Origin of the sequence: Euzebya sp. (assembly GCF_964222135.1) — a bacterium.
Taxonomy (GTDB): Bacteria; Actinomycetota; Nitriliruptoria; order Euzebyales; family Euzebyaceae; genus Euzebya.
Window position 1 is genome coordinate 1 of record NZ_CAXQBR010000094.1, and the last position, 55,659, is coordinate 55,659.

Below are 55,659 nucleotides of genomic sequence, written 5' to 3' on the forward strand. Positions count from 1 at the left end.
CCAACCGACCCCACAGCGCCCACGGCGACCTCACCCCCGCCGAGTTCGCCCAGCAGCACCAACGGATCACGACACCGACAATGACCCAAGCCGCATAGGCCCTGGACCACTCATCGGGTCCCCCTCAAGGCCTCCACGTCCAAGCACACCCGCTTCGTGGAGTCCGCGATCCGCCAGGCCGCCGCGCTGCCGGCCCGCCAGGACACGACTCAACCCAACGAGCCGGCGAGATAGTCGGGGAGGTTCACTTGTCGTCGTGGGCGGGGCACTGTGCCATCGTCCGGCCGTAGCGCGTCGGCTTCACCTTGGAACCGGCCGTGTGCAGGCGGTCGATGACGAGACCGACGGGGCCGATGCTGCCGTTCGGCAGGGTGCTCACGAGGTGACCTCCTCGGGGTTGTCACGCATCGCGGGCGTCGACCTGAACGAGCAGCACGGAGACCGTCACGTACACCGAACGGCTCAGCGACGTCGCCTACTCCGGACGTTGCGGGACCGCGAGTTTCCGGATGGGAGAGGGGCTTCTACAGCGTGCGGGACATACGGCCGATGTAGGCGTCAACGTCTTCGATGCGCATGATGCGTCGCCGTGACGGCTTGTACAGGATGCTGGGGATTTCCCCCTCGGCGATGAGAGTGCGCACCGTCCGTTCACTGCAGCCGATGCGCTTCGCTGCGTCCCAGCAGTCGACGTGGCCGGCCGGAACGGCACGGCGATTAACAGGTCGGGTAGTAGAGGCCATGATGTTGGATCCCGAGGTCGAAACTGTAGGGGACTGTAGCACGCAGCATAGCCCTGAAACCGCGGACGGCAAGCCGTTCAGCCCTTTGCATTCACCTGCATTCTGGTGCATTCTGTAGACATGCCTGCCTTGAGTGCCCGTCAGAACCGCGCGGCCCAGAGGCGGCAGGATCACGACCACGATCGGCTGCGGGCGCTCGTGCGCGAGACGCGGGAAACGCAGGGTCTGTCCATCGAACGCGCCGCCGCGATGGCTGGCGTCAGTCCCACGACGTGGGGCCGTTACGAGTCCGGCCACACCACGCCTCACGGGACCACGCTCGAGTCCTTCAGGCGCGCCCTGCAGTTGCCACGCCATATCTGGGAGGACCGCTACCAAGACCAGCAGGAACTCGAAGCTCAGGAACACGCCCGGATCGAGGCTCGAGTTGCGGAGCAGACTGTCGTGCTCCTCAGCCCGTGGTCGCCGCGGACTTGGGACGAGGAGCGCGAGCTGCTCACCCAGGTCTTCGCAGGTCGAGCTCGTGTCGTAGACAGCTATGGCGAGTTGATGCACGAACCACTGCCAGGGGAGGACGAGGTGCGGGAGCTGCTGGGCCGGATGACCGCCAAAGATCGGCGTCGTGCCGTCGAGGTCCTCAAGGCCATGGCGGATGGCTAGATCGCGCCGCGGCGACGGCCCCCTGGGCGGGATCAGCAAGCGCGCCGACGGGCGGTGGGCCGTCACCTGGTATGACCATCGGGGCCGCCGGCGAGTCACGACGCGCCGCACGCGAGATGAGGCGTATCAGCTGCTCCTCGATCGCCGCCACGAAGTCGGAATGCGGATCGACCGTGACCGCGATCCCCGCGTCCAAGAGGTCTTGGACGGGTGGTTCGCCGAGATGGAGCGGACAGGCAAGCCGGCTGCGTCCGCCCGCGCCAGCTACCGGGACCGGTGCAACCTGATCCCTCGGTGGTTCGTCGAGATGCGGGTCCGGGAGGTCGACCCCGTCGACGTCCGCCGGGCTCTTGACGAGATCGCCGCGACGCCGACCAAGTACGGCCGTCCGAGGAGCGTCCAGACCGTGAAGCAGGTCCGATCCCACCTGCAAGCCGCGTGGAGACACGCACGCGCCATGCGCGTCACGTCGGACGATCCCGTCGACCCCGCCGAGGTGGCCTCCGGTGGTGACAATCAGCGGCCTGCGCAGGTGGTCGATGCGCTCGAGCTTTCCGACGCCCGGGCGATCTTGAAGGTCCTGGCCGATGAGGACCACCGGCTCTACTCGCTATTCCTGACGAGCATGGTTCACGGCATCAGACAGGGCGAGGGCGTGGGTGCCACGTGGCAACAGCTCAACGTCGAGGCCGGGACCTTGATGGTCGATCGGCAGATCACCCGCGACCCAGCGGGCAGGCGCCATCACAAGCCTCCGAAGGGCGGCCGATCGCGCACGATCACTATGGCCGAGGTCGTCGTCGAGGCGCTCAGCGCCTGGCGTGAACGATGGGCGGACGATCAGGGACGCGAGCCGCAGCCGGACGACCTGATCTGGCCGAGCGAGCTGCGGCACACCCGCAACGGGCCCGTCGGCGGCGGTCCGCTGGGGAGGGCACATCTTTCCCGGCTCCTGGACCGGGTCGCGGGCCGTGCGGGCGTCGGGCATGTGCGCTGGCATGCGCTGCGTCACACCGCGGTGTCGCACGCGATCGACGAGGGGACTGAGCCGTCAGTCGTGCAAGACATGGTGGGTCACAGGACCGCGCAGATGACGGATCGGTACACGACCGTCATGGACGGGGCCGGGCGGGATGCGGCGAAGCGTCTCGACGACCGATGGCGTTGACTGCACCGCGGCCCGGACTCACCGGTTGACTGCGGTTCTGACTGCAATCGCTCCGCACACTGATGCAGCCTGATGCTGTGCGCTACATCCTGCGTTCCCTACAGCACCCATGGATCTCCTGAAATCTCGAGTCCGTGGGAGGTGTACGGCTGCACCGCTCTGCTACAGAATGCAGGTGGCATCCACTTCGTGCAGGAGGACTCGCCCGACGAGATCGGCCAGGCGCTGCGGGAGTGGATGCTCGCCCGCTGAGGAGGGGCACCGCCGCAGACGGCCCGTGCGACGGTGTCACACCGGCTCGCTACCGTCCGGCCGGTGAAGACGGGCGAGGAGATGACGGTCGGCCGAGCCGCCGAGGGCGCCGGAGGGTGTCGTGGGTAACACGATCGCCGCCCTGCCATCGAGGGCGCGACCACGCGAGCGGCTGGCCGTGGCCGGACGGGAGGCGTTGAGCGAAGCCGAGTTGCTCGCGCTCCAACTGCGCAGCGGAACACCAGGGAGCAGCGCGATGGCGCTCGCCGCGGACCTGCTCGCCGAGTTCGGCAGTCTGCGGCGGTTGAGCGAGGCCGGCGTCGAGGAGCTGGGTCGGGTCCCCGGTGTCGGAGCGGCCAAGGCTGCCGCGATCGTCGCGGCCTTCGAGCTGGGGCGTCGGGTGCCGCGTGAGGAGTCCGGCACGGTGCTGCGCCGTGCGTCCGACGTGGCTGAGCTGGCAGCGAACACGTTGGCCGGCTTGCGGCTCGAGCGCGCGGTCGTCTTCGTCTGCGACCGTCATGGACGGCTGCTCGCCGAGGTGCGGCTGTCGGACGGCACCGCGGACCGTGCGCTGGTCGATGTGCGCGAGGTGCTGCACGCCGTCCTCCGCCACGATGGTGCGACGTTCGCACTGGCGCACAACCACCCCTCCGGCGACCCGCAGCCGAGCCCGGCCGACATCGAGGTCACCGCCACGGTCGCTGCCGGCGCCAAGGCGGTTGGCCTGCGGTTCATGGGCCACGTCGTGGTCGCCGGGGCCGACTGGAGCGAAGTACCGCTTAGCTCAGCCCGGCGAAGGCACGGTTGAGGGATGCGGGCATGACGGCCGCGAGAACGGCCTCCCGGGGCTGACGAGCTTCTTCCACGGAGCGAATGACCTCCAGCGTCGTGGGGATTGAGCGATGCTCGGGCGGCGGGAGCCAGACAGGGGCGTTGAGGAACCGCTCGGCCGACACGCGTTCGCGACGGGCTCCCACTCCTTTCGATGCATCGGACAAAGATGACCATAGCAATGGGCTTCGAAGGAGGGCCTGGATGTACGACAGGTCGACACCGGGCTTGAGCGTGAACGTCGGGAACTCGGTAGATGCCACTGCCCCGTCGAGATGCTCGGGAAGAACTGCCAAGGCACCTTCCCAGGCCTTGAGTCGGCTCATCACCACCTCACCTGCCCGGACCCTATGGAGAACCTCGTACTTCGTGTCGCCCGGCAGAAGTGGGCCCCGGTCGATAATCCCGCGCCCGAAGCTCAACACCCCTACTTGCCTGAACTCCGGTTCGGATAGGGCGTCGATCCTCTCGATGTCCAACGAGAGCAAGTCGCCCATCCGAACGCGAGCCCAACCGTCGGCCTCCGCGGGATCGGGGGAAGGGTGTAGGAGGGAGCTCCTCAAGGCACCTGAGAGCAGCGTGCTTCGTTCTGTCAACTGCATCAAACGATTGACACGGTGGGCAACCTCATCAAGTTGGGCAGCGATGCAGCGTTGTTCCTCGATGGGTGGCAACGGGATCTCAATGGCCTCGAAGCGTTCTCGCGCTAAGGTCCGGTTGCGGGTAACCGACCCCGGTGCGGCCTTCTGGATCTTCGGGAAGCCAGCGGGACTGAGGAAGTAGTAGCGAGCCCAGTTCGTGTCGATCAGGTCGGGGTCGCGGGCGGCGTAGCACAAGAAGCGGTTGGTTCCGACGGTGCCGCGTTCTTGTTCGGTCGCGTGGGCGATGGCCCCCTCCCAAGCTTGGATGTTGCTGAGGACCAGATCGCCGGGCATGACTGACGAGAAGCGGTAGTCCCCCAGATCCACCCCCAGCGTGGGTTGGCGGTGGAAGATGCCCTTCCCGAAGGAATAGACGCCGATCAGCCTGTACACCTCACCCGGTTCGATGGCAACAGGTCGGCGCTGAAGATCAAGGACGTCGCCAACCTTGACGCGCCTCACGCCGTGTCCCCGAACTCGGCGTCCAGCTCCTCCAATAGCGACAGGATCTCGCGCTCGGTCTCCAGCAGCTCGGCGATGAGCTCGCCCGGTGGCCGATGGGCCAGGTCGTCGGGACGATGGGGGTTCTTCAGGTCCAGGTTCCAGCCGGACTCGGCGATGGTCTCGGCATCGACGCGCCAAGCGCGTTCGGTCTCGGCTCGGTCCAGCCGCTCACGGCCGCCCCACCACTCGATGCAGTCGGCGAACTCCTCGAAGCGCATCGGGCGGGTCTTGGAGTACTTCTTGCGGTCCTCCGGCGTGGGGATCTCGTAGAACCAGACCTCCTTCGTCGGACCGGTCTTGTCGAAGAACAGCAGGTTCGAGGGGATGTCGGTGTACGGCGCGAACACGCCCGACCCCAGCCGGACGACGGTGTGCAGGTCACACGTCGTGAGCAGCCTCTCCTTGATCCTCGCTCCAGCGCCGTCGGCGAACAGCACGCCGTTGGGCACGACGATGCCGCAGCGACCTCCGTCGGCCAGCATCCGCTGCACGAGCTGGATGAACAGCCAGGCCGTCTCGGCGGTCTGCGTCCCGGCCGGGAAGTTGGACAGGATCGACTTCTCCTCCTCACCACCGAAGGGCGGGTTGGTCAGGATCACGTCCACGCGTTCCGCACGGGTGATCTCTGTCAGTGGCCGGGCCAGCGCGTTGCCGCGCACCAGGTTCGGCCGGGGAAGCCCGTGCAGCAGCAGGTTCATCATCCCCAGCAAGTAGGGCAGCGGCTTCTTCTCGATCCCGCGCAGGTCGACTGCCAGCTGCTCGTGCTCAGCGACGGTCTCCAGCTTGGGCTGTAGGTGCTCCAACGTCTCGACCAGGAACCCGCCGGTCCCGCAGGCTGGGTCCAGCACGGTCTCGCCCAGCTGCGGGTCGACCATCTGCACCATGAACCGGATGGCGGGACGCGGTGTGTAGAACTCGCCGGAGTCGCCAGCCGCGTCGCGCATCTCTCGCAACATGGACTCGTACAGCAGGGCCATGGTGTGGACGTCCTCGGAGGAGGTGAAGTCCACGTCGTTGACCTGCTCGATGACGTCGGACAGCAGGTAGCCGGAGACCATGCGGTTGTAGGTCTCCTTGAAGACCGTCGAGAGGATGTCCCGCGGATCGCGGTCGGTGTCGCCTGTCAGACCGCGCAGGTAGGGGAAGAGGTCGTCGTTGACGAACCGGAGCAGGTCATCACCTGTGCGGCCGTCGATGCGGTCGGCGGCCCAGTCGCGCCAGCGGTAGGGCGCCTCGATGGCGGGGCGGTAGTCGTCCTCGACGATCTCGCGCTCCATCTCGATCCCGTCGAAGGCCTTCAGGAACAGCAGCCAGGCCAGCTGCGGGATCCTGTCCAGATCGCCGTTGAGCCCTGCGTCCTTGCGCATGGTCTTGCGGGCCGAGTTGATCACCGACCGCAGCCTCGCCTGCGGCGTCGGCGGGGCCGCGCTGCTCTTCCTACGTGCCATGGGATCCTCGATCCGATTCATCGCCGAGCTCGCGCGCGGCGTCCCAGAACTGCTGAACGGTTGCGTGTGCGTCGGCGGCCGTGCGCGTGTGCAGACCCAGCTCAACGGCCATGGTCGTGAACGGTGCTGCCCACTCCTCCGCCATGGACGGCAGGGTGACCGGGAGATGCTGCTGCCGGTTGATGAACGTGTGCACCACCTCGTCGTGGAGCCGCCGGTCGGGTGCCAGCCCGTGCTCGATGAGCAGGACGAGGTCGACCAGGTCCTTCACCCTCGTGTTGGGCCGGTCGTCGTAGCGCCGGAGGTACGCGCTGAGCTTCTCAGCCCAGTGCGTCGCCAGATCGAGGACGGGGATGTCCACGACCGGCAGGTCCGCGAAGTCCAGCATCTCGCCCAGCCGGACACGGTCCGCATCGGTGGCCGCGGCGGCACTGCGCACCACGTCCACGACGAACCGCTCGAAGACCCGGCTGCCCAATCGAGCCTCCACGGACAGTCGGAGGACGATCCCTCGATCCGGCATGTCCGAGAGCTCCCGCCGTCCCGTGACGCGGAAGGAGAAGTGGTCGCCGAACGGGTCGGCCTCCAGATCCTCGAGCAACTGGTCGGCGGGGTCGGCAAGCGCACGTGCGGCCAGGTCGATGTCTCGCGTCGCCCGAGCCCGTTCGGGCATCCGGAACTGCAGCGCCGCTCCGCCCTTGAGCAGCCAGGCGCCGTGCGCTGATACCGCCAACCTCGCAAGGAACCGATCGAAGGCGACGGTCCGTCGGAGACGAGCCAGGTCGCGGTCCTGAGCGTCCGCGGCCTGTCGCATCCGGGCTTCGAGCGCCATCCGGAAGGCGTCGGGTTCGGTGTACCTCATGAGTCGGTGTGCGTCATGAGGACGTGCCGGCCAGAACGCGGTCCGCCCGTAGCCGCGCGTCGGGGCTCAGCTCGTGCATGCGTCGCCGGATCAGACCAGCCGTCACCCCGCCCGTCGCGACCGCATCGTCGACGACGCTCGCGACCAGCTCCTCGTCGAAGTGGGACTCGATGACATCGAGCACGGTGCGGAGGACGGTCGTGATGGTGGCCCCTTCGAGCGTGGTGACGTCGCTGTCCGGGAGGACGCCCCGGTGCAGGACGACGACGGGATCGGACATCCGGAAGTCCGGTGGGACCGTCAGGTGCACCTTGGCGGGGTTGAGGAGACCCAGGCCGTACGCTGCGGCGGCGGAGTCGTGCGACACCACTGCCCGGTGCTTGGACCACAGCACCCACCGGACGAGCCCGTCGTTGGGTCCTGCCGGCCACTCCGGGATGCGGAAGATCCCTCGGTCGACGCGTGTCCAGTTGCCGTGGTCGACGTGGTACTTCTGCGCCTGGTGGGAGTAGCCGATCTGGACGGCCTGGGCCGCCGTGAAGTACCCCGCCTGTTCGGCCGCGAGGGCGTAGAGGCGGTGTCGGAGCGCTTGTCGGTCCCCCGGCATCCGCGGATCCTACACCGAATCTGTAGGTTGAATGGCCCGATAACTAAACCGAAACTTTAGTTTCGTGCGCTACGCCGCGTAGAGCTGGTCGTGGAGCTCCGATATGGCTGAGCGGAGCGCATCAACGCCTCCGAACCGGTTGGCGAGTTCCACAGGCGATCCGAGGTCAGCCAACGGCGGTACGCGGAGGGCGGCGGGGGTCAGTTCGTCCGGCCCGTGTTCGGCGTACTTGTCCAGCAGGGCGTCGAGGACCATCCGCGCGTCGGCGCTGAACCGTTCGAAGAACGCTGCCCGCTCGGCTCGCACGCGGCGGACCCGGTCGTGGCGCGACTCGAGCGGTTCGTTCCAGGCGAGGTGGACCAGCACGTCCAGTGGGTCCGCGTCGTGCAGCCCGGTCTGCTCTCTGGCCTCTGCGAGATCGATCCCCCGCTCGGCGAGCGCGTCGATGATCGTCCTCCGGGTTGCTCCTTCGCCCCATCTGGCGCGGAGCTCCGCGGCGGTGGGCGCGAGGTCGCGGATCGCGTCGACGAGGAAGGTCCGGTACTCGACCAGCTTCGGGCGTCGGGTGGAGGGGTCAAGCCTGAAGACACCCTCCGCGACGACCCAGACCGGCTCGTCATCGACGTAGTACTTCCGGACGTCGTCCTGGGTGTCCAGATCGCCCTCCTCGGTCTCGTGTGGACCGTCCTCTACGGGAGGTTCGTGCACCTCGTCGACTTGGTTGACGACCTGGCCGGTCTCGTCGATCTCCTCATCGGTCTCGACCAGCGGCGGTCCGTCGAACTCGGGGTCCTCGAAGAGGCGAGTCGCACCGCAGTAGTCGATGATCTCGAACTGCCACTTGTCGGTGTCGGGGTCCAACCGGGTGCCCCGTCCGATGATCTGCTTGAACAGGGCGATCGACCCGATGGGGCGGAACAACACGATGTTGCGGACCGACGGGATGTCGACGCCGGTGGAGAGCAGTTGGGACGTCGTGGCGATGGTCGGGGAGCGTCGTTCCGGGTCCCGGAACTCGTCGAGCAGTCGGCCCGCCTCGTACTCCGCGGAGACGATCCGGACGACGTAGTCGGGGTCGGCGGACGTCAGGTCCGCGTTCGCGTTGTGCAACGCACGCCGCATGGCGTCTGCGTGATCGGAGTTGACGCAGAAGATGATGGTCTTCGCATGCCGGCCCGTGCGACGGAGGTGTGCGGTCAGGTGGTTCGCGGCCGTCTCGGTGCGTGACAACAGGGCGACGACCCGCTCGAACTGCGCGGTCTCGTAGAGCCGGTCGGGGATCTCGTGGCCGAACAGGTCCAGCTCCCCCTCTTCGGGGGCGAACCCGAACGCATCGGCGCTCAGGACCACCCTGCGCACGGTGTAGGGCGCCAGGAACCCATCCTCGATGCCCTGGGCGAGGGAGTACTCGAAGATCGGGGGCCCGAAGTGGCGGTACGTGTCGGCGTCGGTGCTCACAACCGGCGTGGCCGTGAGCCCGATCTGCGTGGCCGGGCCGAAGTACTCGAGGATCTGGCGCCATGTCGAGCTGTCGGTCGAGCTGCCGCGATGGCACTCGTCGACGATGACCGCGTCGAAGTAGTCCGGTGGGTACTGCCTGAACCATGCGTCCTCGCCCACGCCGAGGTTCTGGTACAGCCCGAAGTAGATGTCCCGCCCGGTCTTCATCTCACCGGCGAACTTGTGGATGGCGTGCTCGCCGAAGACCGGGACGAACTCCCGCTGACGGGGCTGGTCGATCAAGATGTTCCGGTCCGCCAGGTAGAGGATGCGCGGCGGTCGGTCCGCGACCCACCCGGTGCGCTGCAGCTTCCAGGCGATCTGCATCGCCAGGAAGGACTTGCCGGTGCCCGTGGCCATGACGACGAGCAGACGCTCCTCACCAGCCAGGACCCGCTCGACGGTGCGGTTGATGGCGGTTCGCTGGTAGTAGCGCGGAGCCTTCACACGGCCATCGGAGAGACGGAGGTCACGGTTGAACGGCTCGGTGTACGCCCGACGGGTGACGGGGGTGAGTCCCTTGCCGGACGTGAAGTGCTCCCATGCCTCCTCTGGGGTGGGGAAGGGGGCGTTGAACTCCTCGGTGCCGCCCGCGATGTCGACCCGGACGGTCACGGTGCCGTTGGATGCGTAGGCGAGTGGGAGGTCCAGAAGTCGCGCGTAGACCTTGGCCTGGCCGATGCCGTCGGCGGTGCTGCGCGCGCTGCGCTTGGCTTCGACGACGGCGACGGGGACGCCAGCGACGAGGAGGACGTAGTCCGCTCGCAAGGGCCGGTCACGTCGATGCCGGCCGCCCAACGGCAGGATCCGCCCGTCCGTGATGCGGAACTCCTCGACGATGCCGTCGTCGTCCCAGCCGGCCGCGCGGAGGGCGGGGAGGATCAGCTCCCGACAGGTCTCGCTCTCCGTTGGGCCCACCCGCACCGGTGAATCGTAGCCCAGGGTGCCGGCCGCCGAGGTCGACGACCGCTACGGCGCGAGCCGCTCGATGGTCCAGCCGTCCCCGTCGCGGGTGTAGCGGAAGCGGTCGTGGAGGCGGTCCGACCGGCCCTGCCACACCTCCACCGCGTCAGGGGTGATCGCGTAGCCGCCCCAGGACTCCGGGCGGGGGATGACCTCGACCCCCTCGAAGCGCCGGGCGGTCTCCTCGACGAGGAGCTCGAGGGCGCGGCGGTCGGGGAGGGGTCGGGACTGCGGTGAGGCGTGCGCGCCGATCTGGGCGCCCCGAGGACGGGTGGCGAAGTAGGCGTCGGACTCAGCCGTCGTGGCCCGCTCGACGGTCCCCCGCACCTCCACCTGCCGCTGCGGCGTCGCCCAGCGGAACAGGGCGGCGACGTGGGGGTTCGCCTCGATGTGGCGGGCCTTCCGCGAGTCGTAGTTGGTGAAGAACAGCAGCCGCCCGTCGACCACGCGGCGGAGCAGCACGGTCCGCAGGGCCGGTCTGCCGTCGGCGTCGACCGTCGCGAGCCCCATGGCCGTCGGCTCGACCAGCTGGTCGGAGGCGGCGGCGGTGTCGAGCCAGCGCTGCAGCTGGGCGACCGGGTCGGGGTCGAGGTCCTTGCGGCGCAGCGGCTGCCGGCCGTAGTCCATGCGGGCGGTGGTGGGTTCGTCTGCCATCGAGTGCGTATGGTTCCCGACGTGGAGTCATGCCTCACGTTCCTCGAGGGCTCGGCGACCCACGCCCGCTACGACGCCGACGTCCTGCAGACCCTCGACCCCGTCGACGGCGCGCCGCTGCTGGCGCGCTACGACCTCGAGCGCGCCGGTCGGACGATGACGCCGCGGGCGCTCGCCGAGCGGCACGGCCCCGGGATGTGGCGCTGGGGCGAGCTCCTGCCGATCCGCGACCGCCGGCACATCACCTACCTCGGGGAGGGGTCGACGCCCCTGCTCGGCGCCACCCGGATCGGGTCCGCGCTGGGCCTCGACGACCTGCTCGTCAAGGCGGAGGGGCTGAACCCCACCGGGGCCTTCAAGGCCCGCGGGATGGCCGCGGCGGTGTCACGAGCCCGTGAGCTCGGCGCCACCTCCCTGATCGTCCCGTCCGCCGGCAACGCCGGTGGGGCGCTGGCGGCCTACGGCGCCGCCGCCGGGCTGCCGGTGACCGTGGTGCTCCCGGCCGACTCCCCGCAGGTGAACGTCGTCGAGGCGCAGATGTGCGGCGCCCGCGTCGTGCTGGTGGAGGGGGTGATCAGCGACTGCGGCCAGGTCGCGCGGGCGATCGCGGCGCGGACCGGCGCCTTCGACGTCTCCACCCTCAAGGAGCCCTACCGGGTCGAGGGCAAGAAGACGATGGGCCTCGAGCTGGTCGAGCAGCTCAGCTGGGCGGTCCCCGACGTCATCGTCTACCCGACGGGCGGCGGCACCGGGCTGGTCGGCATGTGGAAGGCCTTCGACGAGCTCGAGGCGCTCGGGTTCATCGGGTCGGCCCGGCCGCGGATGGTCGCCGCGCAGGCGGAGGGGTGCGCGCCAATGGTGCGGGCGTTCGAGCGGGGTGACGAGACCGCTGAGCCGTGGGTCGACCCGCACACCCGGGCGAGCGGCCTGCGGGTCCCGAGCGCGGTCGGGGACCGGCTGATCCTCTCGGCGCTGCGCGAGTCCGGCGGCACCGCCGTCGCCGTCGGGGAGTCCGACATCGACGCGATCCAGCGGCTCGTCGGCCGGCGCGGCGGCGGGTACGTCTCGCCCGAGAGCGCGACCGCGTTCGCGGCGCGGGGGGCGGTGGCCGCCGACGGCTGGGTCAGCGCCAACGAGCGCGTGGTGGTCTTCGACTGCGGGATCGGCCACAAGTACCCGCCACCGCCACTCGAACCGCCGCCGCTCGTCCCGGCCGCCGCGCTGGCGGATCCCGACGCGCTCGCCGCGGCGGTCGCCCCGCTGACCGGCCCGGCCCGCCCGGAGCCGCGCGACGTGACGCCACCGCCCGCAGCGCAGTCACCCGCGCCGCGACGCACAGGGTCGCCACGCACAGAGCCGCCACGCCCAGACGGTCGCGACGCCCGTGGCCGCCAGACCGGCGGATCGGACGTCCTCGCGGACCTCCTCGCGCGCCGCCGCGCTGCGCGCCCGGAGACGGAGGACCGCACCACGCGCTCGGACCGCGAGGACCGCGCCGCGCGCCCGGCGACGCCGGACCGCGGGTTGCGCCTGCCGCTCCCGCCGTTCCGCGAGATCGTCGTCCCCCCGCTCCCGACCCCACCCAGGAGGCCGTCGGACGATGGCTGAGCTGTCCCCCGACCTGCGGGCCCGCGCCGAGGCGTGGCTCGCCGAGGACCCCGACCCGGCGACGCGGGCGGAGCTGCAGGCGCTCCTCGACGCCGGGGACGCGGACGAGCTGGCGGATCGCTTCGACGAGCGGCTCGCGTTCGGGACCGCCGGGCTCCGGGGTCGCCTCGGCGCCGGCCCGAACCGGATGAACCGGGCCCTCGTCCGGCGGGTGACCGCGGGCCTCGCGGACCGGCTGGTCCACGGCGAGGACACCGCCGGGGGCGTGGTCGTCATCGGCCGGGACGCCCGACACGGCAGCGAGGCGTTCGCCGAGGACGCCACCAGGGTGCTGGCCGGGGCCGGCGTCGACGTGCTGGTCTTCGAGGACCCCGTGCCCACCCCGCTGGTGGCCTTCGCCGTCCGCCACCTGGGTGCCGCCGCCGGGATCGTGGTCACCGCCAGCCACAACCCGCCGGCCGACAACGGGTACAAGGTCTACCTGGCCGGCGGACGGCAGATCGTGCCGCCGGTCGACGCCGAGATCTCCGACGCCATCGACGCCGTCGGCCCCCTCGCCGACGTCGTGGTCGCCGACGCCGACGACCCGCGGATCCGCCCCGTGCCCGCGGAGGTCGAGATCGCCTACCGCGAGCAGGTGCTCGGCCTCGTCGACCCCGCCGGCCCCCGCGACCTCCGCATCGCCTACACGGCGCTGCACGGCGTCGCCGGGGATCTGGCCACGTCGATCCTCGCCTCCGCCGGGTTCGCCGCGGTGCACCCGGTCCCCGAGCAGCACCAGCCCGATCCGGACTTCCCTACCGTCGCGTTCCCGAACCCCGAGGAGCCGGGCGCGATGGACGCCGTCATCGCGCTCGCCCGCCAGGTCGACGCCGATCTGATCCGGGCGAACGACCCGGACGGCGACCGCATCGCCGTCGCGATCCCGGACGGCGACGGCGGCTGGCGGATGCTGACCGGCGACGAGATCGGGGTGGTGCTGGCCGAGGACGTCCTCGCCCGCGGGGCCATGGCCGACGGCGCCGACCCGTGGGTCGCCACGACCGTCGTGTCCTCGTCGCTGCTGGCCGACGTGGCCGCGCACCACGGCGCGGGCTACGTCGAGACCCTCACCGGGTTCAAGTGGCTGTCGCAGCAGGCGGAGCGGATCGCGGACGACGGCGGGCGCGTCGTCCTCAGCTACGAGCAGGCGCTCGGCGTCTCGATCGGCGACGTCGTCCGCGACAAGGACGGGATCTCCGCCGCGCTGGCCGTCGCCGACCTCGCCGCCCGCCTCCGGGGAGCGGGCCGGGGTCTCGACGGCCTGCTGGACGACCTGGCCCGCCGCCACGGCGCGCACGTGACCCTCGGCCGCTCGGTCCTGCTCGACGACACCGGCGAGGGCGACCTGGGGGCCGAGGCGCTGCAGCGCCTGCGCGACACCCCGCCCCGCGACCTCGGAGGGTCCGAGGTGACCGAGGTGTGGGACCACGACGCCGGCGTCGTCACCCACGTCGACGGGGCGATCGACCAGATCGACCTGCCCGCCCAGGACCTGATGCGGTTCGTCGCCGCCGACGGCACGCGCGTCATGGTGCGGCCGAGCGGGACCGAGCCGAAGCTCAAGTTCTACGGCGAGGCGGTGGTGGCCGCCGACCAGGACCCCGACGTCGCACGCGAGCGCGCGGCCGAGCGGGTCGACGCCGTCCTGACGGCGTTCATGGACCACGCGCTCGCCCGGTGAGGGGGCCGGGCATCCCGCCGGTCGCGGCACGGGGGGCGGTCGCGTCCGTCGTGGTCGTCCTGGCTGTCGCCCTCGGGGTGGCCGGGCTCCAGGCCGGGCCCGTGGTGGCGTCGACCGCCCGCAGCCCGATCGGGCCGGTGTGGCAGGACGAGGCCGGCGCCGGCGGGCCGCTGGACGCTGGTGGCTCCGCACCGACCTGGGCGGTGGCCGGCTGCGTGCAGGACGCGCAGTCCGACGTCGTCGACCTGCCGGCGCGCACCCCGGCCGACGTCCCCCGCGCCGACATCACCCGGTTCTGCGTCGACCACGCCGAGTCGGGGCTGTCGGTCTCCATGGCCGTGCGGGTGCCGACCGACCCGACGCGGGACCCGGTGTGGGAGTCGGTCGGCGCCGCCGTCGCGTTCGGGTACGAGACGACGGGAGGGCACCGGCGGGTGATCAACCTGCTTCGCCCGGGCAGCGAACCGCGCTTCGAGTACCACGTCCTCGAACCCGGCGCGGATCCGGTCGGCATCTGCAGTGGCGCGGCGTCGGTCGACGACGGCACGTACCGGGCCACCATCCCTGCGGACTGCCTCGACGCGCCCGAGGTCATCGAGATCGGCGCGCAGATGTTCTACGACATGTCCGACGGCCCGGAGTCCGGGGCGTTCGACGCCGCGCCCGGCGACGGTGGGTTCGTCGCCGTGCCCCGGACCGCACCAGCGGGCGCCGCGCGGGCGACCCGGCTGGCCGGCCCGACCCGGGTGGAGACCGCGATCGCGACCGCCCAAGCGCTCTACGCCGACGGGACGGCGGGCGCAGTCGTGCTGGCACGGGCCGACGCCTTCCCCGACGCGCTGGTCGCCGCCCCGCTGGCCGCGGCGCTCGACGCGCCGGTCCTGCTCACGCCGAGGGAGTCCCTCAGCCCCGCCGTGGGCGAGGAGATCCGTCGCCTGGTCGGCGAGCGAGGCGACGTGGTGCTCCTCGGCGGCGTCGCCGCGCTCGCGCCCGCGGTCGAGGACGCCCTGACGGCCGCCGGTCACACCACCACGCGCCTGGCCGGTGCGAGCCGGTACGACACCGCGGTCGCCGCCGCGCGGGCGGCCGGGCCCCTCCCCCGCACGGTGGTGCTCGCCGGCGGCGCGGACTTCCCCGACGCCCTGCTGGCGGGAGCCGCCGCACCCGCCGTCGAAGGCGTGGCGCTGCTGGTCGACCCCGCCGGCGTGCCCGAGGTCGTGGAGGAGTACCTGGCGGAGGTGCCGGACGCCGACGTCATCGTCGTGGGCGACGTGGCACGCCGTGTCGTGGCGGACGCCGACGGGACCGCCGCCGCCCTCAACCCCTCGGCCACCTCCGTGGCCCTGCTGGACCTGTACGCCGACGAATCAGAGGTGGTCCTCGCGAGCGTCGAGGACTTCCCCGACGGCCTGGCCGGCGGCGCCTACGCGGCGATCCGCGGCGTCCCGCTCCTGCTGACCCCCGCAGAGGTCCTCGAGACCAGTGTCCGCGACGCCCTCGCCGAGCGGGGGCCCTACCAGCGGATCACCGTGATGGGCGGCCCCGACGCGGTGTCCGACACCGTCGCCGGTCAGGCCGCCGCGCACCTGGTGCCGCGCACCGCGCCGTAGCAGGGCCCCGGGGGACGCGCTGGTCGCCCGTCGTGCGCCCGTGGGTCGATGGCGGGGGGTTGGGAGGGGGGTCGGCCACCGTCGTGCGCCCGTGGGTCGATGGCGGGGCCGCTCCGACGGTCTAGAGGTTGCCGCGCAGCTCCTGCTCGCGCTCGATCGCCTCGAACAGCGCCTTGAAGTTGCCCTCGCCGAACCCCTTGGCGCCGTGCCGCTCGATGATCTCGTAGAACACCGTCGGGCGGTCCTGGACCGGCTCGGTGAAGATCTGCAGCAGGTACCCCTCCTCGTCGGTGTCGATGAGGATGTTCTGCTCGGCCAGCGCCTCGAGCGGCTCGGCGATCTCGTCCCAGTCGAGCTTCTCGCGCTGCTCGGCGTAGTAGGTCTCGGGGACCCGCATGAACCGGACCCCGTTCTCCCGGAGCGCCTTCACGGTCGTCACGATGTCGTCGGTGTGCAGGGCGAGGTGCTGGACGCCGGGGCTGCCGTAGTAGTCGAGGTACTCCTCGATCTGGGACTTCTTCTTGCCCGTCGCGGGCTCGTTGATCGGCAGCTTGATGCGCCCGGTGCCGTCCCACAGGACCTTGCTCATCAGCGCGGAGTACTCCGTCGAGATGGCCTCGTCGTCGTAGTGCACGAGCTGGCTGAAGCCCATGATGTCGGCGTAGAAGCGGACCAGCTCGTCCATGCCGCCCAGGTAGGTGTTGGCGACGACGTGGTCGACGTACTCGATGCCGATCGGCGTGCCGGCGGGGGCGTACAGCGGGGTCGTCGTCCCCGTCGACGCGGTCGGGGCGTCCGACACGGCCCGGTAGCCCGGCAGGAACGGCCCGGAGTAGTTCGTGGTGTCGACGAAGGAGTGCACGGTGTCGCCGTACGCGGCGATCTTCGCGATGACGACCTTGCCGTGGTCGTCCTCGGTGACCGTCGGCTCCTGCAGGCCCTCGGCACCCCGCTCGAGCGCCGCGGCGTAGGCGGCCTCGGCATCCGGCACCGCCAGCGCCACGTCCTTCACCCCGTCGCCGTGGCGGTGCTGGTGCGCGGTGATCTCCGACTCGTGGTCCAGGCCAGCGGTGAGCACGAACGTGATGCGACCCTGGCGCAGCACCCATGAGGCGCGGTCGCGGACCCCGGTCTCGGGCCCGGCGTAGGCGACCGGCGTGAACCCGAACGCCGTCCGGTAGTAGTGCATCGCCTGCTTGGCGTTGCCGACGTAGTACTCGATGTGGTTGTACCCGAGGAGCGGCATCAGATCAGCGCTCATGTGCCTGGACTCCTTCGCATTCGGAAAGTAGAACTGCCGTCGACCCTAACAAGTGGAAGGTGTCATGGGAACCCCGGACCCCGCCCCGAGACCACCCCGGCTGGACGAGATCGACCGCCGGATCCTCGCCCTGCTCCAGGACGACGCGCGGCTGTCCAACGCCGCGGTCGCGCGTGAGGTCGGGCTGACCCCTCCGGCGACGATGGAGCGCACCCGGCGCCTCGAGGACGCCGGGCTGATCCGCGGGTACCACGCCGACCTCGATCCGGAGCCGCTCGGCCACGGGATGGCGGTGATCCTGCTGATCCGCCTCGACCACCACGGTCGTGAGTCGGTCCACGCCTTCCGCGATGCGATCGCCGGTGTCGACCAGGTCGCCGAGTGCCACTACCTGACGGGTACCGCGGACTTCCTCCTCAAGGTCCGCGTCGCCGACGTCAACGGCTACAGGCGGCTGCTCGAGGAGCAGATCTCCGGCCTGCCGGGGCTGGCGCACGTGGAGTCCGCCGTCGTCCTCGAGACGTTCAAGGACGACCGCCGCGTGCCCGTCGGCGGCGACGATCGCCGGTCGACCGGCGACGCGGGGTGACGGCCCGGTGACGCCGGGCCACGACCGCGGTGTTTGGCGGTGTCGCAGGGACCTGGCAGGCTCCGGGGCGTCCTGACGTCGACACACGGGGTTCTCAGTCCGCATGTCCGCACACCTGCCCTCCCGGCTGCTCGCCACGCTCGCGCTCCTGATCGCGCTGGTCCTGCTCGCCGCGCTCGCCCCGGCCGTGCTGGCCGACGACGTGCTGGCCGACGACGTGCTGCGACGGGCCCTGCCCGATGGCATCCCCCCGACGGCCGGGACGACCGCGGCGTACCAGGCGAACGGCTGCTACGCGGATGGCACCGACGACGTCCGGCGGGGCCCTGAGGGCCCGGTCGAGGCCGCGCCCCAAGCCGACGTCACCCAGTTCTGCGTCGACAACGGCCCCGATGGGCTCGGCGTCTCCATGACCGTCCCCCAGGGCACCGACCCCGCCGCCGACCCGACCTGGAACGACCTGGGGGCCGGAGCGGTGTTCATCTACCAGACCGCCGGGGGCGTCGAGCGGGAGATCCAGCTCAGCACCCAGCGCAGCGACGGCGTCCTCGAGTACCTCGTCCTCGAGGGGACGGTGTCACCGACACTCGTGTGCTCCGGTGCGGCGGCCTTCGAGGCTGGCACCTACCACGCCGGGATCCCGGCGGACTGCGCCGCCGCGGCCGACCCCGTCGAGGTCGTCGCCGGGTTCCTCTACGACCGCTCCCGCGGCACGGCGGACGCGCTGGTCGACCTGGCCCCGGGCGACGGCGACCAGGTCGCCGTGCCGCGTGAGGTCCCCGCCGGCGCCGAGCGGATCACCCGGTTGGAGGGACCCAGCCGCGTCGAGACCGCGATCGCGATCTCCGCCGCAGCCATCGACGACGGCCAGGCCGACGCGGTCGTCGTCGCGCTCGCGAGCGACTTCCCCGACGCCGTCGTCGGCGCGCCGCTCGCGGTCGCCAACGGCGCCCCGCTGCTGCTGACCCACCGCGACCGCGTGCCCGAGGCCGTGCTGGACGAGGCGACCCGCGTGCTCGGGGGCCAGGGCAGGATCCTGCTCCTCGGCGGCGAGGCCGCGCTCGAGGAGGTCGTCGCCCAGACCTTCCGCGACGCGGGTCACGATGTGGAGCGGATCGCCGGCGACAGCCGCTTCTCGACCGCCGTGGCCGTGGCCGAGGCCACGACCGACTCGCCGGCCGAGATCGTCCTCGCGTTCGGTGGCGACTTCCCCGCGGCGCTGCTGGCCGGGGCCTTCACGCCCCCCCACGGCGGGGTGGCGCTGCTGGTCGACCGATCGGGCATCCCGGCCGGGGTCCAGGCGTACCTCGACGCCCACTCCGACGTGCCGGTCTTCGCGATGGGGAACGTGGCGGCGGAGGTCGCGCCGCAGGCCGACGGCCGGGTGGTGGGCAGCACGCCCTCCCAGATCTCGGGCGCCCTCCTCGACCTCTACGAGCCCGGCGGGGAGGTGGCGGTGGCCAGCGTCGAGGCGTTCCCCGACGGGCTCGCGGGCGGCGCCTACGCCGGCGCGCGGGGCATCCCGCTGCTGCTGACCCCCCGGGACACGATGACGACCACCCTCCTCGACGACATGGCGGCGCACGGGCCGTACGACCGCATCACCTTCTTCGGCGGGGTGAGCGCGCTGTCGGCGACGACGGCCGGGCAGGCGTCGGCCCACCTCCGCTGACCGCCCTACCTGTTACCGCTGGTACCCTGCCGGCCATGCCCTCATCGCGGGAGGTCACCGACGCCACGGCTCCAGCCGCGGCGTCGGGTGCCGCCGTGCCGCCGGGCGGCGCGCCGCCGCGTGATCGCCGGGCCGTGCGGCGCGAGCAGTTCCTCGACGCCGCCGACAGCGCGATCCGCAAGGACGGAGCGGGCGTCACCATGGCGGACGTCGCGGCTGCGGCGGGGGTGACCAAGCCGGTCCTGTACCGCTACGTCAGCGACAAGGGCGACCTGGTGCAGGCCCTCGCGATCCGCTACGCCGGTCGCCTCGAGCCGCTGCTCGAGGAGGGGACGCGGTCGTCGGACGACCCGCGGGCGATGATCGAGCGGACGATCGACGCCTACCTGACGTTCATCGAGTCCGAGCCGGCGATCTACGAGTTCCTCGTCCACCGCGCGCCGAGCGACAGCCCCGGCGTGGCGGAGTACCTGGATCGGTTCACCGCCCAGCTCGCCGACCGCATCGCCGCGATCGTCGCGGCGGAGCTGACCCGCGCGGGCAAGCAGACCGATGGGTCCGAGGCGTTCGCCCACGGGATGGTCGGCATGGTGCAGTCGGCGGGGGAGTGGTGGCTGTCCAAGCGCAGCGGGCCCCAGTCGATGACGCGGGAGCAGCTGGTCGGCCACCTCGTCCGCGTGCTCTGGACGGGTCTGGCGGGGCTGCCCGACCAGTCGCGACCGCAGGGAGCCTGACGGGTCGGGACGGGAAGAGGCGTCGCGCAGCGACTCGTGGCAGTTGCAGGCCGCAGGCCCGAACTAGCCCTTGTAGCGGAAGTCCTCGTCGCCGATCTGGAGGAAGTCGACGGGCTGGCCCCCCTCCAGGTGGTCCATGATCGCCGGCACGTCGTCCTCGGTGACCCCCCCGTAGTAGACGTCGTCGGGGTACACGCCGACGACCGGGCCGACCCGGCAAGCCTCCAGGCACAGGGCGGCGACCACCTTGACGTCGTCGTTGCGGCGACGGCCCTGCTCCTCGCGCAGCGCGTTGAAGATCTCCGCCCCGCCGACGGGGAAGCAGGACGGCCGCGGGTGGGCGGGGTCCCGCTCGTTGATGCACACGAACACGAACTTGCTGGGCTTCGACACGGTGCCGTCCCCTGGGATCGGCCGGACAGGACCCGGTCAACGGTAGCCGCCGCGCCGGGACCTTCGCGGGGCGCCGCAGGGTCCTTCGACCCGGACGCCGGCGCGCGCGGGGGGCATGGTCGCAGCAGTCATCCTCGCCGCGCTGCGGCTGACGCTCACGAAGGAGTGCGTGGAGATGTCCGAGACCTGGGTCTACCGCTTCGATCAGCTCGACGAGGTGGACGCCCACCTCCACGGCACCTGGGACGACGTGCGGGCGCTGCTCGGCGGCAAGGGGGCGAACCTGGCGGAGATGACCCGCCTGGGCATCCCCGTGCCGCCGGGCTTCACCGTGACGACGGCCGCGTGCCTGGCCTTCCTCGAGGCGGATGGCACGCCTCCGGGGATGTGGGACCAGGTCGTCGACGCGCTGAAGGCGATCGAGCGCCAGACGCACAAGCACTTCGGCGACCCGGAGAACCCGCTGCTGGTGTCGTGCCGCTCGGGTGCGAAGTTCTCGATGCCCGGGATGATGGACACGGTCCTCAACATCGGGCTGAACGACGAGACCGCGAAGGGCCTGATCCGCCTGACCGGTGACGAGCACTTCGTGTACGACTCCTACCGCCGGCTCATCCAGATGTTCGGCACCGTCGTCCTCGGCCTGCGCGACGAGCTCTTCGAGCACGTGCTCGCGGGCGCCCGCGAGGCGCGGGGCGTGGCCACCGACGCGGAGCTGACCGTCGAGGACCTCCAGGGCGTCGTGACCCGGTTCAAGGCGATCGCCCCGCGGTTCCCATCCGACCCGATCGAGCAGCTGCGCCTGGCCGTGGAGGCCGTCTTCAGCTCGTGGAACGGCAAGCGGGCCGTCGACTACCGCAACGCCGCCCACATCCCCCACGACCTCGGCACCGCCGTCAACGTCCAGACGATGGTGTTCGGGAACCTCGGTGAGGACTCGGCCACCGGCGTGGCGATGACCCGCAGCGGCGCCACCGGCCTGCCGGGCCTCGAGGGCGACTACCTGATGAACGCCCAGGGCGAGGACGTCGTCTCGGGCACCCGCGCCACCCAGCCCGTGGAGGGGCTCGGCGACGTCATGCCGGCGGTCTACGCCGAGCTGCTCGCGACCGCCCAGACCCTCGAGTCGCACTACCGCGACATGCAGGACATCGAGTTCACGATCGAGAACGGCGTCCTGTGGCTGCTGCAGACCCGTGACGGCAAGCGCACCGCCCAGGCGGCGGTCCGCATCGCCGTCGACCTCGCGACCGAGGGTGCGATCTCCCAGCGCGAGGCCGTCCAGCGGGTCAAGCCGGACCAGATCGACTTCTTCCTGCACCCCCAGCTCGACCGCGACGCCCGTGCGCAGGCCGAGGTGGAGCACCGCCTGTGCGCGACCGGCCTGAACGTGTCGCCCGGTGCCGCCGTCGGCGTGGTGGCGTTCGACCCCGACACCGCGGAGCGCTGGGCCCGCGACGGGCGTGACGTCATCCTCGTCCGGCCCGAGACCAAGCCGGACGACGTCCACGGCATGCTCGCCGCCAAGGGCATCCTGACCAGCCGGGGCGGCCGGACCAGCCACGCCGCGCTCGTCGCCCGCCAGTTCGGCAAGCCCGCGGTGGTCGGCGTCGCCGCCCTCGACATCGACCTCGGCGCGAAGACCGCCACCCTGGGCGGCTTCGAGCTCGAGGAGGGGGACTGGGTGTCCCTCGACGGCTCGAGCGGCGAGGTGTTCGTCGGGCAGCTGGACACCTTCGTGCCCGACATCAGCGACCAGTGGCTGGCCACGCTGCTCGAGTGGGCCGACGACATCCGGGTCCTGGGGATCCGTGCCAACGCCGACTACCCGGTCGACGCCGAGCGCGCCCGCACCTACGGCGCCGAGGGCATCGGCCTGTGCCGGACCGAGCACATGTTCTTCGAGTCCGAGCGCCTGCCGATCATGCAGCGGATGATCATGAGCGAGTCGGTCGCCGATCGTCGCAGCGCCCTCGACGAGCTGCTGCCGATGCAGCGCAGCGACTTCCTCGGGCTGTTCAGGGCGATGTCCGGCCTGCCGGTCATCATCCGGCTGATCGACCCGCCGCTGCACGAGTTCCTGCCGACCTACGAGGAGCTCTCCGAGCGGATCACCGACGCGAAGATCCGGCTGTCGAAGGCCGCATCCCTCGAAGCGGTCGACGAGCTCCTGGCCCGGCTCCGCGCGGACGAGGACACCCAGCGACGTGTGCTCGCCCTGCACGAGGCCAACCCGATGCTCGGCCTGCGCGGCGTCCGCCTGGCGATCCTGTACCCCGAGATCGCCCAGATGCAGGCGAGGGCGATCGTCGAGGCCGCCTGCCAGGCCATCGAGGAGGGGTACGAGCCGAAGCCGGAGATCATGGTCCCGCTGACCAGCGACCTCCGCGAGCTCGCCGTGGTCCGCGACCTCGTCGCCGAGGAGGCGGCGGCGGTCCTCGCCGAGCGCGACGTCGAGCTGGAGGTGCCGATCGGCACGATGGTCGAGACGCCGCGCGCGGCGCTCGTCGCCGGGGAGCTGGCCACCAAGGCCGACTTCTTCAGCTTCGGGACCAACGACCTGACCCAGACGACGTTCGGCATCAGCCGCGACGACGCCGAGACGGGGTTCCTGCTCGACTACCTGCGCGACGGGCTGCTCGAGCAGAACCCGTTCGCGACCCTCGACCCCGACGGGGTGGGTGTGCTCGTCGACATGGCCGTCACGGCCGGTCGCCGGACACGCCCCGACCTCGACGTCGGCATCTGCGGCGAGCACGGCGGCGACCCCGCCTCGATCGCCTGGTGCCACGCGTACGGGCTGACGTACGTCAGCTGCTCGCCCTACCGGGTCCCCGTCGCCAGGCTGGCGGCCGCCCAGGCGGTCCTCGCCGAGGCAGGCCCCGCCGAGGAGGGCTGACCGGGGAGGCGGGCGGAGGGGGCGGGGGGTTCTGGCCGACGCCGGGAGAACCGGCCAGCGGTCCACGACCGCCCCGCCCTCGACGACCACCAGGTCACCGAAGTGCAGGAGGACCGCCTCGGACTGGCGGGGCCGCAGGAGGACGACGTCGTCGACGGCCAGGTCGAGGTCCGGTCCGCCGGTCAGCATCTCCTGGTTCGAGGACCGCCCCACGAGCCGGTGGGGCGCCAGGCCCGGCGGGTCCACCGGGTCGGCCAGCCAGTTGCCCCCGTGGATGAACACGCTCGTCGTGTCGCCCGGCGCCAGGCGCCCCAGCAGCGGCGCCGCGGCCTCGAGGCCGGGGATGCGCGTCGGCTGCACCTTCAGCACCGGCGTCGCGATGAACGCCGCGGGGACGTGGTCGGTGAGGCCGTCGAGGTCGAAGTCCGACGGCTTGACCAGCGCAGACCCGACGCTGACCTCGTCCGCGACCGACGTGTCGGTGTAGCAGCGGTACGTGAGGCTGCCGCCGGCGTTCCGCGTCAGGTCGCCGACGACCTGACCGCCGAGCACCTGTGAGACCCGGTCGAGCACCGACCGGTACGTCCGCCAGGCCCGTCGCAGCGCCCGGTCGCGCCATCCGAGCACGTCGGGGATGTGGGGCACGTGCGGCTCGTAGCCGACCACGCCGGAGAGGGTCAGCCGGTCGTCGTCGGCGATGCCCCGCAGCGTCGCGTCCAGCGCCGGGCCCGGCACGAGCCCGCCCCGGTGGAGCCCGACGTCGAGCTCGAGGGCGATGCGCAGGTCGACGCCCAGCTCGCGGGCGAGGCCGGCGTACTGCCCGAGCCGTGCGGGCGTGTCGATCAGCCACTGCACCCGGCGCGCGACCGAGACGTCGGGCAGGGACTCGAGGTACGCCCGCGCCGCGCCGACCGGCAGCGGCTTGCCGAGTAGCTGGTCGGCGTCGGGCATCGCGATGCTCAGCGCGGTCAGCATCGGCTGGTTGAACGTCATCAGCCGGTCGGTGCCCGCGCGGCGGCGGACGTGGGCCAGCAGCTCGACCGACGGCAGCGACTTGGCGACGAGCCGGAGCCCCATCCCGTCGGGCAGGTGGCGCGTCACCACGTCGACGTTGGCGTCCAGGCGCGCCCGGTCGACGACGATCACGGGCCACGCGATCCCCGCCTCGTGCAGCGCCCGCTGGAGTGCGAGCGCGTAGGGCGTGCGGGAAGGGCGGTGGTCGGACGGTCCGGTCGGCACGTGCGGCAGGCTACCGGCGACGCCAAGGGGCAGGACCCCGGCTCGGCGTCGGCGACCCCTGCCGGGGATGGCTCCTCGACTCCGATCCCCAGCCGGTGGTGGTGGGACCGCCGGTGGCGACGCCAGCGGATGCGTGGCGCTGCCGGCCGGCGGGGAAGGGTCTGCCCGACGGACACGACCGAGAGAGGAGCGTCTCATGGGTGACCACGACCGCCGCGACGACCAGCCGAGCCCCGCCGAGGCACGTCGCGAGGACGAGGAGCTGGTGACCGCCGGCGAGGAGGTCAGCGACGAGTTCGGGCTCGACCAGCCGACGGACGAGCGGGATCGTGATCGCGGCCGCGGCAAGGACGACCCCACCCCGAACCCGGCCGACATCGCGCCGTAGCCGGCACGTGCAGGAGATCGAGCGGAAGTGGCTGGTGGCGCGCCCACCCGGTGAGGTGGGTCCCGGCGCCGACGGCACGCCGATCCGCCAGGGCTACCTGACCGGTGCCGACGGCGATCCCGAGGTGCGCCTGCGCGACCGCGGAGGCGCCCGGCAGCTGACGGTCAAGGTCGGTGCGGGGTTGTCGCGCGACGAGTTCGAGATCGCCGTCGACGACGACACCTTCGAGGGGCTGTGGGCCCACACCGGGGGCGCGCGGGTCGAGAAGGTCCGCCACGAGCTCCCGGTCGGCCCCTACACCGCCGAGCTGGACGTCTACGCCGGTGACCTCGAGGGGCTCATGACCGTGGAGGTCGAGTTCCCGTCGGCCGCGGCGGCGGACTCCTTCACCCCTCCCGCGTGGTTCGGTCGCGACGTCACCGGCGACGATGCCTACGCCAACCGGCGGCTGGCCCGCGAGGGGCTGCCGCCGGCGGACGGCTGACCACCTCAGCCATCCGCCGGCGCGCCCGCCGTCGCGCCCCGCCTACCAGGGGCCGTGCCCCTGGGCGCTCTGGAAGCTGTTGGCGAAGTCGATCAGGCCCTGGACGTAGTTGGCGCGCTCGAAGGCAGCCGGGTCGGCGACGTTGGCCTGGCTCGCGCTGCCGCGCAGCTCGGCCACCGAGGCGTAGCCGTGCTCGGTGCCCCAGGCGACCAGCGCCTGCTCCACCGTCGAGACCTGCGACGGGCCGTAGCGCAGCAGCGCCGACGTCATCATCGTCACGTCGGCACCGGCGAGCAGGGCCCGGGCCGCGTCGAGGCCGGTGTGGATGCCCGTCGTGGCCGCGAGGTCCGCGGACAACCGCCCGTGCAGCATGCCGAGCCACCGCAGCGGCAGCCGCAGCTCCGACGGGCTGGACAGCTCGAGGGCGGGGACGACCGCCCTGGTCTGGGGGTGGATGTCGGGCTGGTAGAAGCGGTTGAACAGCACCAGCGCATCAGCTCCGACCGCCACCAGCCGGGCGGCGAAGTGCCCGAACGCGGTGTAGTAGGGGCTGACCTTGACCGCGAGCGGGATGTAGGTGACCTCGTCGACCGCCCGGACCAGGTCGAGCTGCTCGGCCTCGATCGCCGAGCCGGAGGTGTCGACGTCGGCGGCGACGCGGTACAGGTTCAGCTCGAGGGCGTCCGCGCCGGCGTCCTGGATGAGGCGGGCATAGCGCTCCCACCCGTCGGCGCTGACCCCGTTGAGGCTGGCGATCACCGGGATCTCGAGGACCCGCTTGGCCTCCTCCACGTGGCGGAGGTAGCGGTCGCTGATCGACTCGATGCCCTGCAGGTCGGGGAAGTAGCTGGACGCCTCGGGGTTGCCCTGGTCGACGTCGAACAGCGCGCTGGTCGACATCTCGTCGTGGATGACCTGCTCCTCGAACAGCGAGGGCAGCACCACCGCGGCGATGCCCGCGGCCTCGAGGGCCCTGAGGGAGTCGATCTTCCCGGTCAGCGGACCCGGCGACGCCACGAGCGGCGACCGCAGGTCGAGGCCCAGGTAGGTGGTGGACAGGTCCATGTCAGCTGTTCTCCTCTGCGGCCGCGCCGGCCTCGTCGACGATCGCGCCGGGCTCGTGGGGGATGGAGCGCTCCACGCCGGCGAGCTGCTCGTAGTAGCTCCAGCGCTCGTCGACGTCGGCCTGGGCCAGCTCCATCAGGTGGGCGGCGCGGACGGGGTCGGACCGCTCGAGCATGGCGTAGCGCGCCTCCTTCCCCGTGAACTCCCGCAACGGCATCGCCGGCTTGCGGCTGTCGAGGTGGAAGGGCTTGCCGTGCTCCTCGGGGGTCGGGTTGAAGCGGTACAGCGGCCAGTAGCCGCTCTTCACCGCGTCCCGCTGCTGGTGCATCGAGTTCTTCATGTCGAAGCCGTGCGCGATGCAGGTCGAGTAGGCGAGCACCAGCGACGGGCCGGGCCAGTCCGCCGCCCCCTGCAGGGCCCGGACGGTCTGGACCTCGTTGGCGCCCATCGCGATCTGGGCGACGTAGACCGTGCCGTACTGCATCGCCAGCATCCCGAGGTCCTTCTTCGGGATGGGCTTGCCGGCCGTCGCGAACTTGGCCACCGCACCGCGGGGCGTCGCCTTCGACGCCTGCCCGCCGGTGTTCGAGTACACCTCGGTGTCCATCACCAGGATGTTCACGTCGAGGCCGCTCGCGAGGACGTGGTCGACGCCGCCGAAGCCGATGTCGTAGGCCCAGCCGTCACCGCCGATGATCCACGTGTCCTTGCGGACCAGCGCACCGGCCAGGCTGCGGAGGTGCGCCGCCCGCGGGTCGTCGGACCCCTCCAGGCGGGCCAGCACCGCGGCGATGCGCTCGCGCTGGGCGACGATGCCGGGCTCGGTCGTCTGGTCGGCGTCGAGCACGGCGCGGACCAGGTCGTCGCCGATCGTGCCGCCCAGGCCGGCCAGCAGCTCGCGGGCGACCGCGCCCTGCTGCTCGTAGCCGAGGCGGATGCCCAGGCCGAACTCGGCGTTGTCCTCGAAGAGGCTGTTCGACCACGCCGGTCCGCGGCCCTCGGCGTTCACGCTCCACGGGGTCGTCGGCAGGTTGCCGCCGTAGATCGAGGAGCAGCCGGTGGCGTTGGCGACCAGCATCCGGTCGCCGAACAGCTGGGTGAGCAGCTTCAGGTACGGGGTCTCCCCGCAGCCGGCGCAGGCGCTCGAGTAGCTGAACAGCGGCTGGAGGACCTGGGACCCCTTGACCGTGTCGTGGCTGAGCTTGGCGCGGTCGAGCGGCGGGATCGACTCGTAGTGGGTCAGGTTGGCGCGCTCGACGTCCCGGTGGTCGGCGTACGGCGCCATGTTGATCGCCTTGTGCCCGACCTCGGTCTTCGAGACCGCCGGGCACTGCTCGACGCAGACCGTGCAGCCGGTGCAGTCGTCGGGCGACACCTGGATGGTCAGCAGGTGCGGGGTCTCGAGCTCGCGGGCCTTGAAGCCCTTGGACTGGAAGGTCTCCGGCGCCCCCTCGAGGTGCTCCGGCTCGTACACCTTCATCTTGATCGCGTCGTGCGGGCAGACGATCGCGCACTTGCCGCAGTCGATGCAGATGCTCGGATCCCACACCGGGATCTCCTGGGCGATGGCGCGCTTCTCGTACTGCGTCGTGGCGGTCGGGAACGTCCCGTCGACCGGCAGGGCGCTGACCGGCAGGAGGTCCCCCTCCCCGGCGAGGATGCGGGCCGTGACCCGCTCGACGAAATCGGGCACGCCCTCCGGCACCGGCGGGCGGAGCCCGAGGGTCGAGGTGACCGACGTGCCGAGCGGCACCTCCGCCAGCTCCTCGAGCGCACGGTCGATCGCGGCCATGTTGCGGTCGACGATCTCGCGGCCGCGGCGGCCGTAGGTCTTCCTGACCGACTCCTTGATCGCCTCGATCGCCTCGTCGCGCGGCAGGATGCCGGCGAGGGCGAAGAAGCACGGCTGCATCACCGTGTTGATGCGCGCGCCCAGCCCGACCTCGCGGGCGACGCGGTGCCCGTCGATGGCGTAGACGCGCAGGTCCTTCGCCAGGATCTGCTCCTGCACCGGTGCGGGCATCGCGTCCCAGACCTCCTCGGCGGGGAACGGCACGTTGAGCAGGACCGTGGCGCCGTGCCGGGCGATGCCGAGCACGTCGCGGGTGCCGAGGAACCCGAACTGGTGGCAGGCGACGAAGTCGGCCTGGGAGATCAGGTACGTCGACGTGATCGGCTGCCGGCTGAAGCGCAGGTGGCTGACGGTCTGCGCCCCGGACTTCTTCGAGTCGTAGACGAAGTAGCCCTGGGCGTGCAGGTCGGTGCTCTCGCCGACGATCTTGACGGTGTTCTTGTTCGCGCCGACGGTGCCGTCGCTGCCGAGGCCGTAGAAGACCGCGCTGACGTCGCCCTCGCGTCGCGGCAGATCGAGGTCACCCGGCGGGAGGGAGAGGTGGGTCACGTCGTCGAGGATCCCGACCGTGAACTCCCGCGGCGGCTCGGGGCTCGCGAGCGACTCGAAGATCCCGGCCACCATCGCCGGGGTGAACTCCTTCGAGGACAGGCCGTAGCGGCCGCCGGTGACCCGCGGCACGTCGGCGGCGGCGATCCGCCCGTCGACCACCGCGCGGACCAGCGCCGCGGTGACGTCGGTGAACAGCGGCTCGCCGACCGCGCCGGGCTCCTTGGTCCGGTCGAGCACGGCGAGGTGCCGGGTGGTCGGGGGCAGGGCGTCGAGCAGCGCCTCGGCGGGGAACGGCCGGTAGAGCCGGACCACGACCGCCCCGACGCGCTCGCCCTGCCCGGCGAGGTGCTCGACGGCCTCGGCGACCGCGCCCGCGCCGGAGCCCATCAGGACGAGCACCCGCTCGGCCTCGGGGTGGCCGAGGTACTCGACCAGGCCGTAGCGCCGGCCGGTCAGCTCGCCGAAGCGGTCCATGACCGCGGCGACGGCGTCCGGCACCGCGGCGTAGAAGGGGTTCGCCGCCTCGCGCGCCTGGAAGAAGACGTCGGGGTTCTGGGCGGATCCGCGCAGCACGGGGGCGTCGGGGTCGAGCCCGCGGAGGCGGTGGTCCACCACGTCGTCGTCGCTGACCAGGGCGCGCAGCACCTCGTCGTCGATCGCATCGATGCGGTTCAGCTCGTGGGAGGTCCGGAACCCGTCGAAGAAGTGGAGGAACGGCACCCGGGTCCGCATCGTCGCGGCGTGGGACACCGCCGCCATGTCCTGGGCCTCCTGCACGGACGCCGACGCCAGCATCGCCCAGCCCGTGGTCCTCGCGGCCATCACGTCGGAGTGGTCGCCGAAGATCGACAGGGCGTGCGTGGCGACGGTCCGCGCCGCGACGTGGATGACGGCGGGGGTCAGCTCGCCGGCGATCTTGAACATGTTGGGCAGCATCAGCAGCAGGCCCTGGGACGCCGTGAACGTCGTCGCCAGGGCGCCGCGCTGGAGTGCGCCGTGCAGCGCGCCGGCGGCACCGGCCTCGCTCTGCATCTCCACGACCCGCGGGACCGACCCCCACAGGTTGGCGCGGCCGGCGGCGGCCCAGGCGTCCGCGAGCTCGCCCATCGGCGATGCCGGTGTGATCGGGTAGATGGCCACGACCTCGCTCAGCGCGTAGGCCACCCTCGCCGCGGCCTCGTTGCCGTCAACCACCTGTGTGTGCATGGGGACCGTCCTCGTCGACCTGGTTCTGGTTCGAGCCGAACAGTGCCGTCCGGTCCGTGACCCGGCCAGTCCGGTCGGACCGGGCCGGTCGGGACCTTGGTCCCTGGCCGCCGCGCGGTCACGGCGTCACCTGGGGTGATCCCGTGACGACCGTAGACTGGCCGCCGCATGGTTGACCAGGGCCGGATCGACCCGTTCGACCCCCGGTTCCCGGACGGCTCGAGCCCCGCCAGCCCGCCTCCGGGGGGACCGTCGCGCCCGCGCGCCCTGGTCCGCAGCCGAGGCCCGGGACCGGACCCGGACGACCCCAGGGTGCGGGTGCTCCGCGGGGCGTTCCCGCTGCTCGCCCTCGCCGCCGTCGCGGTCGTCGGGCTGGTCTTCTACAGCGGCCTGTCACCCGGCGGGTCCACGGTCGTCGTCGGTCCCGCCGACCGGGTCGCGGCCGCCGTCGAGGACCGGCCGCGCCGGGTGTGCTTCGGCGGGTCGAACCCCTGCGCCTGGCTCACCGCGGTCGACGGCCGCGTGGTCGCCTTCAACACCAACGGGCCGCTCGCCGAGGAGTACGGCCGCCAGGGCGTCGGCTGGTGCCCGAGCAGCGGCGGGTTCGGCGCCAACGCGACCGGGTCGCGCTGGGACCGGCGCGGGTTGGTCGTGGAGGGGCCCGCCCCCCGCTCCCTCGACCGGTTCAGCACGTCGGTGGACGCGGACGGCGACCTAGTCATCGACTTCGCGTCCCTGACCGCCGGGCTGGCCGACTGGCAGGTCGACGCCGCGGACCTGACGCCCCCCGACGGCCCGGACTGCGAGCAGGTGCCCTTCGACCGCGACCCGGACCTCGTGCTGGGCGGGGGGTAGCGTGCAGGCCATGGATCTCGGACTGCAGGACAAGGTCGTGGCGATCGCCGGGGGCACCTCAGGGTTGGGACGGGCCACGGCGGAGGCGATGCGCGCCGAGGGGCGACGGTCGCGGTGTGCGGGCGGGACGCCGGCAAGGTCGAGGCCGCGAGGGCCGAGGGGCTGGATGCCGCCGCGGTCGACGTGACCGACCACGGTGCGGCGCGGGCGTGGCTCGACGACGTCGCCGCGCGCCACGGCGCGCTGCACGTGCTGGTGGCGAACGCCGGCGGTCCGCCCCAGGGGATGGCGACCGCCTTCGACGTGCAGGCCTACCGCGACGCGGTGGAGCTGAGCCTCCTCAGCCTGATCAACCTGGCCCAGGCCGGCCTGCCGCACCTCCGCGACGCCGGGTGGGGCCGGATCCTCTTCGTCACGTCGAAGTCGGTGCGCCAGCCCATCCCCGCCCTCGCCCTGTCCAACACCGCCCGCATGGGCGTCGTCGGCTACGCCCGCTCGCTGGTCGCAGACCTGGCCGCACAGGACGCCGAGGCCGGCCGGCAGGGCACGGTCACCGTCAACGTCCTGGCCCCCGGCTCGACGCGGACCGGCCGGCTCGAGTCCCTCGCCGCCGGACCCGACGGGTCGGGTGACGTCGAGGAGGGCCTCGCCGGGATGGCCGCCGGCATCCCCCTCGGCCGCGTCGGCCGCCCCGAGGAGTTCGCCGCCGTCGCCACGTTCCTCGCCGGCGAGCCCGCCGCCTTCGTCACCGGCCAGGTCGTCCTCGTCGACGGCGGTGAGGTCCAGGCCCTCTGAGGTCCAGACCCTCTGAGGTCCAGACCCTCTGAGGTCCCAGCGGCGCAGCGAAGGTGGGCGCGATCGGGGCCTCCGTCGCCTGACGGCGACGTTCGGCGCGATCCTGGCCGGTCGAGCGGCTACTCCATGCCCCGCCAAGCCCGGGCCGGGGGGCGCCAGCCCATGATCGCCTCGGCCATCATGACCGCGCGCTTGGTGGCCCGGGTCTCGTGCACGCGGACCAGGCGGGCGCCGAGCAGCACCGACGCGACCGCGGCGCCGACGGAGGCGTCGACCCGCTCGCCGATCTCGAGGTCGAGCGCCTCGCCGATGAAGTCCTTGTTGGACAGCGCGACGAGGACCGGGTAGCCGAGGGCGCACAGCTCCGGGAGCCGGCGGGTCACCTCGAGGGACTGCAGGGTGTTCTTCCGGAAGTCGTGCCCCGGGTCGATGATCAGCCTGTCCGGCGCCACGCCGGCGGCCTCGGCCAGCGACGCCAGCCGGGCCAGCTCGGCGGTGATGGCCGTCGTCGCGTCCGGCACGTAGTGGTTCCGGTACGGGCGGGTGCGCACCTCCCCGCCGGAGTGCATGAGCACCATGCCGGCATCGGGGAACTCCGCCACCACGCCGGCCAGGTCGGGGTCGGCCAGCGCCGAGGTGTCGTTGATGATGTCCGCGCCCGCCTCGAGCGCCGCCCGGGCGACGCGGGGCCGGAACGTGTCGATGCTGAGCACCGCCGACGAGCGGGCGCGGAACGCCTCGACGAAGGGGATGATGCGGTCGAGCTCGTCGGACTCGCTGACGTCCTCACCCGGACCGGCCTTCACCCCGCCGACGTCGAGGATGTCCGCGCCGTCGGCCACCTGCGCGAGGGCGTGGTCCACGGCGGCCTCCAGCCCGAACGTCCGCCCCTCGTCGTAGAAGCTGTCCGGCGTCCGGTTCACGATGGCCATCACCGCGACCTCTGTGTCGAAGTCGAACGTCCGGGTCGGGAAGGTCATCCGCATGCCAGCCGGTATCGTGCCCCACACGTCATGATCCCCATCGTCTGCGTGTCCATCGTCCTCGCCGGCCTGCTGGTCTGGGCGCTGTACGCCGAGGTCGTCCCGCCGCGCGCCCGCTTCGTCCCCGCCCGGCTGGAACCCACCCTCACCGGTGCGGACATCCGCCGGCACGACTTCCCCCTGGTCGTGGCGGGCTACGACCCGCGGTGGGTGGACGCCCACCTCCGCCAGATCGCGGCGATCCACGACCACCTGCGCCAGACCGCCGGCACGTCCCCGCCGCCGACGACCACCAGGGACCTCGCGGCTGCCGCCGCCATGGAGCCCCACCCGCCGGCTTCGGTCCTCGATGGCTGATCAGCCCGGTGCCTGGGGAGGGGGTCCCCGCCCCGAGGGACCCCCGCCGCCCGTGGCCCCCTCCCGCCCCGCGTACGACACCACCCGCGGGGTCGTGGAGGTCCGGCCGCTGCGCTTCACCGACATCCTCGACGGGTCCTTCGCGGTCTTCCGCGCCGGGCTGCGGCCCATGGTCGCGCTGGTCCTCGCGGTCATGGTCCCCCTCCAGCTCGTCACCGCCTTCGTGCAGCGGGAGGCCCTGGTCCTCGGCGTCAGCGGCATCCTCGACGATCCGACCGGCGCCCAGATCCTGCTCGGCGAGGGCGGGGTGACCGGCGCGACCGTCCTGTCGCTCGTCGTGCAGTTCGTCGTCACCCCCGTCCTCGCCGGGGCGCTCGCCCACGCCGCCGGACAGGTCGCGTCCGGACGCCCCGCGGACCTCCGACGCTCGACCGGCGTCGCCGTGCGCAGGGCCGGGTGGCTCGTCGGCGCGGCGGTGGGGTTCCTGATCGCCCGGGGCCTGCTGCTCGGGTTCGCGGTGCTGGCCGGGGTCGCCGGCGTCGCCCCGCTGGTCGCCGTCTTCATCGTGCTCGGCGTCATCGCGGCCATCGGGCTGACCCCGCTGGTCGCCGTGGTCACCCCGGCGGTGGTGCTCGAGGACGGCTCCGGCGCGGACGCGATCCGCCACGGCATCACCCTCGCGCGCCGCGCCTACTGGCGCACCGCCGGGGTGGTCGTCGGCACCAGCTTCGTCTTCAACCTCATCGCCGTCCTGCTGGCCGGGATCCCCAACGCGATCGGCATCATCGGCGGGCTGGGCTTCGCCTGGGTCCTGATCGCCGCCGCCAACGTCCTCAGCCAGCTCATCGTCGTCCCCCTCACCGCGGCCGCCATGGTGCTGCTCCACAGCGACCTGCGGATCCGCCAGGAGGGCCACGACTTCGACGTCATCCTCGACCAGATGCGCGCCGCCGCAGGAGCGCGGCCGTGATCGGCCTCCTCGCCCAGGCGGACCCCGACACCATCCGGCGCACGGCCGAGGAGGTGCTGAGCCAGGCCGACTACGCCGAGGCCGGCGGCCCGTCCCTCCTCGACCGCGCCCTGCAGGCCGCGCTGGAGCAGCTCGGACGGCTGCTGCTCCGCTTCGACGGCGACGGCGGCGCGGGATCGATCGTCGCGGCCCTGGCCCTGGTCGCCATCGTGCTCGCCCTGCTGACCGCCGTGGTCGTGTTCCTCGGCAGGCTGCGACGCGGCGCGACCGTGTCGACCGTCGTCACCGGCCCGATCGGGCGGACGCCGGTGTCCTGGGCCGACGAGGCCGAGCGGCACCTCCGCGAGGGCGCCTACCGCGAGGCGCTCCGCTGCCGGTACCGCGAGACCCTCGCGGTCCTCGCCGCCGCCGACCTGGTGGACGAGGTGCCCGGCCGGACCACCGGCGAGTACCTCCACGCAGTCACCACGGCCCTGCCGGCCGCCGCCGACCCCTTCGCCACCCTCACCGGTCGCTTCGAGGACGTCTGGTACGGCGGTGTCGCCGTCGACGTCGACGACCTCGCCGCCGTCCACGCCCTGCAGGCGCGGATCGTCGACGCGGTCCCGCGCCGCACGGTCGGCGCCGGCCGGTGAGCGCACCCGCGCACCCGGCCGGGACGAGCCGCCGCCAGGTGCTCCTCCGGTACCTCCTCGGTGCGATCGTCGTCGTCGTGCTCGTCGTCGCGATCGGTCCGCGCGGCCGGTCCGGCCCGCCCCTCGACCCGCGGTCGACCAGCCCGGTGGGGACCCGCGGGATCGTCGAGGTCCTCGAGCGCCTCGGCGTCGACGTGCGCGTCGACGACGGCGCCCCGACCGGCGACGACGGCGTCGCCCTGGTCATCACCGACGGCCTGTCCGACGCCCAGCGCGGGGCGGTCACCGACTGGGTGGCCGACGGCGGGCGCCTCGTCCTGGCCGACCCGTTCAGCGACCTCGCCCCCGACCTGACCGGCGTCACCAGCATCGCCTTCACCGAGCCCACGATCGAACCGGACTGCGACGACCCGCTCGTCGACGGGGTCGACCGGGTCGCGGTGCAGGGCGGCTCGGTCTTCGACCTGGGGCCGGACGCGACGGGCTGCTTCCCGCGCAACGACGGCCACTGGATGGTCCGCACGCCGCGGGGGGAGGGGGAGGTCATCAGCATCGGCGGGCCGTTCACCCTCACGAACCAGCTGCTCGACGTCGAGGACACCGCCGTGCTGCTGGTCAACCTCCTCACCCCCGAGGGGGAGGCGGACCTGCACGTGATCACGCCGGACGACCCGGCGGGGGCGGGGGCGGGGGAGGGGCTCGCCGACCTCCTCGGCGACCAGGTGGCCTACGCGCTGCTCCAGCTCCCCCTGGCCTGGCTCGCCCTGGTCTGGTGGCGGGCGCGCCGCCACGGCCGGCCGGTCGGCGAGACCACCCCGGTGCGCATCGAGGCCGCCGAGACGACGGTCGCCGTCGGCAACCTGCTGTCCCGCGCAGGGCGGGCCCCTGAGGCCGCGGCGATCATGCGGGCCCACGTCCACCGCCAGCTCACCCAGCGCCTGGGCATCCCCGCCGTCGACGACCCCGAGACCTTCGTCACGATCGCCGCGGCCCGCACCGACCTCACCGCCGAGACGCTCCGCAGCCTCCTGCTCGCGCCGCTCCCGACCGACGACGCCGGACTGGTCCGCTACGCCAACGCGGCGGCGTCGACCGTCGCCCGGATCCGCCAGCGCCAGACCGCCGACCCGCGGGACGGCAGCACCGCCGCACCGCCGACCAGCCCGCACCCGTCCACGACCACAGGAGCCCCGTCCCCGTGAGCGACATCCCCCCCGCGCCGTCCGATCCCCGCGCCGCGATCATCGCGGTCCGCGACGAGGTGGCCAAGGTGGTGGTCGGCCAGGGCGGCGCCGTCTCCGGGCTGCTGGCCGCCCTGCTGGTCCGCGGCCACGTGCTGCTCGAGGGCGTCCCCGGCACGGCCAAGACCCTGATGGTGTCGGCCCTCGGCGCCGCCCTGGACCTGCACCAGGCGCGCGTGCAGTTCACGCCCGACCTCATGCCCTCTGACGTGCTCGGCCAGAACGTCTACGACGCGGAGGCGACGTCGCTGCAGGGGGCGTTCAGGTTCCGACAGGGTCCGGTGTTCACCAACCTGCTGCTGGCCGACGAGATCAACCGCACCCCGCCGCGGACCCAGGCGGCGCTCCTCGAGGCGATGGAGGAACGACGCGTCACCGTCGAGGGGACCCCACGCGACCTGCCCGTCCCGTTCCTCGTGGTGGCCACCCAGAACCCCGTCGAGTACGAGGGCACCTACCCGCTGCCCGAGGCCCAGCTCGACCGCTTCCTGTTCAAGCTGATCGTCGGCTACCCCAGCACGGCGGACGAGCAGACGGTGCTGGCCCGCCACGACGCGGGGATGGACCCCCACGCGGTGCGCGAGAGCGGGGTGCGGCCCGTCGCGGGCGCCGCCGAGCTCGACGCCGCCCGCCAGCAGGTCGCCGCCATCCGGACCGACCCGTCGGTGCTCGGCTACATCGTCGCCCTGGCCGATGCGAGCCGGCAGTCCCCGTCACTGACCCTCGGCATCAGCCCGCGCGGATCGACCATGCTGCTGAAGGCGGCGAAGGCGTGGGCGTGGCTGTCCGGTCGCACCTACGTCACCCCCGACGACGTCAAGGCGATGGCCCTGCCGGCCCTGCGGCACCGGGTGCAGGTCCGCCCCGACGTCGAGCTCGAGGGCGGCGACGCCGACACCGTCCTCCAGGGCATCCTGGCCGCGGTGCCGGTGCCCCGCTGAGCTCGGCTCCCGAGCCCGACGTGATGCGCGCCCCCACCGCCCCGACGCCCCCGCCGCCCGCGCCGGGGACCCCCACCCCTCCACCGGGGGAGGGGGAGCGGTCCGCTGCCGACGACCCGACCGCCGGGGAGGTGCCGACCGCGCCGTCCGGACGTGCCTGGCCCGTCCCGACGTGGCGGGTCGCCGCGGCGCTGGTCGCCGTCGGGTTGGCGCTCCTGCCGTTCGGGACCGGGGCGGGGGTGGTGTGGTTGGTGGGCGACCTCGTGGTCCTCGTCGCCTGCGCGGTCGCCTGGGCGCTGGCGCCGGCGCCGTCGCGGATCGGCATCCGCCGAGAGGTCGACGACGTGCTCGTGCTCGACGCGACGTCGACGCTGCGCTGGACCATCCGGAACCCGGTCGGGCGCGCGCTGGTCGTCGACGTGGCCGACGCCCTCCCGGGGTCGTTGCGGGTGGGCGACCGCCGCGGCCGGCTGGTCGTGCCGGCCCGCGGTCGGCGCAGCGCGGCGCGGGAGGTGACCCCGGCCCGGCGGGGCACGATCGGGCTCGGCGCGATCACGCTGCGCGTCCACGGACCGCTCGGGCTCGTGATGCGCCAGGCCGACGTCGACGTGGCCCGCACGATCCGCGTCCACCCTGCCTTCCCCTCGCGCGACACCGCCGAGCTCGCGCTGCAGCAGGCCCGCCGCCAGGCCGAGGGGTTGCGCACCGTCCGCCTGCGCGGGCAGGGCACGGACTTCGAATCCCTGCGGGAGTACACCCCGGACGACGAGAGCCGCCGCATCGACTGGGCTGCGACGGCCCGGGCCCTCAAGCCGATCGTCCGCACCTACCGGGCCGAGCGGAACCAGCACGTCCTCATCCTGCTCGACCACGGCCGGACGATGGCCGGGCGGATGGGCCGCGACGCGGTCGACGACGATGTCGCACCGGGAGGTGCGCGAGCAGGTGTCGCACCGGGAGGTGCGCGAGCAGGAGTCGCACCGGGAGGTGCGCGGGCAGGTGTCGCACCGCGGCTGGAGCACGCCATGGACGCCGCGATGGCGCTGACGCGCGTGGCCACCGGCATGGGCGACCGGGTCGGGCTGGTCACGTTCGCCGACGTCGTCGGCGCCTCCGTCCCGCCGCGGACCGGCACGGCGCAGCTGGCCCGGATCACCCAAGCGCTCGCCGACGTCCCGGTCGAGCTGGTCGAGCCCGACTACGCCGCGGCGTTCGCCGAGGCGCTCGTCCGCCACCGCCGTCGCGCGCTGGTCGTCGTGCTCACCGACCTGTCCGCGGCGCCGGTCACCGAGTCCCTCGCACCGGCCGTCCCGCTGCTGTCCCGCCGCCACCTGCTGCTGGTCGCCAGCCCGGCGGACCCGTCGGTGCGTGCGTGGACCACCCGTCCGCCGCGGGACGCCACCGCCGCGTACCGGATGGCCGCCGCGCTGCGGGCCGAGGCCGACCGGCGTCGCAGCGCCCGGCTGCTGCGGGGCCTCGGGGCGCAGGTCGTCGACGACCCGCCGACGCGCCTGCCGCTCAGGCTGATCGACGCGTACCTCGACCTGAAGGCCGCCGGCCGGCTGTGACTGCGTCCCGGGTCAGCGGGTCGCGCCCCGGTTCCACACCCGGATCGCGCCCATGACCGCCTCGCGGCGGGTGATGTCGGCGTTGTAGGTCAGGTCGTAGATCAGGTCGCCGAAGAACGTCCAGAGCTTGTCCATCGGGACAGATCATTGACCGATCGGGCAGTCGGCAACCCTCCCGCGGGGATCGGATCCCACAGCGGCCGGTCGGCCTGGCCGATCGTGCCCGTCAACCCCCTCGCCCCGACGGCCCGGCCCACCCCGATCCAGTAGGCCAGGAAGGCCGCCTCGGCGACGACGCCGACGCCGACCCGGACCCACGTCGGCAGCGGCGCGCCGGTGACGAACCCCTCGATCAGCGCGGCGATCCCGAAGACGACGACCAGGCCGGTGACCACGGTGATCGCGCGGCTGGCCATCTGCCGCAGCGACTCCCCGCGGGTGGCGTCGCCGGGGGCGATCCAGGACCACCCGAGCGCGAGGCCCATCCCCGCGGCGACGAACACCGCGGTCAGCTCGAGCAGCCCGTGGGGGGTGATGACCCCCCAGAACACCTCGCCGACGCCGCGGGCGTGGAACAGCCCGCCGGCGAGGCCGACGTTGGCCGCGTTGATGATCAGCACGTACACCGTCGGGAGGCCGGCGGCGATGCCGACGACGAAGGCGAGGAACCCGACCTGGATGTTGTTCAGCCCGACCTCGGCGAAGAACTGGCCCGACGGCCGGTCGGAGTAGTACTCGACGAAGTCGCCGGCGACCAGCGCGTCCTGCACCGCCGGCGGGATGGCGGCGTCGAGGGCCCGCGGCGACTGCGCCACCCAGGTCCCCAGGCCGACGGCGACGCCGACGAAGATCACCGCCGCGGTGACGATGTACCACCGCAGGTGCCACAGGGCCGCCGGGAAGGTCTCGGTGAAGAACCGGGCGATCTGGGCGAGGGTCCGGGGGCGGCTCCCGTACAACGTCGCGCCGGCGGTGGCGACCAGTTGTGAGAGGCGCGCGGTCAGGTCCGGGTCGGCGTACACGGTGCGCGCCATGGACAGGTGGGTCGAGGTGCGCTGGTAGTCCGCCACGAACGTGGCCACGTCGTCCGCGCTCAGCTGCGAGGGGTTACGGTTGGCGAGCGCGTCGAGGCGCTGCCAGGTCGGCTGGTGCGTCGCGACGAAGCGGTCCAGGTTCACGCCACCACGCTACGCCCGGGAGGGGTCACATCACGACGACGGAGGAGGGGGCGGCCGGCCGCCGGTCCGCCCTGTACACCCCGGAGGCGGTGCGCGTCGACCTGCCGCTGGCGGACGTCGGCAGCCGTGCCCTGTCGATCCTGATCGACCTGTTCCTGATGGCGACGGTGCTGTACATCCTCGTGCTGCTCGCCGTGGCGGCCGTCGGGGCGTTCACCCTCGCCAGCGGGGGCGGGCCGGCGTGGCCGCTCATCGTCGTCATCCTGGTGCTGAACTTCCTCGTCCTGTGGGGGTACCCCGTCGGGTCCGAGACCCTCTTCGGCGGCCGCAGCGCCGGGAAGGCCGCGCTCGGCCTGCGGGTGGTGACCACCGACGGCGCGCCCGTCCGCTTCCGCCACGCCGCGATCCGCGGGCTGTTCGCGTTCGTCGACTTCTACCTGTTCCTCGGCATCCCGGCCGTCGTCACCGCCCTCGTCACCCGGAAGGGTCAGCGGCTCGGGGACCTCGCCGCCGGAACGGTCATCATCCGCGACCGGACCGGCACCAGCCCCGCCGACCAGGTCGTCTTCTGGCAGGTGCCGCCCGCCCTGCGCGGGTACGCCTCGACGCTGGACGTCCGCGGGTTGAACGCCGCCGACTACGCGCTCGTCCGGCGGTTCCTGCTGCGCGCCGGGTCGCTGCAGCCCGCGCACCGCGCGCGGGTCGCGACGGACCTCGCCACCGCGATGGCCGACCGGATGCGGCACCGGCCGCCGGCGGGCACCCACCCCGAGGCGCTCCTGCTGTGCATCGCGGCGCTGCTGCAGGCCCCGACCCTCCGCGGTCCGGGTGCTGCCCCCCCGCCGCCCGGCCCACGACCGGCGGCGACGCCACCGCCGAGCAGCGCGTCGCCCGGACCCCCCTTCCCCCGCGCCCCCCTCCCGAGCCCTGGGGCCCCTCGCCCCACCCCGCCACCTGCGGGGGACGGGCCCTTCGCCCCGCCCTCCTGACGCCGGGCGCCGGGCGCCGGTCAGACGCTGGTCAGGTCCCGCGCGGCCGCGGCGGCCTGCGCCCGCAGCGCCGACGCGCGGCGCTGCTCGGCCCAGGTGAGCAGCCGGGTGGTGAGCTCGGGATCCTCCTGCCCCCAGGTCGAGCGGAGGCGGCCGTGGACCTCCGGCACGCCGGCCAGCACGTCGACGAGCGAGGCCTGGTGAGCCGCGAGGTGCGACAGCGGCGTCAGCCGCAGCAGCCGGGTCACTGCCCGGATGACGTCGGGGTCGCCGTTGTGGAGGGCGACCAGCAGCAGGGGATCGCGGGCGGTGAAGCGGGAGTAGACGTCGTCGGTGGACATGACCGCGCTCGGCTCTCGGAGGGCGGGCACCGGCGGTGGCCGCCTGAGGTGGGTGGACGCCGACAGCATCGACGATCGCCGCGCCCAACCGGAGGCCATCTCCGAAGATGCCCCGTACGGCCTAGTCCCGCGGAGGGGGCTTGAGGAGATCAGGTCAGGTCAGGAACTCGAGGATGGCCGCGGCCAGGGCGTCGGGCTGCTCCAGCATCACCCAGTGCGCCGCGGTCGGGATCACCTTGACCCGCGACACGGGGATCTGGGCGTGCAGCTCCTCGGTCATCGCGATCGGCGTCGAGCGGTCGTGGTCCCCGACGACGAGGAGCGTGGGCTGACCGATGTCCTCGCGTGCGATGCGGGGCATGGAGGTGAGCGCCCGGCAGCTCCGCGCGTAGGCCGTCGGGTCGTTGCGCAGGTACATGTCGCGGGCGAGGCCGACGAGCTGGGGCAGCTTCGCCTGCGTGCGGGGCGCGAGCGCACCGGCCAGCCACTGGTCGACGATCGGGTCGAGCCCGTCCGCCTCCACCGCGTCCGCGCGCTGCTCGTACGCGGCCTTCGTCTCCGGCTCGAACCAGGAGATGCCGCCGACCAGCACCAGCTGGTCGATCGCCTCGGGCCGGTCGAGCGCCGCATGCTCGGCGACGAGGGAGCCCAGGGAGTGGCCGACCAGCGTGACGGGCGGCAGCTCGAGGGCGCTGATCAGCGCGTTGACGTCCTGGGCCCACTGCTGGACGGAGTACCCGCCGGAGCTGACGTCGCTGCGGCCGTGCCCGCGCAGGTCGAGGGCGACCACGTGGTGGTGCACGCTGAGGGTCTCGATCACCCCCCACCAGGTGTGGAGGCTGCCGCCGAGGCCGTGGACGAGGACCACGGGGGGGCCCTCGCCCTTGGACACGTAGTGGTGCTGGACGCCGTTGAGCTCGATGAACATGGGAGGGTGCTTCCTTGGGAGGTCTCGGTGGGTCCCTCGCGTGCCACGACGGGCACCGCAGCGGAGGGGGAGGGGCACGGCCGCGGGCAGGCGGCACCGCGTCGCCGTTGGGTTCGGCCGACCTGGGTACCCTGCCGGCCAGATGGCAAGAGTAGAGGAACGGATCCACATCCATCGACCGGTGGACCACGTCTGGTCGGTCCTGATCGACTGGGAGGCCCAGAGCGAGTGGATGCTCGACGCCCGGTCGGTGTCGGTGACGAGCCCGCACCGCGAGGGCGTCGGCGTGACCCTGAGGGTCCCCACCGACATCGCCTTCGGGGTCGTCGTGACCGACGAGATGGAGGTCACCGGGTGGGAGGAGCACCGCCGGATCGCCGTCCGCCACACCGGCCGCATCATCGTCGGCACCGGCGCCTTCGAGCTCGCCCCGACCCGACGGCCCGGCGGGAAGGGGGGGACGATCTTCACCTGGTACGAGGACATCGACCCGCCCCTCGGACGCCTGGGCGAGCTTGTCACCCGCCACGTCGTCGTGCCCTACGTCGCGGCGGTCTTCCGCCGCAGCCTGCGGGCGCTGAAGGCGGTCGCCGAGGGGGACCCGGCCCGCGCGGGGCGCGCGCGGTGAGCGTCCAGCGGCGGCGGGTCGCCAGCGGCTCGCCCTACGAGGGCCCGATCGGGTTCTCGCGCGCGGTGCGCGTCGGCGACCGCATCGAGGTGGCCGGGACCGCGCCGGTGTGGCCCGACGGCAGCTGCCCGTGTGACCCGGAGGTCCAGGCCGACCGGTGCTTCGCGATCGCCCTCGACGCCCTGGCGCAGGCCGGCGGGACGGCGGCCGACGTCGTGCGCACCCGGATGTACCTGACCGACCCGGACGACTGGGAGGCCGTCGGACGGGCGCACGGGCGTCACTTCTCCGACGTCAGGCCGGTGGCGACGATGGTGGTCGTCGCCGGCCTGCTCGACCCCCGGTGGAAGGTCGAGGTCGAGGTGTCCGCCGTGGTCGGCTGAACCGTCAGCCCTCGAGGCGCGCCGGCAGCCCGTAGTCGGTGAACCGGTCGGGGTACAGGAAGTTGTGGTGGCCGACGACCTGTCCGCCGCTCACCTCGACGACCTGGATCCCGAAGGGCTCCCACAGCCCCGGACGCACCAGCTTGTAGTTGCCGAACCCCGCCGTGCCGTTCAGCGCGATCGGGACCAGGCGTCCGCCGCGGCAGCCGGCGCCCTCGTTGAGGAACCAGCCAGCCACGTCGTCCGGGCCGGTCAGCCACAGGTCGAACGGCGGCATGGAGAGCACCACGTCGTCGCGCATCATCGAGACCAGCTCGTCGACGTCGTAGCGGTGCCACGCGTCCAGCCAGCGCTCGACGAACGCCGCGTGCTCGGGCTGGTCGACGGGATCGAGCGGCTCGCCCTGCAGGCTGGCCATGGTCGCGCGCGCCCGCTGGAGCGCCGAGTTGATCGACGCGGTGCTGGTCTCGAGCAGGGCGGCAGCCTCTGCGGCCTTCCACTTGAGGACCTCGCAGAGGATCAGCGCGGTGCGCTGCTTCGGCGGCAGGTGCTGGACCGCGGCGACGAACGCGAGCCGGATGCTCTCGCGCGACTCGGCGACCGCGGCCGGGTCGCCGTCACCCCCCACGACGGCCTCGTCGGCGATCGGCATGACCCAGGCGTGCTCGTCCCGCGGCTCGCCCAGCTGCGCCTGCGCCCGCGGCGTCGACGGGCCCAGGTCCATCGGACGGGCACGCCGCTGGGGGCTGCGGTGCATGTCGATGCAGACGTTGTGGGCGATGCGGTACAGCCACGTCCGCAGCGAGGCCCGCCCCTCGAACGCGTCGATCCGCTGCCACGCCCGCAGCATCGTCTCCTGCACCGCGTCCTCGGCCTCGGCGGGGGAGCCGAGCATCCGGTAGCAGTAGCCGGTCAGCTCACGGCGGTGGGCCTCGAGCAGGTCCTCGAGCGCGTGGCCGGCGTCGGCGCCGGTGGGCACGTCGGTGGTGGTCATGGCCGCAGCCTATGGCGGGGGTGCGACAGGTGGAACCCCTCCCCCGGCCGGGTCCGCCTACGCGTCCGCGACGCCCAGCGGGTCGTCGGGGTCGAGCTGCAGGAGGAAGTCCCGGCAGCGCTCGGGCTCCCCGGCCTCGCCGATCGCCAGTGCGGCGCGGCGCAGCGCGTCGAGTGCGCGCAGGAAGCCGCGGTTGGGCTCGTGCGCCCACGGCACCGGCCCCTGGCCGCGCCACCCCGCCCGCCGGATGGCGTCGAGGCCGCGGTGGTAGCCGACGCGCGCGAACGCGTAGCCGGCCACCGGGTCACCGGCGTCGAGCGCCTGGTCGGCGAGGTCGGCCCACGCGGGGAGGAACTCGGGGTGCGCGGCGGCCACCTCGCGCAGGCCGGCGACCGGGTCGTCGGACCTGTGGGCGGCGTCGAGCGCCTCGACCGCGTCGGCGGGCCAGGGCGGGAGGTGGGTGGTCGGGACGCCGTGCAGCGGGAGTTCGGGCATGGCCCACGTGATACCACGACCCGCAGCTGCGTCCCGCGGCCCGCGCCGCCGCCGCGATCCCGCGGGGGTGCGGCTGTAGGATCTGCGCACGCACCGCACAGCGGAGGGATCGAGTCGTGGCACGAGTGATGGCAGTCGATGACGATCACGTCATCCGTGGCCTCCTCGAGGTGAACCTCGAGATGGAGGGCCACGACGTCGTCACCGCCGTGGACGGGAGGGACGCGCTCGAGAAGGTCCAGACCGATCCGCCCGACCTGATCCTCCTCGACGTGATGATGCCGAACGTGAACGGCTGGCAGGTCGCCGAGACCCTCAAGCAGGACCCTCGCACGCGCACCATCCCGATCATCTTCCTGTCGGCGCGGGCGATGGAGGCCGACGTGCGCAAGGGCACCGACCTCGGCGTGCAGGCCTACGTCACCAAGCCCTTCGACCCGATCGACCTGATGGAGCTCGTCAACCGGCTCATCGCCGAGCACGCGGCGTAGCGCCGCCGCCGCCCGGCCCGGTCACCCCCCGTCGGCGTCGGCGCGGTCGACCTCCACGGCGACGAGGAGGGTGCGCAGGTCCTCGGCGAGGCGCGCCCGCACCTCGCCGGGTACGGCCTCGAGCAGGCCGTTCTCGACGTCGAGGAGTCTGCGGACGACCTCCGGGGCGAGCTGCCGGCCACGCGGCGTGAGGGTGAGCACGCGCCCCCGGCGGTCCTCCGGATCGGGGGCGCGGGAGAGCAGGCCCTCGGCTTCGAGCCGGTCGAGGCGGGGGGTCAGCGTCCCCGACCCGATCATCATCGTCGAGCGCAGGTCGCGCGGGCGGAGCCCCTCGGGGTGGCGCCACAGGCTCGCGAGCACGTCCACGTCGGCGGTCGACAACCCGGTGTCCCGGATCGCCGCGGCCCGCCTGACCTCCGCCAGCAGCTCGAGCCGCGAGATGCGCCCCAGGACGGCCATGCCCCGGAGGTCCCAGTCGGGGTGCCGGGCGCCCCACGCCGCGACGACCTCGTCCACGTCATCAGCCATGCCGTCACGCTAGACCGCACGGCGGCGGTTGACAGTCGATTTCGACAGACCTACTATGTCGATATCGACAGACCTGTGGCTCCGATCGGAGCCGACCAGGACGAGGAGGCCGTGATGATGTCGATCCCCACCTTCGGGAGGACCCACCCCCTGGCCCGCGCCCGTGCCGCGGACCTCGCGTTCTCCGCCCTGCCCGACGCCCCGGTCGTGCCCGAGCGCCGGTCCCGGTCCGACCGGGTGCGCGAGGCGCTCGGCCACGGCCTGCGCCACGTGCGATGGCACGGCCGGCGGCCCTCGCCCGCCCCGACGCCCTGCCCCGCGTAGTGGCCGGACGCACGGGCCCGGGCGTGGACGAGCTGCGCCTGGTGCTGACCGTCGACGACTTCGACACCGCCGTCCACCTGTACCGGGACGTGCTCGGCATGCCGGCCGTCCCGGCGGTCTCGTCGGCGGGCGGCCGGGTCGTGATCCTGGAAGCCGGACGCGCCACGCTCGAGCTGGCCGACCCCGCCCACGCCGCCTACATCGACGGGGTCGAGGCGAGCGAGCGGCCCGCCGGCGGCGTCCGCATCGCCCTCCGCGTCGGGGACGTGGCGGGCACGACCGAGTTGGTCCGCCGAGCCGGGATCGAGTCCCTCGCCCCACCCACGCCGACGCCGTTCCACTCGACCAACGCCCGCTTCGAGGGCCCCGGCGGGGTGCAGCTGACGCTCTTCCAGCCGGACGCCCCCACGTCGGGGACCTGACCCGCACGCCGTCATCGCCCCGTGGGGGCCTGGCGGGTGCGTCGTGCCGCCGCCGCGTCGCGTCATCGCCCCGTGGGTGCCTGGCGGGTGCGTCGTGCCGCCGTCGCCTCCCGTCATCGCCCCGTGGGTGGCTGGCGGGTGGGTCGTGCCGCCGTCGCCTCGCGTCATCGCCCCGTGGGGGCCTGACGGGCAGACGCCGACACCGTCGGGTCCCGTCACCGCCCCGTCGTCGACCCGCGGGCGCCGACTACCCTGGCCGGACGATGATCGGACCTGAGCAGCTGGCGACCGCGATCCGCAAAGCCCTGGCGGAGGCGGGCCTCCCCGACCGCGAGCCCGCGCTCGAGCGGCCGAAGAACCCCGACCACGGGGACTGGGCGACCAACGTGGCCCTCACCCTCGCCAAGCCGGTCGGCCGCCCCCCGCGCGAGGTGGCCCAGGCGATCGTCGACGCCCTCGCCACCGCGGAGGGCATCGACGCGGTCGAGATCGCCGGTCCGGGGTTCATCAACTTCCGCCTGGCCACCGACGCCCTCGGCGCGATCGTGCGCGACGCGGTGACCGCCGGCGAGGCCGGCTGGGGGCGCAGCGACGCCGGCGCGGGTCGGACGGCGAACGTCGAGTTCGTGTCCGCCAACCCGACCGGCCCCCTCCACGTCGGGCACGGCCGCTGGGTCGCGATCGGCGACGCGATGGCGAGCCTGCTCGAGGCCACCGGGTGGGCGGTGACGCGCGAGTACTACCTCAACGACGCCGGCAACCAGATCCAGCTCTTCGGCGAGTCCGTGCAGGCCGTGATGCGGGACGCCGAGGTCCCCGAGGACGGCTACCGCGGCGCCTACGTCGCCGACATCGCCGCCGACCTCCTGGCCGAGGGGGTCGACCCCGACGACCTCGCGACCACCACCCAACGGGCCTACGAGTCGATGGTCGCCCAGATCCGCGCGACGATGGAGTCGATCGGGATCCACATCGACGTGTGGTTCTCCGAGCGGACCCTGCACGACTCCGGGGCGGTCGACGCGACGATCGCCAAGCTCCGCGAGTCCGGCCACGCCTACGAGGCGGACGGCGCCATCTGGCTGCGCACCACCGACTTCGGCGACGACAAGGACCGCGTGCTGGTCAAGGCGGACGGGGTGACGACCTACTTCGCGGCCGACACCGCCTACCTGGCGGACAAGGTCGGCCGCGGCTTCGACTTGGCGATCTACCTGCTCGGCGCGGACCACCACGGCTACGTCGGCCGGCTCCTCGCGATCGCCCGCGCCGAGGGCGTCCCCGAGGGCGTGGTGGAGATCGTCATCGGCCAGATGGTGAACCTCCTCCGTGACGGCGAGCCGGTGCGCATGGGGAAGCGGTCGGGGAACTTCGTCACCCTCGACGAGCTGGTCGACGAGGTCGGCGCCGACGCGACCCGCTACACCTTCCTGCGCTCGTCCCGGGACACCACCCAGGACTTCGACATCGCCCGCGTCGTGTCCGAGGACCGCGCGAACCCGGTCCACTACATCAACTACTCCTACGCGCGGATCTCCGGCATCGCGCGGACCGCCGATGCGAAGGGCTTCAGCCCCACGCCGCTCGAGGAGACCGACCTGGCCCTCCTCGACCACGACACCGAGCGGGAGCTCATCCGGCGCATCGACGCCTTCGGTGAGACCGTCGCCCGCGCCGCGGAGGAGCGCGCCCCGCACAAGGTCGCCCACTACGCCGAGGACCTCGCCGACGCGTTCCACCGCTTCTACACCGAGTGCCAGGTCGTCGGCGACGACCAGGCGCTGTCGAGCGCCCGCTACTGGCTGTGCGAGGCGACCCGCGTCACCGTGGCCGCAGCCCTGGGGCTGCTCGGGGTCACGCCGCGGGAGCGCATGTGACGGAGCCCCGCCACGGCCGCCCGGCCGGCCCGCTGCCACGACACCTGCTGCCCGACACCGCCACGATCGGCGATGCCGGCCAACTGGTGATCGGCGGCTGTGACACCCTCGAGCTCGCCGCCGAGTTCGGCACGCCGCTGTTCGTCTACGACGAGGCGCACCTCCGCGCCCGCTGCCGCGAGGCGGTGGTGGCCTTCGGCACCCACGCCACCTACGCCTCCAAGGCCTTCCTGTGCCGGGCGATGGCCCGCCTCGCCCACGACGAGGGGATGGCGATCGACGTCGCCACCGGCGGGGAGCTGGCCGTCGCCCTGGCCGCCGGCGTCCCCGCCTCGCGCACCCACCTGCACGGCAACAACAAGTCGGCCGCCGAGCTCCACACCGCCCTCGAGGCCGGCGTCGGGCGGATCATCGTCGACAGCGACGACGAGCTCGACCGCATCGAGGCGCTGGTCGCGACCGGCGCGCCGGTGCCGCAGATCCTGCTGCGCGTCACGCCGGGGGTGAAGGCGGAGACCCACGAGTTCGTCGCCACCGGCCACGACGACACCAAGTTCGGCTTCACCGTGTCGACCGGCGTGGCCGAGCGGGCCGTGGCGCGCGCCCGCGCCTCGGATGCCGTGGACCTGGTCGGCATCCACGCCCACATCGGCTCACAGGTCTTCGACGCCGGCTCCTTCGCGAAGGCCCTGTCGGTCCTCGCGGACTTCACCGCCCCCCTCGACCTGCCCGAGCTCGTCATCGGCGGCGGCCTGGGCGTGCCCTACGTCGAGGGGGAGGCGGCGCCGACGATCACCGAGTGGGCCGCGGAGCTGAAGGCGGCAGCCGCGCGGTTGGGGATCACCGCGGCGATCGGGGTCGAACCGGGCCGGGCGATCACCGCGGCCGCCGCGATCACCCTGTACACGGTCGGGACGATCAAGCCGCTCGAGGGGATCCGCACCTACGTGGCCGTCGACGGCGGGATGAGCGACAACCCCCGACCGGTCCTGTACGGCTCGGGCTACGAGACCTTCCTGCCCCGGGCCGTCGACGCCCCCCGCCCGCGGCGCGTCCGCGTGGTCGGCAAGCACTGCGAGTCCGGCGACATCCTCGTGCGCGACGGGGCGGTCCCGGACGACCTCGCCGTCGGCGACGTGCTGGCCACCCCCGTCACCGGTGCCTACGGCCACGTGATGGGCTCGAACTACAACAAGGTCCTGCGGCCCCCGGTCGTGTTCGTCGCCGACGGCGACGCCCGGCTCGTGGTGCGGCGCGAGACCGTCGAGGACCTCCTCGCGACCGACGTCGGGTGAGCCGGGTCTGGTGCACGATCGGGGCCTCCCTCGCCTGACGGCGAGGATCGGCGCGATCCTCCGGTCGTCGACCGGCGCATACGATCGGCGGCCATGACTGGTGATCAGCGCGCACTGACCGTCGGCCTGCTCGGCCTCGGGGTCGTCGGCTCCGGGGTCGTCCGGCTGCTGCACGACCACGCCGACGAGATCGCGGGGAGGGTCGGCGCCCGGCTGCAGGTCGGCCCGGTGGCGGTCCGCGACCGCACGAAGCCGCGCGACGTCGAGGCGATGCACGCCCTCCACGCCGCCGGTGCCACACTGACCGACGACCCCTCCGCGGTCGTCGGCGCCGACGGGGTCGACATCGTCGTCGAGGTGATGGGCGGGGTGGACCCCGCCCGGGACCTGCTCCTCGCCGCCCTGAAGTCGGGCCAGAGCGTCGTGACCGCGAACAAGGAGCTGATCGCGACCCACGGCGCCGAGCTGCTGTCGGCCGCCCAGGAGCAGTCGGTGCGCCTCGAGTACGAGGCAGCCGTCGCGGGGGCGATCCCGATCATCAAGCCGATGCGCGAGTCGCTGGCCGGCGACCGCGTCCGGAAGGTCCTCGGGATCCTCAACGGGACGACCAACTACATCCTGACCCGCATGACCGAGGAGGGGGCGGACCTCGAGCCCGTCCTCGCCGAGGCCCAGGACCTGGGGTACGCCGAGAAGCCCGACCCCTCCGCCGACGTCGACGGGCACGACGCGGCCGCCAAGGCGGCGATCCTCGCCTCGCTGGCCTTCGACGCCGAGGTCACGCGCGACCAGGTGTTCACCGAGGGGATCCGCGACGTCACCGCGACCGACATCGCCCACGCCCACCGGATGGGCTACGTCATCAAGCTGCTCGGCATCGCCGAGGAGGTCGAGGTCGACGGCCAGCGCGCCATCGGCGTCCGGGTCCACCCGGCGTGGGTGCCCGCCGAGCACCCCCTGGCGAGCGTCCGCGAGGCGTTCAACGCGATCTTCGTCCAGGCGGACGCGGCCGGCGCGCTCATGTTCTACGGACGCGGCGCCGGGTCGCTGCCGACCGCCTCGGCCGTCGTCGGCGACGTGGTCCCCGCGGCCCGGGCGCTGCTGGCCGGGGAGCAGCTGCCCCGCGTGTCGGTGGCCCGCAAGCCGATCCGCCCGATCGACGACGCGATCGTGCAGTACTACGTGCTGCTCGACGTCCTCGACGAGGCCGGTGTGCTCGCGGCGGTCGCGGCGACGTTCGGCGACCACGACGTGTCGATCAAGAGCGTGTGGCAGGAGGGGGAGGAGGACCACGCCCAGCTCCTGCTCGTCACCCACGCCGCCCGCGAGGGGAACGTGCAGGCCTGCGCCGCCGCCCTCGAGGAGCTGGACGTCGTGCGCAGCGTCGCCTCGCTGATGCGCGTCGAGGGACGCGAGGTCTGAGCGACCGGAGGGCGTACAGACCGGCGCTGAGGCCGGGGGGCGGGCAGACCGCCGGAGGCGGGATGCCGGGGCCAGGTGTGAGCGGAGCTCACACCGACGCTGAGGCCGGGGGGCGGGCGGACGCGCGTCAGCGTGGACGCGCGGGCCAGGTCTAGGTGGCCCGCCCCGGTCCGGACCAGCGCGCTCGTACACTCCCTGCCGTGTCCACCGCCACGCCCCACCCCGACGTCGCCCGATCCGCCCGCCCGCAGTGGCGCGGCCTGATCACGGAGTACCGCGACCGCCTGCCCGTCACCGACGACACGCCGGTCATCACCCTGCGGGAGGGCGGGACGCCGCTGGTCCACTCCGAGGTGCTGTCCGAGCGGGTCGGCGCGGACGTCTGGCTCAAGTTCGACGGCGCGAACCCGACCGGGTCGTTCAAGGACCGCGGCATGACGCTCGCGATCTCGAAGGCGGTGGAGGAGGGGGCGGAGGCCGTCGTCTGCGCCTCCACCGGCAACACCTCCGCGGCCGCCGCCGCGTACGCGGCCAAGGCCGGCCTGACCTGCGGGGTGATCGTCCCCAAGGGCAAGATCGCGCTCGGCAAGATGGCCCAGGCCCTGGTGCACGGCGCCACGGTCCTGCAGATCGAGGGCAACTTCGACCAGGCGCTCGACATCTGCCGGACCCTCGACGAGAAGTACCCGATCGAGCTGGTCAACTCGGTCAACCCCTACCGGATCGAGGGGCAGAAGACCGGCGCCTTCGAGGTCTGCGACTTCCTCGGTGCGGCTCCGGACCTGCACGTCATGCCCGTCGGCAACGCCGGCAACATCACCGCCTGGTGGCGTGGCTACCGCGAGTACCACGCCGACGGCATGACCGACAGCCTCCCCGTCATGCGGGGCTACCAGGCCGCGGGGGCCGCTCCGCTGGTGTCCGGCAGCCCCGTCGAGTCCCCCAGCACGATCGCCACCGCGATCCGGATCGGGAACCCCGCCTCCTGGGGGTCGGCGGTGGAGGCGGCGGAGCAGTCGGGCGGCTCGATCCGAGCGGTCACCGACCGCGAGATCTACCAGGCCTACCGGCTCGCGGCGGCGGAGGGGGTGTTCTGCGAGATGGCCTCGGCGGCCTCCATCGCGGGGCTCCTGCAGCTCCACGCCGCCGGCGAGGTGCCCGCAGGCGCCACGGTCGTCTGCGTGCTGACCGGCCACGGCCTGAAGGACCCGGACTGGGCGATCGCGGGCGCCGGCAAGCCGCCGGTGATCGCCGCCGACGTCGACACCGCCGCCGAGCACCTGGGCCTGGCCTAGTGCGGCCTGCCGGCGGAGGGCGGTGAGCGTGGGCGTCGTGGACGAGCGCGCCAGGATCTGCGCCGCGCAGGCGGCAGGGGACCCGGACGGCGCGCTCGCCGTGGTCGAGGTCCCGGCGACGTCGGCCAACCTCGGACCCGGCTACGACGCGTTCGGCGTCGCGCTCGACGTCCCCCTGATCGCGGTCGCTCGGCCGCGCGGGGAGGCCCGGGTCACGGTGGCGGGGGCGGGCGCCGACGAGCTCCCCACCGGTGACGACAACCTGGTGTGGCGGGCCGTCCAGAGCTGGTGCGCGCACGTGGGGACGGCGGTGCCGGATGTGTCGATCCACGTCGACAGCGCCATCCCCCTCGAGCGGGGCATGGGGTCGTCGTCGGCCGCGGCGGTCGCCGGCCGGCTGCTGGGCCGCGCGCTGGCAGGCGGCCGCGGCTCCACGGCGGCCCTGCTCGCCCTGGCGACGGCGCTCGCGGGGCACCCCGACAACGCCGCCGCCGCCCTGGTCGGCGGGCTGGTGGCCTGCACGCCCGGAGGCGGGGTCACCCGCGTCACCCCGACCCCCGCGCTCCGCCCGGTGCTGTGCGTGCCCTCCGTCCGCCAGGCGACCTCCGAGGCCCGGGCCGCGCTGCCTGCCGAGGTGCCGCTGGCGACCGCGGCAGCGGGTGCGGCACGGGCGACCGCCACGTTCGTCGGCCTGGCCGGCCTGGCGCGCCTGGAGGCGACGGCGATGGTCGACGAGCTGCACGAGCCGGCGCGGTTGGCGTTGATGCCGACCAGCCGCCGGGTGGTGGAGGCCCTCCGCGCGGCGGACGTGCCGTCGGCCCTCTCGGGCGCGGGGCCGAGCGTCCTGGCCGTCGTCCCGGCGGGGGACGACACCGCGCTGGACCTCGTGCGGCGGGTCGTCGCCGATGCCGGTGCCGACGACCCCGTGGAGCTCGTCCCGACCCGCTGGCACCTGGCCGGCGCGACGGTGCGCGCCGCGGGCTGACCCCGGCGGCTCCGCCCGGGCGCACCACCTTGTCGGGCCTCGCGAGCCGCCGCTATGCTCGGTGCGCGGCGTCGAGCCGGTCGCTGCGAGCCTCCTCTCGCGGACAGCTGCGCACACTCGTGCAGGCTGGTGGTCCGGACCGAGCAGATCCCCTGCCGCCCGCTGTTCGCCACCGGCCGCGGTGACCCGTTCGGAACACCACACCGCCCGCGCGCACCGAGGCGCGGGCGGGGACGACAGATATCACAGGAGACGGCATGGATCGCAGCGTCCTCGCGCGCAAGCCGATGACGGAGCTGAAGGACATCGCCGCGCACCTCGACATGCGCGGCTACCAGAAGCTCCGCAAGGCCGAGCTGATCGACGCGATCATCCAGAGCGGGACCGAGGGGTCCGACGGCGGTGGGGCCGCGCAGCAGACCCTCGCCACCGACGGACCTGACCGGGACCGAGCCTCTGACGGCGGCGGCGACACCCGCACGCGGACCCGAACCCGCGACAGGGGCCAGGCCGGTGACGCCGCGACCGACGACGATCGGGCCACCGACGACGATCGGGCCACCGACGATTCCGTCCGCGACGGTTCCGCCCGCGACGACGGCGCCCGGAAGGTCCTCCCACCCGGTGGGGCACAGCCGGCGGACCGGTCCGAACCCGACCCCGCGCAACCTGCCCGGTCCGGCGGTCCGAGCGGTCGCCAGGACGACGACGAGGACGACGACCAGTCCGGCCGCAAGCGCCGCAACCGGCGGCGCCGCAACCGCGACCGCCAGGACGACCGGGCTGGCCAGCAGGGCGGCCAGACGGGTGGCCAGCAGGGTGGCCAGCAGGGCCGCCCCGACCCCTCGAACGGCGGTGGCGGGCAGGGCGGCGGCGATGCCGGGGAGGTCCGCGCCGGCGTCCTCGACATCCTGCCCGAGGGCTACGGGTTCCTGCGCACCACCGGCTACCTGCCGGGGGAGCGCGACGTCTACGTCAGCCAGGGCCAGATCCGCAAGCACGGGCTGCGCCGCGGTGACGTGGTCCAAGGCCCCATCCGGCCGCAGCGCAACAACGAGAAGGTCCCGGCGCTGCACCACGTGCAGGCCGTCAACGGCGAGGGGCTCGAAGACGGGCAGGTGCCCGCGCGCCCCGACTTCGACGAGCTCCCCCTCATCGCCCCGGAGACCCGCCTGCCCGTGGCGGCGGACGCCGGTGCGGGGACGCTCGAACGCGTCGTCGACCTGTTCGCCCCGATCGGGGAGGGGCAGCGCGCCCTGGTGTCCGGACCGCCGTCCGCCGACGGCACGGCCGTGCTCCGGGAGATCGCCGCGTCGCTCGCCGACACCCACCCGGACACCCACGTGATGGCCGTCGTGCTCGACGCCCGGCCCGAGGACGTGCGCGCCGCGGAGGACGCCGTCGACGGCGAGATCATCTCCTCCACCTTCGAGCAGTCCGCGGAGGACCACGCGCAGATCGCCGAGCTCGCCCTCGAGCGCGCCCGCCGGCTGGTCGAGCTCGGCCACGACGTCGTCGTGGTCCTCGACTCCGCCACGCGCCTGGCTCGCGCCTACGGGGTCACGTCGTCCAGCGGCAAGACCATCGCCCCCGACGTGGACGCGGCGTTGCTGTACGGCGTCAAGCGCTTCCTCGCCTCGGCCCGCGCGATCGAGGACGGCGGCTCGCTGACCGTCGTCGCGGGGCTGCTGACCGGCACCGGCTCTTCTCTCGACGAGGTGATCGCCCAGGAGCTGCGGCGCACCGCGAACGCCGAGGTCGCCCTCGACGCGACGCTGGCGCTGCACCGCATCGACCCGCCGGTCGACGTGCTGCGCAGCTGGACGCGGGAGGCCCCGGTGCTGCAGGACCCCGACGAGCTCCGCGCGGTCACGCGGATCCGTCGCGAGCTGGCCGGCAGGGACGCCGCCGCGGTCACCGAGTGGGTCGCCGCGCGGCTCGCCGCCACCGAGGACGCCGCGGCCTTCGCCGCCGCCGCCCTCGACGCCGACCTCGTCGCCGATCTCGACCCGGAGGCCGTCTGATGGCCGACCACCCGCCGCACTTCTACGGCGGCCAGGCCGTGCTCGAGGGCGTGATGATGCGGGGCCGGCGGACGTGGGCGGTCGCCGTGCGACGGCCCGACGGCTCGATCTACCTCGAGCGCCACGAGATCAGCGACTTCCCCCAGCGCAACCCGATCTGGACCAAGCCGATGCTCCGCGGCATCTGGGGTCTGGTCGACGCGCTGACCATCGGCACGCGCGCGCTGACCATCTCCGCCAACGCGGCGGTGGAGGACGAGGAGCAGCTCAGCAAGGGGGAGATGGGCGGCAGCCTGCTGATCGCGCTGGCCGCGTTCATCGGCATCTTCATCGTGCTGCCGAACCTCGGACTGGCCGCGATCGAGGACGCCCTCGGCGGCGGCGACACCGTGCGGTTCCACCTGGTGGAGGGGCTCGTCCGGCTGGTGATCTTCCTGCTCTACCTGCTGGCCATCTCGGCCCTGAGCGACATCAAGCGGGTCTTCCGCTACCACGGCGGCGAGCACAAGACGATCATGGCCTGGGAGCACGGCGAGCCGCTCGGCGCGGACCGGATCCAGCCGTACTCCACCAAGCACCCGCGCTGCGGCACGAACTTCCTGCTCAT

At 73.1% G+C, this 55,659-nt stretch carries 54 protein-coding genes and 1 pseudogene (1 of these 55 only partly in view); 34 read left to right on the forward strand and 21 right to left on the reverse strand.

Features of this window, described 5'->3' with window-relative positions:
* Nucleotides 1–244: 244 nt before the first annotated feature.
* Nucleotides 245–379, reverse strand: a complete 135-nt coding sequence (locus ACEQ2X_RS20360; protein ID WP_370327707.1) for a hypothetical protein — start codon at nt 377–379, stop codon at nt 245–247.
* 145 nt (nt 380–524) lie between these two features.
* A complete protein-coding gene (locus ACEQ2X_RS20365; RefSeq protein WP_370327708.1) occupies nt 525–854 on the reverse strand; it encodes a helix-turn-helix domain-containing protein in 330 nt (109 codons plus the stop codon).
* Between the two features lie 9 nt (nt 855–863).
* Between ACEQ2X_RS20365 and ACEQ2X_RS20370 the strand changes: the two genes are divergently transcribed.
* The 3 genes from ACEQ2X_RS20370 (at nt 864) to radC (ending at nt 3,631) form a co-directional block, all read left to right on the forward strand.
* Nucleotides 864–1,403 carry a helix-turn-helix domain-containing protein gene (locus tag ACEQ2X_RS20370; protein WP_370327709.1) on the forward strand — a complete coding sequence of 180 codons (540 nt, stop codon included), beginning with the start codon at nt 864–866 and terminating at the stop codon, nt 1,401–1,403.
* Nucleotides 1,396–2,571, forward strand: a complete 1,176-nt coding sequence (locus tag ACEQ2X_RS20375) for a tyrosine-type recombinase/integrase (protein WP_370327710.1) — start codon at nt 1,396–1,398, stop codon at nt 2,569–2,571. The genes ACEQ2X_RS20370 and ACEQ2X_RS20375 overlap by 8 nt, the downstream gene beginning before the upstream one ends.
* Nucleotides 2,572–2,944: 373 nt before the next feature.
* Nucleotides 2,945–3,631, forward strand: coding sequence for a DNA repair protein RadC (radC, locus tag ACEQ2X_RS20380; RefSeq protein ID WP_370327711.1), 687 nt, complete (start codon nt 2,945–2,947; stop codon nt 3,629–3,631).
* On the opposite strand, the gene ACEQ2X_RS20385 is transcribed toward radC, so the two are convergent.
* The 6 genes from ACEQ2X_RS20385 to pdxH all read right to left on the reverse strand — a co-directional run bounded on the left by ACEQ2X_RS20385 (nt 3,603) and on the right by pdxH (nt 10,833).
* Nucleotides 3,603–4,757 carry a hypothetical protein gene (locus tag ACEQ2X_RS20385; protein WP_370327712.1) on the reverse strand — a complete coding sequence of 385 codons (1,155 nt, stop codon included), beginning with the start codon at nt 4,755–4,757 and terminating at the stop codon, nt 3,603–3,605. The genes radC and ACEQ2X_RS20385 overlap by 29 nt on opposite strands.
* Entirely contained in the window at nt 4,754–6,247 is a 1,494-nt protein-coding gene (locus ACEQ2X_RS20390) for an N-6 DNA methylase (RefSeq protein ID WP_370327713.1), read from the reverse strand. Before ACEQ2X_RS20390 ends, ACEQ2X_RS20385 begins: the two co-directional genes overlap by 4 nt.
* Nucleotides 6,237–7,109, reverse strand: a complete 873-nt coding sequence (locus tag ACEQ2X_RS20395) for a nucleotidyl transferase AbiEii/AbiGii toxin family protein (RefSeq protein ID WP_370327714.1) — start codon at nt 7,107–7,109, stop codon at nt 6,237–6,239. Before ACEQ2X_RS20395 ends, ACEQ2X_RS20390 begins: the two co-directional genes overlap by 11 nt.
* 13 nt (nt 7,110–7,122) lie before the next feature.
* A complete protein-coding gene (locus tag ACEQ2X_RS20400) occupies nt 7,123–7,716 on the reverse strand; it encodes a type IV toxin-antitoxin system AbiEi family antitoxin domain-containing protein (protein ID WP_370327715.1) in 594 nt (197 codons plus the stop codon).
* Between the two features lie 69 nt (nt 7,717–7,785).
* A complete protein-coding gene (gene hsdR, locus ACEQ2X_RS20405) occupies nt 7,786–10,140 on the reverse strand; it encodes an EcoAI/FtnUII family type I restriction enzme subunit R (protein ID WP_370327716.1) in 2,355 nt (784 codons plus the stop codon).
* A 45-nt stretch (nt 10,141–10,185) separates the two neighbouring features.
* A complete protein-coding gene (gene pdxH / locus ACEQ2X_RS20410) occupies nt 10,186–10,833 on the reverse strand; it encodes a pyridoxamine 5'-phosphate oxidase (protein ID WP_370327717.1) in 648 nt (215 codons plus the stop codon).
* Nucleotides 10,834–10,854: 21 nt separating this feature from the next.
* Between pdxH and ACEQ2X_RS20415 the strand changes: the two genes are divergently transcribed.
* Genes ACEQ2X_RS20415 through ACEQ2X_RS20425 form a run of 3 tightly spaced genes read left to right on the forward strand, consistent with a single transcriptional unit; the run spans nt 10,855 to nt 15,774 of the window.
* Entirely contained in the window at nt 10,855–12,441 is a 1,587-nt protein-coding gene (locus ACEQ2X_RS20415) for a threonine synthase (RefSeq protein ID WP_370327718.1), read from the forward strand.
* Nucleotides 12,434–14,164 carry a phospho-sugar mutase gene (locus tag ACEQ2X_RS20420; RefSeq protein WP_370327719.1) on the forward strand — a complete coding sequence of 577 codons (1,731 nt, stop codon included), beginning with the start codon at nt 12,434–12,436 and terminating at the stop codon, nt 14,162–14,164. The genes ACEQ2X_RS20415 and ACEQ2X_RS20420 overlap by 8 nt, the downstream gene beginning before the upstream one ends.
* Complete coding sequence (locus tag ACEQ2X_RS20425; RefSeq protein WP_370327720.1) at nt 14,161–15,774, forward strand: cell wall-binding repeat-containing protein; 1,614 nt, start codon at nt 14,161–14,163, stop codon at nt 15,772–15,774. The genes ACEQ2X_RS20420 and ACEQ2X_RS20425 overlap by 4 nt, the downstream gene beginning before the upstream one ends.
* Before the next feature lie 121 nt (nt 15,775–15,895).
* Here the strand turns inward: ACEQ2X_RS20425 and hppD are convergent, their stop codons facing one another.
* Complete coding sequence (gene hppD, locus ACEQ2X_RS20430; protein ID WP_370327721.1) at nt 15,896–17,035, reverse strand: 4-hydroxyphenylpyruvate dioxygenase; 1,140 nt, start codon at nt 17,033–17,035, stop codon at nt 15,896–15,898.
* 64 nt (nt 17,036–17,099) lie between these two features.
* Between hppD and ACEQ2X_RS20435 the strand changes: the two genes are divergently transcribed.
* The 3 genes from ACEQ2X_RS20435 to ACEQ2X_RS20445 all read left to right on the forward strand — a co-directional run bounded on the left by ACEQ2X_RS20435 (nt 17,100) and on the right by ACEQ2X_RS20445 (nt 20,030).
* Nucleotides 17,100–17,624, forward strand: a complete 525-nt coding sequence (locus ACEQ2X_RS20435; RefSeq protein ID WP_370327722.1) for an Lrp/AsnC family transcriptional regulator — start codon at nt 17,100–17,102, stop codon at nt 17,622–17,624.
* A gap of 103 nt (nt 17,625–17,727) precedes the next feature.
* A complete protein-coding gene (locus tag ACEQ2X_RS20440) occupies nt 17,728–19,296 on the forward strand; it encodes a cell wall-binding repeat-containing protein (protein ID WP_370327723.1) in 1,569 nt (522 codons plus the stop codon).
* Between the two features lie 35 nt (nt 19,297–19,331).
* Nucleotides 19,332–20,030: a TetR/AcrR family transcriptional regulator gene (locus tag ACEQ2X_RS20445; protein WP_370327724.1), complete on the forward strand. Its 699-nt coding sequence runs from the start codon at nt 19,332–19,334 to the stop codon at nt 20,028–20,030.
* A 63-nt stretch (nt 20,031–20,093) separates the two neighbouring features.
* Here the strand turns inward: ACEQ2X_RS20445 and ACEQ2X_RS20450 are convergent, their stop codons facing one another.
* Nucleotides 20,094–20,423, reverse strand: coding sequence for a ferredoxin (locus ACEQ2X_RS20450; RefSeq protein WP_370327725.1), 330 nt, complete (start codon nt 20,421–20,423; stop codon nt 20,094–20,096).
* Between the two features lie 175 nt (nt 20,424–20,598).
* On the opposite strand from ACEQ2X_RS20450, the gene ppdK reads away from it, so the two are divergent.
* Together ppdK and ACEQ2X_RS20460 are read left to right on the forward strand one after the other, a co-directional pair.
* On the forward strand, nt 20,599–23,322 hold the full coding sequence (gene ppdK / locus ACEQ2X_RS20455) for a pyruvate, phosphate dikinase (protein WP_370327859.1): 2,724 nt from the start codon (nt 20,599–20,601) through the stop codon (nt 23,320–23,322).
* 102 nt (nt 23,323–23,424) lie between these two features.
* On the forward strand, nt 23,425–23,880 hold the full coding sequence (locus ACEQ2X_RS20460) for a hypothetical protein (RefSeq protein WP_370327726.1): 456 nt from the start codon (nt 23,425–23,427) through the stop codon (nt 23,878–23,880).
* On the opposite strand, the pseudogene ACEQ2X_RS20465 reads toward ACEQ2X_RS20460, so the two are convergent.
* Nucleotides 23,818–24,759 (reverse strand): annotated as a pseudogene (locus ACEQ2X_RS20465) (alanine racemase); the annotation flags it as partial. The gene ACEQ2X_RS20460 and the pseudogene ACEQ2X_RS20465 sit on opposite strands and share 63 nt — an antisense overlap.
* On the opposite strand from ACEQ2X_RS20465, the gene ACEQ2X_RS20470 reads away from it, so the two are divergent.
* Both ACEQ2X_RS20470 and ACEQ2X_RS20475 read left to right on the forward strand, forming a co-directional pair.
* The gene (locus ACEQ2X_RS20470; RefSeq protein ID WP_370327727.1) at nt 24,758–24,949 is read left to right on the forward strand and encodes a hypothetical protein; all 192 of its coding nucleotides are present in this window, start codon (nt 24,758–24,760) and stop codon (nt 24,947–24,949) included. The pseudogene ACEQ2X_RS20465 and the gene ACEQ2X_RS20470 sit on opposite strands and share 2 nt — an antisense overlap.
* A 7-nt stretch (nt 24,950–24,956) precedes the next feature.
* Nucleotides 24,957–25,433: a CYTH domain-containing protein gene (locus ACEQ2X_RS20475; protein WP_370327728.1), complete on the forward strand. Its 477-nt coding sequence runs from the start codon at nt 24,957–24,959 to the stop codon at nt 25,431–25,433.
* A 42-nt stretch (nt 25,434–25,475) separates the two neighbouring features.
* Here the strand turns inward: ACEQ2X_RS20475 and ACEQ2X_RS20480 are convergent, their stop codons facing one another.
* Both ACEQ2X_RS20480 and nifJ read right to left on the reverse strand, forming a co-directional pair.
* Nucleotides 25,476–26,498 carry a dihydroorotate dehydrogenase-like protein gene (locus tag ACEQ2X_RS20480; protein ID WP_370327729.1) on the reverse strand — a complete coding sequence of 341 codons (1,023 nt, stop codon included), beginning with the start codon at nt 26,496–26,498 and terminating at the stop codon, nt 25,476–25,478.
* Nucleotide 26,499: 1 nt separating this feature from the next.
* Entirely contained in the window at nt 26,500–30,108 is a 3,609-nt protein-coding gene (gene nifJ, locus ACEQ2X_RS20485; protein ID WP_370327730.1) for a pyruvate:ferredoxin (flavodoxin) oxidoreductase, read from the reverse strand.
* A 168-nt stretch (nt 30,109–30,276) separates the two neighbouring features.
* On the opposite strand from nifJ, the gene ACEQ2X_RS20490 reads away from it, so the two are divergent.
* Together ACEQ2X_RS20490 and ACEQ2X_RS20495 are read left to right on the forward strand one after the other, a co-directional pair.
* Nucleotides 30,277–30,963 (forward strand): hypothetical protein, encoded by a 687-nt coding sequence (locus ACEQ2X_RS20490; RefSeq protein ID WP_370327731.1) that lies wholly within the window; start codon nt 30,277–30,279, stop codon nt 30,961–30,963.
* Nucleotides 30,964–31,077: 114 nt separating this feature from the next.
* Nucleotides 31,078–31,758 carry an SDR family oxidoreductase gene (locus ACEQ2X_RS20495; protein WP_370327732.1) on the forward strand — a complete coding sequence of 227 codons (681 nt, stop codon included), beginning with the start codon at nt 31,078–31,080 and terminating at the stop codon, nt 31,756–31,758.
* A 119-nt stretch (nt 31,759–31,877) separates the two neighbouring features.
* On the opposite strand, the gene folP is transcribed toward ACEQ2X_RS20495, so the two are convergent.
* Nucleotides 31,878–32,744, reverse strand: coding sequence for a dihydropteroate synthase (folP, locus tag ACEQ2X_RS20500; RefSeq protein ID WP_370327733.1), 867 nt, complete (start codon nt 32,742–32,744; stop codon nt 31,878–31,880).
* 27 nt (nt 32,745–32,771) lie between these two features.
* Here folP and ACEQ2X_RS20505 point away from each other — a divergent pair, with 27 nt between their 5' ends.
* The 6 genes from ACEQ2X_RS20505 to ACEQ2X_RS20530 are packed head-to-tail and all read left to right on the forward strand — an operon-like array spanning nt 32,772 to nt 38,453.
* Nucleotides 32,772–33,098, forward strand: coding sequence for a DivIVA domain-containing protein (locus tag ACEQ2X_RS20505; protein WP_370327734.1), 327 nt, complete (start codon nt 32,772–32,774; stop codon nt 33,096–33,098).
* Nucleotides 33,099–33,150: 52 nt separating this feature from the next.
* Entirely contained in the window at nt 33,151–34,068 is a 918-nt protein-coding gene (locus tag ACEQ2X_RS20510; RefSeq protein ID WP_370327735.1) for a hypothetical protein, read from the forward strand.
* The gene (locus ACEQ2X_RS20515) at nt 34,065–34,703 is read left to right on the forward strand and encodes a DUF4129 domain-containing protein (RefSeq protein ID WP_370327737.1); all 639 of its coding nucleotides are present in this window, start codon (nt 34,065–34,067) and stop codon (nt 34,701–34,703) included. The genes ACEQ2X_RS20510 and ACEQ2X_RS20515 overlap by 4 nt, the downstream gene beginning before the upstream one ends.
* A complete protein-coding gene (locus tag ACEQ2X_RS20520; RefSeq protein ID WP_370327738.1) occupies nt 34,700–35,905 on the forward strand; it encodes a DUF4350 domain-containing protein in 1,206 nt (401 codons plus the stop codon). The genes ACEQ2X_RS20515 and ACEQ2X_RS20520 overlap by 4 nt, the downstream gene beginning before the upstream one ends.
* Nucleotides 35,902–36,885, forward strand: a complete 984-nt coding sequence (locus ACEQ2X_RS20525) for an AAA family ATPase (protein WP_370327739.1) — start codon at nt 35,902–35,904, stop codon at nt 36,883–36,885. The genes ACEQ2X_RS20520 and ACEQ2X_RS20525 overlap by 4 nt, the downstream gene beginning before the upstream one ends.
* 23 nt (nt 36,886–36,908) lie before the next feature.
* Nucleotides 36,909–38,453 carry a DUF58 domain-containing protein gene (locus ACEQ2X_RS20530; protein ID WP_370327740.1) on the forward strand — a complete coding sequence of 515 codons (1,545 nt, stop codon included), beginning with the start codon at nt 36,909–36,911 and terminating at the stop codon, nt 38,451–38,453.
* 12 nt (nt 38,454–38,465) lie between these two features.
* Here ACEQ2X_RS20530 and ACEQ2X_RS20535 read toward each other — a convergent pair whose 3' ends face one another.
* Both ACEQ2X_RS20535 and ACEQ2X_RS20540 read right to left on the reverse strand, forming a co-directional pair.
* On the reverse strand, nt 38,466–38,588 hold the full coding sequence (locus ACEQ2X_RS20535) for a hypothetical protein (protein WP_370327741.1): 123 nt from the start codon (nt 38,586–38,588) through the stop codon (nt 38,466–38,468).
* Nucleotides 38,555–39,631, reverse strand: a complete 1,077-nt coding sequence (locus ACEQ2X_RS20540) for a stage II sporulation protein M (protein WP_370327742.1) — start codon at nt 39,629–39,631, stop codon at nt 38,555–38,557. Before ACEQ2X_RS20540 ends, ACEQ2X_RS20535 begins: the two co-directional genes overlap by 34 nt.
* 89 nt (nt 39,632–39,720) lie before the next feature.
* Here ACEQ2X_RS20540 and ACEQ2X_RS20545 point away from each other — a divergent pair, with 89 nt between their 5' ends.
* A complete protein-coding gene (locus tag ACEQ2X_RS20545; protein WP_370327743.1) occupies nt 39,721–40,620 on the forward strand; it encodes an RDD family protein in 900 nt (299 codons plus the stop codon).
* A gap of 20 nt (nt 40,621–40,640) precedes the next feature.
* Here ACEQ2X_RS20545 and ACEQ2X_RS20550 read toward each other — a convergent pair whose 3' ends face one another.
* Both ACEQ2X_RS20550 and ACEQ2X_RS20555 read right to left on the reverse strand, forming a co-directional pair.
* Entirely contained in the window at nt 40,641–40,991 is a 351-nt protein-coding gene (locus tag ACEQ2X_RS20550) for a hypothetical protein (RefSeq protein WP_370327744.1), read from the reverse strand.
* A 124-nt stretch (nt 40,992–41,115) separates the two neighbouring features.
* Nucleotides 41,116–41,889 carry an alpha/beta fold hydrolase gene (locus tag ACEQ2X_RS20555; protein ID WP_370327745.1) on the reverse strand — a complete coding sequence of 258 codons (774 nt, stop codon included), beginning with the start codon at nt 41,887–41,889 and terminating at the stop codon, nt 41,116–41,118.
* A 142-nt stretch (nt 41,890–42,031) separates the two neighbouring features.
* Here ACEQ2X_RS20555 and ACEQ2X_RS20560 point away from each other — a divergent pair, with 142 nt between their 5' ends.
* A complete protein-coding gene (locus tag ACEQ2X_RS20560) occupies nt 42,032–42,517 on the forward strand; it encodes an SRPBCC family protein (protein ID WP_370327746.1) in 486 nt (161 codons plus the stop codon).
* Nucleotides 42,514–42,900, forward strand: coding sequence for a RidA family protein (locus ACEQ2X_RS20565; protein WP_370327747.1), 387 nt, complete (start codon nt 42,514–42,516; stop codon nt 42,898–42,900). Before ACEQ2X_RS20560 ends, ACEQ2X_RS20565 begins: the two co-directional genes overlap by 4 nt.
* 4 nt (nt 42,901–42,904) lie before the next feature.
* Here ACEQ2X_RS20565 and ACEQ2X_RS20570 read toward each other — a convergent pair whose 3' ends face one another.
* Together ACEQ2X_RS20570 and ACEQ2X_RS20575 are read right to left on the reverse strand one after the other, a co-directional pair.
* The gene (locus tag ACEQ2X_RS20570) at nt 42,905–43,894 is read right to left on the reverse strand and encodes a sigma-70 family RNA polymerase sigma factor (RefSeq protein WP_370327749.1); all 990 of its coding nucleotides are present in this window, start codon (nt 43,892–43,894) and stop codon (nt 42,905–42,907) included.
* Nucleotides 43,895–43,951: 57 nt separating this feature from the next.
* Complete coding sequence (locus tag ACEQ2X_RS20575; protein ID WP_370327750.1) at nt 43,952–44,389, reverse strand: DUF3151 domain-containing protein; 438 nt, start codon at nt 44,387–44,389, stop codon at nt 43,952–43,954.
* Between the two features lie 128 nt (nt 44,390–44,517).
* On the opposite strand from ACEQ2X_RS20575, the gene ACEQ2X_RS20580 reads away from it, so the two are divergent.
* Nucleotides 44,518–44,880 carry a response regulator transcription factor gene (locus tag ACEQ2X_RS20580; protein ID WP_370327751.1) on the forward strand — a complete coding sequence of 121 codons (363 nt, stop codon included), beginning with the start codon at nt 44,518–44,520 and terminating at the stop codon, nt 44,878–44,880.
* Nucleotides 44,881–44,901: 21 nt separating this feature from the next.
* Here ACEQ2X_RS20580 and ACEQ2X_RS20585 read toward each other — a convergent pair whose 3' ends face one another.
* Entirely contained in the window at nt 44,902–45,408 is a 507-nt protein-coding gene (locus ACEQ2X_RS20585) for a MarR family winged helix-turn-helix transcriptional regulator (RefSeq protein WP_370327752.1), read from the reverse strand.
* A 75-nt stretch (nt 45,409–45,483) separates the two neighbouring features.
* Here ACEQ2X_RS20585 and ACEQ2X_RS20590 point away from each other — a divergent pair, with 75 nt between their 5' ends.
* The 9 genes from ACEQ2X_RS20590 to ACEQ2X_RS20630 form a co-directional block, all read left to right on the forward strand.
* Entirely contained in the window at nt 45,484–45,732 is a 249-nt protein-coding gene (locus ACEQ2X_RS20590) for a hypothetical protein (protein ID WP_370327753.1), read from the forward strand.
* The gene (locus ACEQ2X_RS20595) at nt 45,732–46,154 is read left to right on the forward strand and encodes a VOC family protein (RefSeq protein ID WP_372530581.1); all 423 of its coding nucleotides are present in this window, start codon (nt 45,732–45,734) and stop codon (nt 46,152–46,154) included. Before ACEQ2X_RS20590 ends, ACEQ2X_RS20595 begins: the two co-directional genes overlap by 1 nt.
* 263 nt (nt 46,155–46,417) lie before the next feature.
* Nucleotides 46,418–48,031, forward strand: coding sequence for an arginine--tRNA ligase (gene argS, locus ACEQ2X_RS20600; protein WP_370327755.1), 1,614 nt, complete (start codon nt 46,418–46,420; stop codon nt 48,029–48,031).
* The gene (gene lysA, locus ACEQ2X_RS20605; RefSeq protein WP_370327756.1) at nt 48,028–49,326 is read left to right on the forward strand and encodes a diaminopimelate decarboxylase; all 1,299 of its coding nucleotides are present in this window, start codon (nt 48,028–48,030) and stop codon (nt 49,324–49,326) included. The genes argS and lysA overlap by 4 nt, the downstream gene beginning before the upstream one ends.
* 93 nt (nt 49,327–49,419) lie before the next feature.
* Complete coding sequence (locus tag ACEQ2X_RS20610) at nt 49,420–50,748, forward strand: homoserine dehydrogenase (protein WP_370327757.1); 1,329 nt, start codon at nt 49,420–49,422, stop codon at nt 50,746–50,748.
* Between the two features lie 200 nt (nt 50,749–50,948).
* Nucleotides 50,949–52,043: a threonine synthase gene (thrC, locus tag ACEQ2X_RS20615; RefSeq protein WP_370327758.1), complete on the forward strand. Its 1,095-nt coding sequence runs from the start codon at nt 50,949–50,951 to the stop codon at nt 52,041–52,043.
* Nucleotides 52,044–52,065: 22 nt separating this feature from the next.
* Nucleotides 52,066–53,028 carry a homoserine kinase gene (gene thrB / locus ACEQ2X_RS20620; protein WP_370327759.1) on the forward strand — a complete coding sequence of 321 codons (963 nt, stop codon included), beginning with the start codon at nt 52,066–52,068 and terminating at the stop codon, nt 53,026–53,028.
* 257 nt (nt 53,029–53,285) lie between these two features.
* Nucleotides 53,286–55,052 (forward strand): transcription termination factor Rho, encoded by a 1,767-nt coding sequence (gene rho / locus ACEQ2X_RS20625; protein ID WP_370327760.1) that lies wholly within the window; start codon nt 53,286–53,288, stop codon nt 55,050–55,052.
* Nucleotides 55,052–55,659, forward strand: partial view of a DUF1385 domain-containing protein gene (locus tag ACEQ2X_RS20630; protein WP_370327761.1) — the 5' portion only. 457 nt of this gene lie beyond the right edge of the window; the window shows 608 of its 1,065 coding nt (coding positions 1–608); it begins with the start codon at nt 55,052–55,054; its stop codon lies beyond the right edge, outside the window. Before rho ends, ACEQ2X_RS20630 begins: the two co-directional genes overlap by 1 nt.

What these genes read in the sequence shown, in the direction of transcription:
- ACEQ2X_RS20365 (WP_370327708.1), bottom strand. Translation starts at nt 854, where the DNA reads ATGCACCAGAATGCAGGTGAATGCAAAGGGCTGAACGGCTTGCCGTCC.
- ACEQ2X_RS20370 (WP_370327709.1), top strand. Translation starts at nt 864, where the DNA reads ATGCCTGCCTTGAGTGCCCGTCAGAACCGCGCGGCCCAGAGGCGGCAG.
- ACEQ2X_RS20375 (WP_370327710.1), top strand. Translation starts at nt 1,396, where the DNA reads ATGGCTAGATCGCGCCGCGGCGACGGCCCCCTGGGCGGGATCAGCAAG.
- ACEQ2X_RS20390 (WP_370327713.1), bottom strand. Translation starts at nt 6,247, where the DNA reads ATGGCACGTAGGAAGAGCAGCGCGGCCCCGCCGACGCCGCAGGCGAGG.
- ACEQ2X_RS20395 (WP_370327714.1), bottom strand. Translation starts at nt 7,109, where the DNA reads ATGAGGTACACCGAACCCGACGCCTTCCGGATGGCGCTCGAAGCCCGG.
- ACEQ2X_RS20400 (WP_370327715.1), bottom strand. Translation starts at nt 7,716, where the DNA reads ATGCCGGGGGACCGACAAGCGCTCCGACACCGCCTCTACGCCCTCGCG.
- pdxH (WP_370327717.1), bottom strand. Translation starts at nt 10,833, where the DNA reads ATGGCAGACGAACCCACCACCGCCCGCATGGACTACGGCCGGCAGCCG.
- ACEQ2X_RS20420 (WP_370327719.1), top strand. Translation starts at nt 12,434, where the DNA reads ATGGCTGAGCTGTCCCCCGACCTGCGGGCCCGCGCCGAGGCGTGGCTC.
- hppD (WP_370327721.1), bottom strand. Translation starts at nt 17,035, where the DNA reads ATGAGCGCTGATCTGATGCCGCTCCTCGGGTACAACCACATCGAGTAC.
- ACEQ2X_RS20435 (WP_370327722.1), top strand. Translation starts at nt 17,100, where the DNA reads ATGGGAACCCCGGACCCCGCCCCGAGACCACCCCGGCTGGACGAGATC.
- ACEQ2X_RS20440 (WP_370327723.1), top strand. Translation starts at nt 17,728, where the DNA reads ATGTCCGCACACCTGCCCTCCCGGCTGCTCGCCACGCTCGCGCTCCTG.
- ACEQ2X_RS20445 (WP_370327724.1), top strand. Translation starts at nt 19,332, where the DNA reads ATGCCCTCATCGCGGGAGGTCACCGACGCCACGGCTCCAGCCGCGGCG.
- ppdK (WP_370327859.1), top strand. Translation starts at nt 20,599, where the DNA reads ATGTCCGAGACCTGGGTCTACCGCTTCGATCAGCTCGACGAGGTGGAC.
- ACEQ2X_RS20470 (WP_370327727.1), top strand. Translation starts at nt 24,758, where the DNA reads ATGGGTGACCACGACCGCCGCGACGACCAGCCGAGCCCCGCCGAGGCA.
- ACEQ2X_RS20480 (WP_370327729.1), bottom strand. Translation starts at nt 26,498, where the DNA reads ATGGACCTGTCCACCACCTACCTGGGCCTCGACCTGCGGTCGCCGCTC.
- nifJ (WP_370327730.1), bottom strand. Translation starts at nt 30,108, where the DNA reads ATGCACACACAGGTGGTTGACGGCAACGAGGCCGCGGCGAGGGTGGCC.
- ACEQ2X_RS20490 (WP_370327731.1), top strand. Translation starts at nt 30,277, where the DNA reads ATGGTTGACCAGGGCCGGATCGACCCGTTCGACCCCCGGTTCCCGGAC.
- folP (WP_370327733.1), bottom strand. Translation starts at nt 32,744, where the DNA reads ATGCGGATGACCTTCCCGACCCGGACGTTCGACTTCGACACAGAGGTC.
- ACEQ2X_RS20505 (WP_370327734.1), top strand. Translation starts at nt 32,772, where the DNA reads ATGATCCCCATCGTCTGCGTGTCCATCGTCCTCGCCGGCCTGCTGGTC.
- ACEQ2X_RS20530 (WP_370327740.1), top strand. Translation starts at nt 36,909, where the DNA reads ATGCGCGCCCCCACCGCCCCGACGCCCCCGCCGCCCGCGCCGGGGACC.
- ACEQ2X_RS20535 (WP_370327741.1), bottom strand. Translation starts at nt 38,588, where the DNA reads ATGGACAAGCTCTGGACGTTCTTCGGCGACCTGATCTACGACCTGACC.
- ACEQ2X_RS20555 (WP_370327745.1), bottom strand. Translation starts at nt 41,889, where the DNA reads ATGTTCATCGAGCTCAACGGCGTCCAGCACCACTACGTGTCCAAGGGC.
- ACEQ2X_RS20560 (WP_370327746.1), top strand. Translation starts at nt 42,032, where the DNA reads ATGGCAAGAGTAGAGGAACGGATCCACATCCATCGACCGGTGGACCAC.
- ACEQ2X_RS20570 (WP_370327749.1), bottom strand. Translation starts at nt 43,894, where the DNA reads ATGACCACCACCGACGTGCCCACCGGCGCCGACGCCGGCCACGCGCTC.
- ACEQ2X_RS20575 (WP_370327750.1), bottom strand. Translation starts at nt 44,389, where the DNA reads ATGCCCGAACTCCCGCTGCACGGCGTCCCGACCACCCACCTCCCGCCC.
- ACEQ2X_RS20580 (WP_370327751.1), top strand. Translation starts at nt 44,518, where the DNA reads ATGGCAGTCGATGACGATCACGTCATCCGTGGCCTCCTCGAGGTGAAC.
- ACEQ2X_RS20585 (WP_370327752.1), bottom strand. Translation starts at nt 45,408, where the DNA reads ATGGCTGATGACGTGGACGAGGTCGTCGCGGCGTGGGGCGCCCGGCAC.
- argS (WP_370327755.1), top strand. Translation starts at nt 46,418, where the DNA reads ATGATCGGACCTGAGCAGCTGGCGACCGCGATCCGCAAAGCCCTGGCG.
- ACEQ2X_RS20610 (WP_370327757.1), top strand. Translation starts at nt 49,420, where the DNA reads ATGACTGGTGATCAGCGCGCACTGACCGTCGGCCTGCTCGGCCTCGGG.
- rho (WP_370327760.1), top strand. Translation starts at nt 53,286, where the DNA reads ATGGATCGCAGCGTCCTCGCGCGCAAGCCGATGACGGAGCTGAAGGAC.